Raw genomic sequence first — 56,818 nt, forward strand, 5'->3', positions numbered from 1 at the left:
CGCAACTCACCGTGCGCGCGATCGATCCGGCGAGCGGCGAAGTCAGCACGTATTTCTGCGACCCGATCGGCCACGTGCAGGTGGCGGGCGACTACGTCGAATCGTGGCAGCCGCAGCCGATGAGCCCGCTCGCGCTGGAGCGTTCGCGCGAAGTGGCGCACAAAGTCACTGCGGCATTGGGCGGCAGAGGCCTGTTCGGCGTGGAACTTTTCGTGCGTGGCGATGACGTATGGTTCTCGGAAGTGAGTCCGCGTCCACACGATACCGGTCTGGTCACGCTGTGCTCGCAACGCTTCTCGGAGTTCGAACTGCACGCGCGCGCGATTCTCGGTTTGCCGGTGGATACGTCGCTGCGGGCGCCGGGCGCGTCTGCGGTGATTTACGGCGGACTGGACGAAACGGCGATCGCGTTCGAAGGTGTCGCGGCGGCGTTGGCCGTGCCGAATGCGGATCTGCGGCTCTTCGGCAAGCCGGAGAGCTTCGTCAAGCGCCGTATGGGCGTGGCGCTGGCCACTGGCGAGACGACCGACGAAGCACGCTCGCGCGCGAAGCAGGCCGCGGCGGCGGTGCGGCCGGTTTCCACGAAGTAAGGCGCGTTAAAGCGCTGCCTTGCGGCGTTGCGGCGTTGCGGCGTGTCGATGTGCCGTGAAGTGAAGTACCCGCGCGCCGCGCAAACGCGCCGCGCGCGAAACCCGACTCATTGAAGTTCGTTGAAGTAGAGGTACGTATGCCCCTGGAAACCCGCAAGAACGTGCGGTCTGGAAGGTTCGGCCGTCTCGGCGCACTGGGTGTGATACTCGCGCTGTGTGCAGGGATGACAGGGTGCGGCCTCGCCGCTGCGCCGTGCCGGGTGGCGTCGGCTGGACTGAAGATCGTGCCGCTGGTCGGGCACGTTGCCGCCGCGCCGACCGACGCTTGCGCCGACGTGATCGATCCATAAGCAATCCACGATCGGTTCGCGAAGGGCTCATGAGCGTTCGTTCCGGGCGCGCAACACAGCCGCAGCGCAAGGCGTGCCGTCCGTGCTTGATGTGCAACAACAATCGAGGCTTCGAATGAAGAAATGGCTTGTTGCAGTCACCGCGGCAGCGGGTCTTGCGGCGCTGTACGGCAATGCATGGGCCGCGCCATTGAACCTCGCCGACATTCAGGCGAGGAATCGCCAGACGCACAAATACACCTGCGCGACCGGCAAGATTCTGCAGGTGACCTACTGGAACACGGCGAACGGCCAGAGCTTCGCGCTCGTGCCCGTCAAGGGCCAGCAACTGCTGTTCGTCAATACGATCTCCGCTTCCGGCGCGAAGTATCAGGCCGGCAGCTACACCTGGTGGACCAAGGGCCCGCGCGCCGACCTGTACGACGCGACGGATGGCGAAAACGCCCCGCCGATGCTGTCCGACTGCGTCACCATCAATCGCTGAGCATGATGCGGCGTCTTTCTTCAGACACGCCGCCTGCCGCGCCTTACGTTTGTACCTGCCTTGCGGCGCTGCCCGCCTGCGCACATCCTTTCCGTTCGAGTAGTAAGCTGTCCGGCATGGCATCCGCTGTGCCCGCTGTCATTGCTGTCGGCTGTGTCGTCTCTGTCGCCGTTATGTCAGGCTGCGCTTGGCTCGCGCGGCTGTCGTCGTCTTCGATCGTCCGATATTGGACTTCAACGGGCGGGCTCATGGCCCGCGTCCGTTTCATCAAGCGAGACCCTCCATGAAAGCATCGGACCTGTTCGTCAAATCGCTGGAAGCCGAAGGTGTCGAGTACGTGTTCGGCATCCCCGGTGAAGAAAATCTCGATCTGCTCGAATCGCTGCGCCGCTCGAAAATTCGTCTGATTCTTACGCGTCACGAGCAGGCGGCCGGTTTCATGGCCGCCACATATGGACGCCTCACCGGACGCACCGGTGTGTGTCTGGCCACCCTCGGACCGGGCGCGACCAACTTCGTGACCGCTGCCGCATACGCGCAGTTAGGCGGCATGCCAATGCTGATGGTGACCGGGCAAAAGCCGATCAAATCCAGCAAGCAGGGGCATTTTCAGATCGTCGACGTGGTGCGGATGATGGAGCCGCTCACCAAGTACACGCGGCAGATCGTGTCGATCGCCAACATTCCGGCCGCGGTGCGCGAAGCGGTCCGTCAGGCAGAAGAAGAGCGGCCGGGCGCCACACACCTTGAATTGCCTGAAGACGTCGCGCACGAAGAAGGCGACGGCCATCCGATTCCGAAGAGCTTCAGCCGCCGCCCCGTTGCCGAAGAAAAGGCCGTGGCGCGCGCGGTCGAAGCGATCACGAAGGCGAAACATCCCTTGCTGATGATCGGCGCGGGCGGCAACCGCAAGACCACCACCAAGATGTTGCGTGAATTCGTCGACCAGATCGGCATTCCGTTCTTTACGACGCAGATGGGCAAGGGTGTAATCGACGAATCGCACCCGATGTGGCTAGGCAACGCCACCTTGTCCGACGGTGACTTCGTGCACCGTGCGATCGACCACGCGGATTGCATCATCAATGTCGGCCACGACGTGATCGAGAAGCCGCCGTTTTTCATGCGCAGCGGCGACGCCGGCGAGAAGACGGTGATTCACGTCAATTTTCTCGGCGCGGAAGTCGACACGGTGTATTTCCCGCAGATCGAGGTGGTCGGCGATATCGCCAACGCGGTGTGGCAGCTCAAGGAAAGCCTCAAGGAGCGTCAGGAACACTGGGATTTCACGCGTTTCAAGGAGATCAAGCAGCACTTCGAGGAGCATCTGGTCAAAGGCCAGCACGACGACCGTTTCCCGATGTACCCGGTGCGGATCGTCAACGACGTCTACGAGACCACGCCGGTGGACGGCATCGTGTGTCTGGACAACGGCATGTACAAGATCTGGTTCGCGCGCTACTACCGCGCACACGAACCGAATTCGCTGCTGCTCGATAACGCGTTGGCGTCGATGGGCGCCGGCCTGCCGTCGGCGATCGCGACCAAGATCGTGCATCCGGACCGCAAGGTCATGGCGGTGTGCGGCGATGGTGGCTTCATGATGAATTCGCAGGAACTGGAAACGGCGGTGCGTCTGAAGCTCGATCTGGTGGTCCTGATTTTGCGCGACGACGCGTTCGGCATGATCCGCTGGAAGCAGGAAAACATGAACTTCCCGGACTACGGCATGACGCTGCGCAACCCGGATTTCGTCGCGTATGCAGAGAGTTACGGCGCGAAGGGGCATCGCATTGAATCGGCCGCGGAATTCGCGCCGCTGCTGCGCGAATGTTTTACGACGCCGGGCGTGCATGTGATCGATCTGCCGATCGACTACTCGGACAACGAACGTGTGCTGAATCGCGAGATCAAGCGGCTAAGCGCCCAACTATGAATGGTGCGGCCATGCTCGGCAACGGGGCCTGGCCCTTGGCCGGCTCTATGGCTGATGTCAGGCATTGGATCAAGGAGAACGCGTCATGTTGAACAAAACTTACCCGTACTACCTCGCCAACGTTGCGGTGGCCGCCAACACGGACCTCGAAGTCACGGATAAATTCAGCGGCGAAGTGGCGACCCGTGTGGCGATGGCGGACGCGGCGGCGATCGACAAAGCGATCGGCTATGCCGTCGACGCGATGCCGGCAATGCGCGCGTTCCCGCCATTCAAGCGCCAGGCCGTGCTCGAACATTGCGTGAAGCGGTTTCGCGAGCGTTACGACGAATTGGCGCTTGCGCTGTGTATCGAAGCCGGCAAGCCGATCAACGACTCGAAAGGCGAGGTCACGCGTCTGATCGACACGTTCAAGGTGGCGGCCGAAGAGTCGGTGCGCATCGACGGCGAGATCATCAATCTGGAGATTTCGCCGCGGGCGAAGGGCTATCACGGCTATGTGAAGCGTGTGCCGATCGGTCCGTGCTCGTTTATCTCGCCGTTCAATTTTCCGCTGAACCTGACCGCGCACAAGGTCGCGCCGGCGATCGCCGCAGGCGTGCCGTTCGTGTTGAAACCGGCGAGCCGCACGCCGGTCGGCGCGCTGATCATGGGCGAGATTCTGGCTGAAACCGACCTGCCGAAAGGTGCATTCTCGATTCTTCCCGCGCATCGCGACGGCGCCGATCTGTTCACCACCGATGAGCGTTTCAAGCTGCTGTCCTTCACCGGCTCGCCCGCGGTGGGCTGGGAACTGAAGAAAAAGGCCGGCAAGAAGAAGGTGATTCTGGAGCTGGGCGGCAACGCGGCGGCGATCGTCGACGGCGATCAGGGCGGCAAGCTCGACTACGTGGTCGACCGGCTGGCGTTCGGCGCGTTCTATCAGTCCGGGCAGAGTTGCATCGGCGTGCAGCGGATTCTGGTGCACGCGAAGATCTACGACGCCCTGCGCGAGAAGCTGATCGCGAAGACGAAGTCGCTGATCATGGGCGATCCGAAGGACGAAAAGACCTTTGTCGGGCCGATGATCTCCGAATCGGAGTCCAACCGTCTCGCCGGCTGGATGGAAAGCGCGGTGCAGGCGGGCGCGAAAATCGTCGCCGGCGGCAAGGTGGATGGCGCGATGTTCGAGGCCACGCTGCTCGAAGGCGTGAAGCGCGACACCGACCTCTATCGCAAGGAAGCCTTCGGCCCGGTGGCGATTCTGGAGCGTTTCGACGATTTCGACGCGGCGCTCGCTACTGTCAACGACAGCGACTTCGGCCTGCAAGCCGGCGTGTTCACTGATTCGCTCGCCCATGCGCATCGCGCGTGGGATCTGCTCGACGTGGGCGGCGTGGTGATCAACGACGTGCCGTCGTTCCGGGTCGACAACATGCCGTATGGCGGCGTGAAAGATTCAGGGCTCGGGCGCGAAGGCGTGCGCTACGCGATCGAGGATATGACCGAGATGCGCCTGATGGTGATGCGCGAGACGTGGTGACGGGGTGGTGCGGCGGGTCGGGTTGAGCCGGACTGTCATGCATCTGTCGCATGCGCGCACTACGCTGCCTGCGAAGCGTTCCGACCCTCGCAGGTCGCTTTCGGGGCCGGCACGGGCGGTCCGGCGAGCGGCTCGCCGCCCGGCTTTCGCCGTCGTAAGCAGAAAGCCGGCAGATGCGCCATGAGTGTTTTTGCTGAAGTGCTACAATACCGGCCTTTCCGGCGGGTGTTTCCGCCGGCCGGAGCCGGCCGCATTTTTCCCGTAATACTGACGGGTCCCGTGCGGAACGCCGTGGCTCCGCCTTCATCCTGATGCCCTCTGCGGTTCCGACCGCTGCCGCGCGCACCGCGCCAAGCGCATTTTTAGCGAAAGCCACCATGTCCGACACAGCCGTCACGCCCAGTACTGCGACTTTTGATCAATTCGGTCTCGCGCCCGACATCCTGAAAGCCGTCAAAGAATCGGGCTACACCATCCCTACGCCGATCCAGGAGCAGGCGATTCCCGTCGTGCTGGCCGGCCGGGACATGATGGGCGCCGCGCAAACCGGCACCGGCAAGACCGCGAGCTTCTCGCTGCCGATCATCCAGCGCTTGCTGCCGCAGGCCAGCACGAGTGCATCGCCCGCCCGCCATCCGGTGCGCGCGCTGATCCTCACGCCGACCCGCGAACTGGCCGACCAGGTGGCGGCGAACGTGCAGGCGTACGCGAAGCACACGGCGCTGCGCAGCGCCGTGGTGTTCGGCGGTGTCGATATGAATCCACAGTCCGAGCAACTGCGCCGCGGCGTCGAGATTCTGATCGCCACGCCAGGCCGTCTGCTCGATCACGTGCAACAGAAAACCGCCAATCTCGGCCAGGTGCAGATCCTCGTGCTCGACGAAGCCGACCGGATGCTCGACATGGGCTTCCTGCCGGATTTGCAGCGCATCCTGAACCTGCTGCCGAAGGAACGTCAGACGCTGCTGTTTTCGGCTACGTTCTCGGGCGAAATCAAGAAACTCGCCGCCACGTATCTGCGCGACCCGCAGACGATCGAAGTCGCGCGCAGCAATTCGACTGCAACCAATGTGACGCAGATCGTTTATGAAGTGGCCGAGGGCGACAAGACGGGCGCCGTCGTTAAGCTGATTCGCGACCGCGGCCTCAAGCAGGTCATCGTGTTCTGTAACAGCAAGATCGGCGCGAGCCGGCTGGCGCGGAGCCTGGAGCGCGACGGCGTGATCGCCACGGCGATTCACGGCGACCGGACCCAGAATGAGCGGATGCAGGCTCTGGATGCGTTCAAGCGTGGCGAGATCGAGGCTTTGGTGGCGACGGACGTCGCTGCGCGCGGTTTGGACATTGCCGAGCTGCCCGCCGTGATCAACTTCGATCTGCCGTTCAATGCGGAAGACTATGTACACCGGATTGGCCGTACCGGGCGTGCTGGGGCGTCCGGCGATGCGTTGTCGCTGTGCAGCCCGAATGAGCGCAAGCAGCTTGCCGATATCGAGAAGCTGATCAAGCGGCCTTTGGAAGTGCAACACCTGACCGTCGATACGCCGGTGCGGCACCACCATGAAGAGCGTCCGCCGCGGCGCGAGCGCGTGGATGGCCGTGCAGAGGGCCGTGACGAGCGGGGCGGTCGCCGGCGTTCGGGGGCTTCGTCCTCGGGATCGTTCGATCGGCCGCATCATCATCGTGCGCAGCCTGTGGATGATTTTTTCCTCAAGCCTTATGAGCCTTCGGCGGCTTCGGTGAGGAAGGTTGAGGAGGCGGCTGCCTCGTCTGCTGCGGCTCCGCAGAAGTCGACTTCCAAGCAGCCGTTGGCTGCGTTGCTCGGTGGGTTTGGGATGCCGAGGAAGTCGCCGTCGTCGACCTGATTGCTGACTCTTTGCTTGGGTTTGTTGTTTTTAGCGTTTCTCTTCTGAGCGGTTCACCGGCGCTGCCTCTGTTCGGGGCGGCCGCTACGGCCCGCCGCCATCACATCACAGTTGCACGCCCGTGCGCTGCGCCCATGCTGCCGTCGCGGCAGCATAAAAGCCCTCTAGCGTTGTATACCCGGTCCCGTCTAGTTCAAGACCCAGATGACGCGCAGCTGCGCTCAGCGTTTCAAGCGGTTTGTCATTGTCCAATGCCGTTGCGCCGTTTTGCTTGCTGAGCTTTTCGCCCTGATCGTTCGTGACCACCGGTACGTGCAGATACTCGGGGGTCGGCACGCCGAGGCAACGCTGCAGGTAGATCTGTCGCGCTGTTGAATCCATCAAGTCCGCGCCGCGCACGATGTGAGTAATCCCCGCGTCAGCATCGTCGACCACCACCGCCAGCTGGTATGCCCACTGATCGTCAGCGCGTCTCAGCACGAAGTCGCCGACCTCGGTGGCCAGGTTCTGCGTCTGCTTGCCCTGCCAGCGGTCCTCGAATGTGATCACCGCCGCGTCGCCGTCGGGCACGCGCAGGCGCCATGCGCGCGCTGGTTTGCCATGCAGGCCGCTGCGGCAGGTACCGGGGTAGGCAAGCGTGGTGTTGCGCGCGTGGACATGCAGCAGCGAGTCGGCAATCTCTTTGCGCGTGCAGCCGCATGGATAGACTAGGCCGACGGCCTTCAATTGCGCCAGCGCTTCCTGATAGCGGGCAATACGGTCGCTTTGCCAGACGGGTGGCTCGTCTGCGTGCATGCCGAAATGCTCGAGGGTCGACAGAATCTCCTCGGCCGCGCCTGGGACGGTGCGAGGCCCGTCGATGTCTTCGATCCGCAGCAGCCACGCACCGCCATGCGCGCGTGCGTCCAGCCAGCTTGCGAGCGCGCTCACCAGTGAGCCGAAATGCAAGGGCCCGGTAGGCGACGGCGCGAAGCGTCCACGATAGGTCATGGGTTCGATGGGTGTGCTGATGCGCAAAGACGAAGAGCAACTGAAGGACCCATGCCGCTCAGCCATGAATCCGTATGGGGGCGGCGGGCCGCAACGTGAAGACGCCCGCCCGCTGCAATCGCCCGCATCACGCGGCGTGCGCCGCCTTGCCGTCCGGATGGCATTCCGGACACGTCTTGCCCGCCACGTACATCGGCGATTTTTGCGCTTCGGGTGGCACCACCGCGCGGCAGCCGAAGCATTGCACGGTTGCAGTGGGCTCCAGTTGCGGATTCAGCGCGGTACGGTAGTCGAATACGAAGCAGTCGCCGTGATAGTGCGCGCCGCCGACTTCCTCGAAATACTTCAGGATGCCGCCTTCGAGCTGGTACACGTTCTCGATGCCGACTTCCTTCATGTGGATCGCCGCCTTCTCGCAGCGGATCCCGCCTGTGCAGAACGACACGACCGTCTTGCCTTCCAGATCGGCGCGGTTTTGTTCGATCACTTCCGGAAACTCGCTGAATTTCGTAATGCGGTAGTCGAGCGCGTCATCGAACGTGCCGACGTCCACTTCGAATGCATTGCGTGTGTCCAGCATCACGACGGGGCGGCCTTCGTCGTCATGGCCGCGGTCGAGCCAGCTTTTCAGCGTGGGGGCGTCGACAAACGGCGCGCGGCCAAGCTCCGGCCGGATGGCCGGCTTTTTCATCGTGATGATCTCGCGCTTGAGCTTGACCAGCATGCGGGTGAACGGCTGCTTGTCCGACAGGCTTTCCTTGAACTGCAGATTGACGAATTTGCCATCAAACAGCGCGTCGTGACGGATGTAGTCGATGAACGCGTCTGTGGCTTCGCGCGTGCCGGCGACGAACAGGTTGATGCCTTCCGGCGCCAGCAGGATGGTGCCGCGCAAGCCGAGCGTATTACAGCGCTCCGTAACGAACGGGCGCCATGCGGCGGTGTCTTCGATGGTCGCGAAATGATACGCGGCGAGATTGACGATACTCATGTGTGTCCAGCGGTAAGAAGTGGCGGCGCGGAAAACGGGGCGCATTGAAACGCCCGCATTCAAACTCCATGCGGCGCGGCCACGTCGAAAAGGGCGAAACCCGTATTATCCCTCAAGCTGGCGCTTTGGCCGACTCGGCCGAATGGCCAACCCTTTGCGGCAGCGCAAATCGCCTGCACAACGCCGGTGTACGGCGCGCTCGCGTTTCTGTCCTAAGCTGAACGGCTAACGCGCGGTTTTGGCCTGAAAACTCCGGAAGGGTGGAGTTACAATGTCGCCCATGTCAGATCCCCGCTTCGTTCATCTTCGCGTCCACTCCGAATTCTCGATTGCCGACGGCATCGTGCGTCTTGACGACATCGTCAAGGCCGCCGCCAAAGACGGTCAGGGTGCGCTCGCCCTCACCGACCTCGGCAACGCGTTCGGTCTCGTCCGTTTCTACAAGGAAGCCCGCGGCAAAGGGGTCAAACCCATTGCCGGCTGCGATGTCTGGATCACCAATCCTGACGACCGCGAAAAGCCTTCCCGTTTGCTGCTGCTGGTCAAGAATCGGCGCGGCTATCTGAATCTGTGCGAGCTGCTCAGCAAGGCATCGCTCACCAACCAGTATCGCGGCCGCGCGGAAATCGAAGCCGGTTGGCTCGAATCCGGCCTGGGCGAAGGCCTGCTCGCGTTGTCGGGCGCGCAACAGGGCGACGTCGCCCTCGCGCTCGCGGCCGGGAACGAAGAAGCGGCCAAACGCAACGCATTGCATTGGGCGAAGGTTTTCCCCGGTGGCTTCTATATCGAACTGCAACGCTGCGGTCAGCCGGGCGGCGAGCAATACGTGCAGCAGGCGGTTGCGCTCGCGGCGTCGCTGAAATTGCCGGTGGTGGCTACGCACCCCATGCAGTTCATGACGCCGGACGACTTCACCGCGCACGAAGCGCGCGTGTGTATTTCGGAAGGCGACATCCTGGCGAATCCGCGCCGCTCTAAGCGCTTTACGTCCGAGCAGTATTTCCGCACGCAGGAAGAAATGGCGGAGCTGTTCGCGGACTTGCCGTCGGCGCTCGCCAATAGTGTCGAAATCGCCAAGCGCTGCAACCTGACGCTTGAACTCGGCAAACCGAAGCTGCCGCTCTTTCCGACGCCCGACGGCATGTCGCTCGACGACTACCTCGTGCAATTGTCAAAAGAAGGCCTCGAAAAGCGTCTCGAACAGTTGTATCCGGATGCGGCCGAGCGCGAGGCGCAGCGCGAGACGTACTACCAGCGCCTCGAATTCGAGTGCGGCACGATCATCAAGATGGGCTTTCCTGGCTACTTCCTGATCGTTGCGGACTTTATCAACTGGGCCAAGAACAACGGCGTGCCGGTCGGTCCGGGCCGGGGCTCGGGTGCAGGTTCGCTGGTCGCGTATGCGCTCGGTGTGACCGACCTCGATCCTCTGCGCTACAACCTGCTGTTTGAACGTTTCCTGAATCCGGAACGCGTGTCGATGCCCGACTTCGACATCGACTTCTGCCAGCACGGCCGCGACCGTGTGATTCAGTACGTGAAAGAGAAGTACGGTGCGGACGCGGTGTCGCAGATCGCCACCTTCGGCACGATGGCGGCGAAAGCGGCGGTGCGCGACATCGGCCGCGTGCTCGATCTCGGCTATATGTTCACGGACGGCATCGCCAAGCTGATTCCGTTCAAGCCGGGCAAGCACGTCACCATCGCCGACGCGATGAAGGAAGAGCCGCTCTTGCAGGAGCGCTTCGATAACGAAGACGAAGTGCATCAGCTGCTCGAACTCGCGCAACGCGTGGAAGGTCTCACGCGTAACGTCGGCATGCACGCCGGCGGTGTGCTGATCGCGCCCGGCAAGTTGACCGATTTCTGCCCGCTCTATACGCAGGGCGATGAAAGCGGCGTCGTGAGCCAGTACGACAAGGATGACGTCGAAGCCGTCGGCCTCGTGAAGTTCGACTTTTTGGGCCTCACCACGCTGACCATTCTGGACTGGGCCGAGCGCTATATCCGCCGGCTCGATCCGTCGAAGAAAGACTGGTCGCTCGCGCAGGTCCCGCTCGACGACGCTGCGTCGTTCTCGATCCTGAAGAAGGCGAATACGGTCGCCGTGTTCCAGCTGGAAAGCCGCGGCATGCAAGGCATGCTGAAAGACGCGCAGCCTGACCGCTTCGAGGACATCATCGCGCTGGTCGCGTTGTACCGTCCGGGCCCAATGGACCTGATCCCGAGCTTCTGCGCGCGTAAGCACGGCCGCGAGGTGGTGGAGTATCCGGATCCGCGCGTTGAATCTGTTCTGAAAGAGACCTACGGCATCATGGTCTACCAGGAGCAGGTGATGCAGATGGCGCAGATCATCGGCGGCTACTCGCTCGGTGGCGCCGACTTGCTGCGTCGCGCGATGGGTAAGAAGAAGGCCGAGGAAATGGCCGAGCACCGCGAGCTGTTCCGCCAGGGCGCCGCGAAGAACGGGCTGGCCGGCGAGAAAGCGGACGAAATCTTCGACTTGATGGAGAAGTTCGCGGGCTACGGCTTCAACAAGTCGCACGCGGCGGCGTATGCGCTGCTTGCGTACTACACCGCATGGCTGAAGGCGCACCATCCGGCGGAATTTATGGCGGCGAATATGTCGCTCGCCATGGACGACACGGACAAGGTCAAGATCCTGTTCGAGGACTGCCTCACGAACAAGATGGCCGTGCTGCCGCCGGACGTCAATCTGTCGGCATACCGTTTTGAGCCGGTCGCGGAAGCGGACGGCAAGCGCTCGAAAACGATCCGCTACGGACTCGGCGCGATCAAGGGCAGCGGCCAGAACGCGATCGAAGAAATCATCCGCGCACGCGAAGAAGGTCCGTTTATCGACATCTTCGACTTCTGCAACCGGGTCGACCGCCGGATCGTCAACCGCCGCACGGTGGAAGCATTGATCCGCGCCGGGGCGTTCGACACGCTGCATGCGAATCGCGCACAGCTGATCGCCTCGGTCTCGCTGGCCATGGAAGCGGCCGAGCAGGCAAGCGCCAATGCGATGCAGGCGGGCCTGTTCGATATGGGCGATGCGCCGTCGCAAGGTCACGAACTGGTCGACGAGCCGGAATGGCCGGAAAAGAAGAAGTTGCAGGAAGAGAAGGCGGCGCTCGGCTTCTACCTGTCGGGCCATCTGTTCGATGCCTACAAAGATGAAGTGCGCCGTTTCGTGCGTCAGAAGATCGGCGAATTGAAGGAAGGGCGCGACAAGCTAGTCGCTGGCGTGATCGCGTCGCTGCGCACGCAGATGACCCAGCGCGGCAAGATGTTGATCGCGCTGCTCGACGACGGCACCGGTCAATGCGAAGTGACTGTCTTCAACGAGACCTTTGAAGCGCACAAACAGCTGTTCAAGGAAGACGAATTACTGGTGGTGCAGGGCCAGGCGCGTAACGACGCATTCACCGGCGGCATCCGTTTCACGGTCGACACGGTGATGGACCTCGGCCGCGCGCGTTGCCGTTACGCGGAAGCCGTAAAGGTGCAAATGAACGGCAATGCGGACGCGTTGGCGTTGCGGCGCGTGCTCGAAGCGCATAGCGCGGGTAAAGACGAGCCGCAAGCTGCGCCGGCGCCGGCGGCGTCATCGCGGGGTGGCAATGGCGGCGGCGGTGGCCGCAACGGCGGCGGTTATGGCGGCGGTGGCCAGCGTCAGGCTGTGCAGATTCCGAACGGCCTCGCCGTGCAGGTGGTCTATCGCAGCGAAAACGCGCAAGGCGAAATGCGTCTGGGCGACGCGTGGCGCGTGAAGCCGACTGACGAACTGCTCGCGGCATTGCGCGGCGAGTTTGCCGGAAGCTCGATCGAAATCGTTTATTGATGTCTGGTTGGGCCGCGCGGTTGCGTGGGCGTGGGCTAACCGTTGGCGAGCCGCAGCGCTAGCGCCGCGTCTGCTCCCCCATCCGCGCCAGCTTCAAAAACCGGTAGTACACCGTTTCGGCGTTGAACACCGCGATCATAAAACCCGCGCGGCCGTCGAGAAATCCACGCCGCAGCACATAGGTCCGCACGAACGCCCACGCTCCGCGCCCGAGCGCCTTGCCAAAACTGCCGCGCTGGCCGGCTGCGTGACGTTGCTGCGCACCCGCTGTCGAATACGCGTCGAGCTTGCGCAATACGCCTTCGAAGTCCTCGTAGGAGTAGTGCATCAACTTGCCGGTCAGGCGCTGCGACGGCGTGTCGAACACCAGGCGCTCGTGCACGAGGTCGCCGGAGAAACGCGCGGCGCCACGTTTGAACAGGCGCGGAATCCAGTCCGGATACCAGCCGCTGTGATGAATCCAGTGGCCGCAAAAGCTCGACAACCGGTCCACCGCGTAGACATCGGCGGTGGGCGCGGCCAGCGCCGCACGGATCGCCGCCGCCAGTTCCGGCGTGACGATTTCGTCGGCGTCGATCGAGAGAATCCAGCTGGTGGTCAGCGCGTCCACGGCGCGGTTTTTTTGCGGACCGAAGCCCGGCCAGTCGGTTTGCTCCAGCACGCGCGCACCGTGCGCCCGGGCGATCTCGGCGGTACCGTCGGTGCTGCCGCCGTCGATCACGACGATCTGATCGGCGAAGGCCACGGCCTGCAGGCATTCGGCCAGTCGCGCCGCCGCGTTTTTGGTGATGATGGCGACGCCGAGGGTGGTTTCTTGCATACCTGAATTGCGTGGAGGGTGCAGGGTGGCGAAATGGGTCGCGCAAGTATACACAGCGCGCGGTGGCCGTGGCCGGACACGGCCGCCGGCGGCTGGCGACCCGTGAATCCGGTCGAATCTGGCCAATTCACACTACCGGCCGTGCAATCCGCAACCGTTTACAATGCCGTATTTAATTTTACGTGCAGCGGGCATTCCGCCCGCCGCACGGATGCTGTCCCGCATTCCCAGAGGATTCCTTGAGCGCGAAGCCTACGTTAAGCAAACCCATCGGTTCAGGTGAGGCATCGTCGCCTGCCGTCGTCTTCCGGCGCTTGTGGCCATATATCAAGCCGCTGTTGTGGGTGGTGGTCGGCGCGATCGTCGCAATGGCGGTAAGCGCCGGTACCGACGCGGCAATCCCCGCCTTGCTCAAACCGCTGCTGGACAAGGGTTTCGGCGCGCATGCCAACGACAACGCCAAGTGGTTTGTACCGGCCGCGGTGATCGGCCTCGCGCTGATTCGCGGCGTGTCGCAATACGCATCGGGTTATCTGCTCGCCTACGTATCGAACAAAATCCTGCTCGATCTGCGCCTGAAGATGTTCGACCGCATGATCCACACGAGCGTGGCATTCTTCCAGCGCGAAACCGCGAGCACGGTGATCAATGCGATCGTCTTCGAGGTGAACCAGATTCTCAACGTGTTGTTGAGCGTGCTGGTGACCCTGGTGCGCGATTCGCTGACAGTCGTGTTCCTGCTCGGCTACCTGTTTTATCTGAACTGGCGTCTGACGCTGATCGTCGCGGTGTTGCTGCCGGGGATCGGCTGGCTGGTGGGCAAGATCAACCGCCGTTTGCGGCGCCTGAACCGCGAGCATCAACTGCTGACCAACGAACTGTCGTACATCGTCGAAGAGACGGTGGGCGGCTACAAGGTCGTCAAGGTGCACAACGGCGAGCAGTACGAGACGGACCGCTTCACGGCGATGAGCAAGCGTCTGCGCGGCTACGCCATGCGCATGACGGTCTCCGGCGGCCTCGCGCAACCATTGACGCAGTTCCTCGCGTCGATTGCGCTCGCGGTGGTGATTACGATTGCCGTGGTGCAGTCGTCGTCGGATCAGACTACTGTCGGCGGCTTTGTGGCGTTCGTTACGTCGATGCTGCTGATCATCTCGCCGCTCAAGCACCTGATGGACGTGAACCAGCCACTGCAGCGCGGCATGACGGCGTGCGAGCTGATTTTTGGCCTGATCGACGAGCCCTCCGAACCGGAAGGCGGCGGCAAGCCGCTTGACCGGGCCCGCGGCGAAGTGGAATTCCGCGACGTGTCGTTCACCTACGGCAGCAACGCCACGCATGGCCGCCACACGCTCGACCAGGTGTCGTTCAAGGTGGCGCCGGGCGAAATGGTGGCGCTCGCGGGCCCTTCGGGCAGCGGCAAGACCACGCTGGTGAATCTGCTGCCGCGCTTTTTCGATCCGACCGGCGGCGAGATTCTGGTCGACGGCGTCGCGCTGCCTGAATACGGCCTGCACGCGCTGCGCAGCCAGATCGCGATGGTGAGCCAGGACGTGGTGCTGTTCAACGATACGGTGGCGAACAACGTCGCTTATGGCCAGCCGGCCGATCCGGACAAGGTGAAGGCGGCGCTGCGCGCGGCGAACCTGTGGGACACCGTCGAGGCGATGCCCAGCGGCATCGATACGCTGGTCGGCGACAACGGCATGATGCTCTCGGGCGGTCAACGCCAGCGTCTGGCGATCGCGCGCGCGATCTACAAGGACGCGCCGATCCTGATTCTCGACGAAGCCACTTCGGCGCTGGATTCGGAATCCGAACGCCACGTACAGGCGGCGCTGGAAACCTTGATGAAGGGCCGGACCACGCTCGTGATCGCGCACCGTTTGTCGACCATCGAACGCGCTGACCGGATTCTGGTGATGGATGCCGGGCGTATTGTCGAGCGCGGCAGCCATCGCGAACTGCTGGCGCAAGGCGGGCTGTACGCGCATTTGCATCGCATCCAGTTCCAGCAGGACGCAGCGTAAATCCTGACGAGTGCGCTGGCGTCGCAGACACCTGCGTCTGCGGCGCCACTCGCCGCCTAAGCGGAGTAAGCCCGATTGGCTACCGTGGCCAACTGTGTTTCGATGGCGCTCATGACGTCGGCCGGCGCGATCTCATCCACGTCGCCGCTGCTCTGAATACCGATCGAGTGGCATTGTTCGGTCAGGCGCAGATAGGGCGGTTCGCGGTCGGAAAACAGCGAGACGCTCGGCGTCGGCGTGGAGTGCGCGATGTGCATCAAGCCGCCGTCCGCCCCCACAAAGAGGCTAGCCTGCGCGATCATTTCGCGCGACTGCAGCAACGTCAGCTTGCCGACGTATGACGTGATCTTTAGCGTGCCGAATGCTCGGTTCAACAATTCATCCGCTATTGCGACCCCGTTGTCCGAGCCAAGCAGAACTATCTGCTTCGGCATGTTCCGGTCGTCCGAGCAATCGATGAGTTCGAACAGCGCTCCCCATTGCCGGTAAGTGCGGTTCGCATCGATCCCGCCGACCGCAAACGCCAGAAACCGGTTGCCCGGCAGGAGTGGGAGAACCGAATCGTGGGTGCGCGCCTTCGCCGCCAGATACGGTTTGCTCATCGAAACGATTTCGCCGTCGCTGTAGCCGAGCGAGAAGACGTGGTTGATCGCGGCATGGCTGAAGGTGGTCTGATTGCGGTCCGGACCATAGAAGTACTGGAATAGGCACGCGTACGGCAGCTTGTTGAAATGTTTCGTCTTCAGCTTGATCGACGGCAGGTTGTACTCCGACATCAGGATCGCATCGTACTGGCGATTGGAAAGATCCGGTAAGTTGGAAAAGACGTTCTTGAAGACATCGTCCTCCCCGAACAGCTTGTGCAGGTTCGGCAATGTGAAAAGGTCGATTTCGAATTCGCTGCCCTTCAGCAGCGCCCGCCCGGACATGTCCATCGTCGCGTCGCCAAAATTGCGCTTGCCGGTGTAAATCCACAGCAAGCGCTTGACCCCGGCGGCGTTTCTGAGTTGCAGGCGCGTCTGCCCGTGCCATTTGAGCAGCAGATGCTTGTGTAAGTACTTTTTGACGATATTCGCCCGTGAAGTCTTCTGCAGGAACACGTCGGGCTCGTGCGCCACGCCCGCATACGGGATGTGGGTGGAGCGGCTGACGGCCGTGTCCACGAGTCTTTTCACGGCGGCGGGTGCGCTGCGATAGAGCGCGCGCATTAATCGTTTCATTGCTCGAATGCTGGGGAAAATTCGGGGTCTCTCTGCCGGTGGGACGTTGCGGTGCGGTGCACCAAGGCCGGCCACTCGCCGCGGCGGAGCGTGTGGCCCGTATGGTACAGCACACTCTTGCACGCTCTCGGGCAAGAGTGCCTTACGGACGGCAACGCCTCGAAGCCAGCGTGATTGCCCACGGCAGGGGCGCCGGTGCTTAATAATCGGATAGGAGCGGGAACCCGGTACAATGGCGAGGCCAAAATGTCCGGTTGCGCGCGCCAGTTGTCGCAACGGCCGGCTAAATTCATCAGACATGTCGACGCCCGCAAAAAAATCTTCCCTGAGTGTCAACTCACGAAATCTGTTGCCAGCGTTCTTCCTGCTCACATATCCGTCGGCCACCCTGCTGATACACGGTGCCGGCAGTGCATTGTCGATCGCGGCCGCAGTCATTTCGCTTGCTTTGCTGGCCTCGCCGAAATCCTGGACCGGCCTGCCGCCGCTCCAGTGGGACCGTGTCGATATCGCGCTGTGCGTCGCCATGGCGTGTCCGTTTTTTGCCGTGCTGCTCGGCGGCGTGTCGCACGGCACGGTGGTGGCCAGTACACTCGATTCGCCTTCCCGTTTCTTTGCCGCCGCGCCGCTGTTCCTGGTGTTGCGCCGCTGTTTGCCGCACTTGCTCGCGTGGAGCGATTTGTCGTTTGCGCTCGCCGGTTTGATGTCGCTCGGCATCCTGTTGATCGCGCCACGTGACTGGGGCTTCGGGCGGCTCAGCAGCACTTTTCTGAACCCGATTCACTTCGGCGATATCGCGTTGGTAATGGGCGTGCTGTCCATCCTGTCGCTGAACTGGTGGCGCAAGGACCGGCTGGCTGTGCGCATCGTCAAGGTGGCAGGCCTCTTTGCGGGATTGTCCGCGTCGCTGATCACCGGCTCGCGTGGCGGGTGGGTGGCGATCCCGGTGGTCGCCGCGATGATTCTTTACTTGCGCAGTCGCGGCAAGTCACGCAAGTGGAACGTGCTGTTGCCGCTTGCGATCGTCGCGATTCTGGTCGGCGTGTACGTGTTTTCGCCGACCGCCCGCGACCGCGTCGGGGATCTTTCGTCGGATCTGGTGCAATACACACATGGCAACAAGGACACGTCGCTCGGTATCCGTCTGCAGCTGTACGAGGCGGCGGCGCGCATCGTAGCGAGCCATCCGCTGCTCGGTCTCGGCGGTGACGGCTTTCGCAACAGCATGCAGTCATTTGCCAATTCGGGGCTGCTCACACCTGTCGCTGCGGAGTTGGGCAGAGGTGAAGCGCATAACCAGATGCTTGCTTACATGACCGACTACGGCGTCATCGGCGGTCTTGCTGTGCTGGCCGTCTACGTCGTGCCGGGCGCGCTGTTCTGGCGGCGGCTCGCCGCGCCGGCCGGCCCGGCGAGCCGGGCCGCGCTGATGGGACTGACGTTTATCGTGGCTTTCTGGATTTTCGGTCTGACGGTCGAAACCTTCGATCTGAAGATGACCGTATCTTTCTACGCCATGGTCATCGCGATCCTTGCGGCTGCCTCCGCGTATGCGGACAGGAATGGCGTCAGCGTCGCCCATTCCGGCCGGCAGGCGGACCGTGCCGCCGCCAGCGCGCCGCGCACTCCCATTCAATGAGAATCGTCATCACCTCATGTTCAGCATCCTGATCCCAAGCTGGAACAACCTGCCGTACCTGAAGCTGTGTATCGACAGTATCCGCCGTCATTCGGCGTTCGATCACGAAATCATCGTGCATGTGAACGATGGCAGCGACGGCACGCTTGAATGGGTCCGCTCGGAAGGCATCCTGCACACATGGAGCACGGGTAACATCGGCGTCTGTCTCGCATTGAACGATGTGGCGCGACTCGCCACGCGCGACTGGATCCTGTTCCTCAATGACGATATGTTTTGCACGCCGGGCTGGGACCGCGCCTTCGAAGCGAGCTTGCGCGGGCTTGGCCATTCGTGCGCGTATCTGTCCGCGGCACTGATCGAGCCGACCGGCAGTGCGAATGTGAGCACGGCCGACTTCGGCACGGGCCCCGAGAATTTCGACGAAGCAGGTCTACTCGCGTACAGCGCCGGAATGAGGGCGACCGACCTCGACGGCGTCGCTTTGCAGCCGATGCTGATCAGCCGCCAGTTGTGGCATGCGGTGGGCGGTTACAGCATCGAGTTCGGCCCGGGCATGAGCAGCGACAACGACTTCCTGATGAAGCTGTGGCTCGTCGGCTGCCGTGTGTTTCGCTCGGTCGGCGCGAGCCGCATCTATCACTTTGGCTGCAAATCGACCGGCCGGATTCGCCGTAACCGTGGTGGCCGCGAGTTCCTGATGAAGTGGGGTATTTCGCAGCGTGATTTCGATCGCGAGTATATTCGGCGGACAGCTTCCGCCGCGCCCGGCTCACTACCCAACGTGCCGCGCGCACCGTTCAAAAGCCGCGTGAAGCGCGTGCTGTATGCACTCGGCCGTTACCCGTTCGAGGACCTGGAAGGCTGGGAGCCGGATCTTCCCTCGAAGCTGACGTTCATGACGTCGTTCGCCAAGCAGCCGGACGACAAGGCCGACGGGCATTAATCCTGTCGCACGGGCAATATCGCCGCGGCGCGCGCTGTTCAAGTCGCGCGCATTAGACTCCGCCCGTCACCAGCGGCAGCACCGTCAAATCCGGGTGTGTGCCGTCGACAATGCTGCGACCCACATGCACCCCTTCGTAGAGCGCATCTTCCACGCTGGCGAAGCTCTCTTCGCCATCCGGATGGAACGCCACCGCGTGCCCGGGGATGGCCGGGTCGGCGCCCGGGTGGCACACGTAACCGACATACGTGCAGCGGTGATCCGGCGCGGCCGACGGCTTCGTTTCGTCGGGCGGGTTTTTCGGAAAGGGCGCCACGTGAATTTCGAAACCCTCGTATTCCACCATCTGCCAAGGTGCGGTTTCATCGGCCATGGCCGCCTCCGTCTTTGTCGTGCGCTTCCCAAAAAGTCTAGATGATTTGAACGCAAAGTGCGCCTCAAGACTGATGAGGCTAAACCACTATGGTTTGCACACATCGCGTTGTTCGCGCTGTTATAGCGTGTTGATAGTCGATCTGTCGCTTAATAGATTTTCCGGTTTTACTTGAAAATCCTCGTTGCAGTGGCGCTGTATCGGCGCCGAGCGTACGGGTACGCGCCCGACCGCGCCATCTTCGCCGCGTCATATAGAATGACGCGCTTTGCCCATACAAGACCCCCGCCAATGTGGTTCAAAAACCTTCAGTTGCACCGTCTTCCCGCTCCGTGGTCCGTCACCCCTGAACAAATGGAGAAATGGCTCGCGCCGCACGCATTTGCGCCTGGCAACAGCGTCGAGATGCAAAGCCATGGCTGGGCGTCGCCACGCGACAACGACTCGCTGGTGTATTCGCTCAATGGCCAGATGCTGCTGACGTTTCGCGCCGAAAAGAAACTGCTGCCGGCTTCGGTCGTCACGCAAGTAACCAAGGCACGTGCGCTCGAACTCGAAGAGCAGCAAGGCTTCAAACCTGGCCGCAAGCAGATGCGCGAACTCAAGGAGCAGGTGACCGACGAATTGCTGCCGCGCGCCTTCAGCATCCGCCGCGATACGCGCGTGTGGATCGATACCAAAAACGGCTGGCTCGTGATCGACGCGGGCTCGCAAGCGGTCGCCGACGAAGTGCGCGGCCTGCTGGTGAAGTCGATCGATCAACTGCCGCTTGGCACCGTGCGTGTCACGCAATCGCCGGTTGCGGCGATGACCGAATGGCTGCTTTCCGGTGAAGGTCCCGCGGGCTTCACGCTCGACCAGGACACCGAATTGCGCTCGCCGACGGAAGGCAACGCGACGGTACGCTACGTCGGACATACTTTGGATGCCGAAGATATGCGCCGTCATATCGAAGCCGGCAAGCAATGCATGCGTCTCGCGATGACGTGGAACGATCGCGTGTCGTTCGTGCTGACGCCTTCGTTGATCATTAAGCGCATCGCGCCGCTCGACGTCCTCAAGGAAGCGAGCGACCCCACCGCGCAGAACGACGACGAGCGCTTCGATTCCGACGTCACGCTGATGACGGCCGAACTCGACCGCATGCTGTGCGATCTGCTCGACGCGTTGGGTGGCGAGCAGGGCGTGGAAATGCCGCAAGCCGCGGCTGCCTGAATGACGTTTGCCTGAGTGGCATTCGCCTGAGCTGCGTTTATCCGCTGCAGGCCGGCGCGTCGAGAATGCTGCGCGCCGGCGCTTATTAAGCCAGATTATGGCTATCTGAATCCGACTTAATAAAATTTACCCTTCATGTCCCGGCCGTCACACTGCTTGTGCTGACGGTGCAAGCCGTCAGGAACCTTCCGAACCACTGACGCGCGCCACGCTTTCCATCATGCGGGTCGCGTCATCCTGACCAGGACTCGACATGAAAATCGCCCACTTGATGATCGCCCTCGGCTTTGCCTGCGCCGTCTCCATCACATCCGCTGCCATGGCTGCCAATGCGACGTATCCATCCACGCCGCTGCCCGCGTACGCGCAGGACGAATTGCAGAAGGTGATCGACGACGCAACGGGGCCGTTGCCCGCTGCACATTTATCGACTGCGCCACAAAGCGCGGCAACCCCGCAAAGCTCTACCGCGTTGCCGAACGGTCTCTATGCCACCCCGCGCGTCACGCCGCACGATGATGAACCGCATGCGGCCGCGAGTGCGAGCAAGCGCGACGCACGTCCGTCGAAGGCGCATCGGCATGAGCGTCACAAGTACGTCTGAGGATCTTGCCGCGATCGTGTGGTGTCGATGCGCGATGCATTCGCGAAGCGGCGCTGCGTGAATGCGCCACCACGCGCAGACTACCGCTACACCGGACCCGTCCCCGCCAGCGCCGTGAATATGGTTAAGATTGCGATCATCAAGGCATCGATCACGGAGAGCTCGCGATGGTTCGACTGGTTATGATCCTGCTGGGTGTCGATTACCTGCGCACGCGCTGGCGCTCGTTGCAGTTGATCGGCTGGGTGAGCCTCGTGCTCGGCGTGGTGGTGTTCATCGACGCACTCGATAGCGCGCTCTATTTCCCGATTACGCCGTTTGCGTTGTTGCTGCTGCTCGAAGGGCTCGCCACGCTGACCGTCGCCTGGACCGGCATGGGAGGCCAACGCACGCTGCGCTATGTGAAGGGCATTGCATTCTGCTTTGCAGCGACGCTGATTCTCGCCGGCCATCATCACGGCAACTTCGTTCTGTCGATGATCTTCGGCACGCTCTTTCTCGCCGACGGTCTGCTGCAGATCGTCTCGGCGAAGGTCGTTCGTTATCGCACCTGGCGGCTCGCGATGATCGGCGGCGGCGTTGAAATCGCGCTGGCGGTTTTCTTCTATCAACCTTATCCGACGCACTATGTGGGCACCGTGCCGTACTGTCTCGGCCTCGGTCTGATATTCGGCGGTTGGAACATGATTTTGCTGAGTACACGCGTGCGGCGTCTCGCGTCGAATCCCGCGGTGGCGTCGGATGATGCAAGCGCGGATGCAGCCAACTCTGCGGCGAGTACGGTCGCGCCCGGCCGTTTGAGCGCGGTCGAATGGGACGGCCCGCCCAGCGCCGATGAAGACGCGTTGACGGTGCACGTGTGGACGCCGGTCGGCTCGGCCAAGGGCGAGGCGCGGCGGCAGTTGATCGTTGATCGCTATATCGCGGCGGTGGATCGTAACGGCGTGATATCGACCGGGCACGCCGCGCTCGAATCGCCTGAAGGCATCTACATCAGCTTGTATCCGGGCGTCGAAATCGATCGTTCGCCCGACGATTTTGCGCGGTTGCTGCGCGCGACGCGCGAGAACGATGTGCCCGGTGTATTTCAGCCCGATTACCCGACCGAATCGAAAGCGTGGTGTCCGTCCACGGTTCAGGTGCGCATACGCAATTACGATCCTGCGCGCCTGCGCCGCTTCTGGGACACCTATCGTCAGGACACGACCTACAACCTGACGCACCGCAATTGCTCGAGCAGCGTATCGCGCGCACTGGAAGCGGCGATCGAGGGCGCGTCGGCGCGCGTGTGGGGCAACCTCGGCGGCTGGCGGCCGTTTCTGCGGGTGATGACGACGCCGGAGTTGTGGGTGGCCGCGCAACTGCGCAAACGCGCCGCAACGATGGCGTGGACACCGGGCCTCACGCTCGACTATGCCCGCGCGCTCAGCATGTTGGCCGACCCGCGTCCGTCGGGCTGGGTGAAGATGGCGCGGCTCGCCGTGCGCAGAATGGTGCGTTCGCGGCAGGAATGGCGCGAGGAAGAACGCAGTGCGCCGGCTGCACAGGAAGCAGGGGCCGGGCATGCCACGGGCGCGGTACGTGATTGACGCGCTTGGCGCCGATGTGCGGCGTGGGAGATTTGACGGCGAGATGCGGTCTCAGCGGCGATTGAGCCGCAACTCAGCCACAACCATCGCACGACACGGCTAGGCCTAGTCTGCCCAACTTCGACGTGGCGGTAAAAACAGCAGGCGTATCAATAGCTTGCCGATTTTGCCGGATAGTTATACACAGATTTGCGAACAGAAACTGGGGATAACTTTGAGGTCGCCGTTCGGACGGCTAGCCCGTGAGGTTTAGCCCGTTTTTCGCGGGTCTGATTTTTTAGATCGCAGTTTGTACCGCGATTAGTCTCTTAGCGCTTTCTTGCGCTACCTATCTCCCCTACGGGCGTGCGCTACGCGCCCTGCCTCTTCACTTCCGGTCGCCCCGAGTTTGGGTGTCGGCGATTAATCACTTCATTTTGACGTACGAATATCCCGCGTCTGACGTTCTGGTTTTTCTCTGCGACGCGTTGATGACTGACGGCCTCTTGCGCAACTCCCTACGAATTGTGTAGGGGGCTTGAAGGCGACGTTTGTGCAGGGATAAGGGAGGCACAGTTTTAGGAATTGTCGGATAGCGAGGGGTGGAATCCTCCTTATAGGGTGCTTGGGTGTCAACCAAGTAAAACCAATAAGGATGACTATGAAAAACAAAAGAGCTACCGAGAATCTAGCAGGGACGGCCACACGCCTGTTTGCTGCATTCGTGCTGTTCATGGCTGCGTTTGGCGCCAACGCGGCTGATTACATGCAATGCATGCAGACCTATCAGAAATCGCTCGGGGTTCCTGGAGCTCCGACCTGTCCTATCCAGGTCGCAGGAACGTCACCAATGTCTACAGGCGACGACGATCCGTATAACTCAATAAATTACTACAACTGTCCAAATGCTTCGGATTGGATAAGGGACTATTGCGGCGGCGTACCGGTTCCACCCCAGTCCGACGACTCCTGCCCGGTGGCGGACCCGGTGTTGCCGGCGAAGGGCATTGTCATGCTTTCCGAGGCTGACTTTGCGAGCGGCGACACGCTCCCCCTCGTCTTTAAACGCACGTATCTCTCGACACCCTACGACACCACGCAGTCAGTAATGGGCCGCAACTGGGTCAACAACTGGCAACGTAGGCTCGATCTGCTTGGGGCCAACGCGAGCGTGCCGCACATTGTTGCTTATCGGGGTGACCAGCAAGCTCTGATGTTCAAATGGATTGGCGGAGCGTGGGTCGTGCCAGGAAATCGCTGGCTCAAGCTGACGAAAGTTGGCGACGGATACTTCTACCTGAAGGACGAACTGCTTGGTACGACAGAAGCCTACTCGGATACCACCGGCAAGTTCTATTCAGAAACGACCCGTACGGGTGTGATCCGCAAGGTCATGTATGACGGCAAGCAGCGGTTGTCGGTGATCGCCCAGTGGCCAGCAGATAACGTAATAGCTGGAACCGCGACGTCAATCCGTGTGGCGTACGACAGTAACGACCGTATCGTTACCCTGGTAGATCCGTTGGGAATGCCTACGGAATATGCTTACGACGGAAAGGGCAATCTTGCTTCGGTAACTGCGCCATATGGGCACGTCCGTCAGTATCTGTACGAGGACGCCCGCTTTCCAAACGCATTGACCGGTGTAAAGGACGAATCCGGTTCGCGGGTTGCAACGTGGACCTACGATTCCAACGGACGTGCAAGCTCGGTCAGTCATCCCGACACGACGCGTAACGTGTCGCTCAGCTACGGTCCCGGCTTTACGACGCTCAGCGACATGGCTGGCAGGAGCACGTACACCTTTGATGTTCTGGATACGCGGCGCCCTCGTTCAATTGCTACACCGGGCGGCACGGTATCGCGCACGTGGGATGCAGCGGGGAATTTGAAGCAGAGACAGACCCCGGATGGAAATACCCAGTACACGTGGGACAGCGCCAACCGGCCAACGAAGGCGGTTGCGACAGTTGCGGGGAAGAAGACAGTAACGACGATTGAGTACAACGATGACAGCTCACTGCGTCCGCATCTGGTCGCTACACCGGGCAAAGTCCGTGCGTTCGTCTATGACTCGCGAGGCAACGTCACGGGCTATGCGGAGCGCGCAACTACTGACCTGACGGGCGAACAGGGACTGCAAGCGGTCGGGACGGGTAATCAGATGACAGTCGGCGCACGCTACGACGATGCGGGCCGCCTTCTGTCAGCCACTGTCATCCAGGACGGCCTGAAGCTTGAGGACTGGACTTATACCTACGACGTCAAGGGCAACATAGCGACGACAAAGGACACCGTGTCGGGGTGGACGATGCGAACGCTTGAGCGTAATGCTGCTAACCGCGCAACTCAGATAGCGGGTAACAGCGGTCAGGCGAGCATTGCTTACGATGAGCGTGGTCGCGTAAAGTCTTTTCAGTATAGCGAACCGGCAAGTCTGGCAAATGGCGGACTCGCCCGCGTACTGGCGGTCGACTATCAGTACGGTGCGAACGGCGCTGTGTCGTCACATTCGGCGAAGGTCTCGACCAACGGCGCTTGGTGGAAGCCGATCAGCGACGCTGAGCTAGGTGTATGGCTGACCAACTGGGAGTTGGGCAATGACCCGGTTGCGCCGCCGCCTATGCTCACAGGAGTCAAGTCTGATTCTGGAGCCTTCGTTCCGGATATCTGCGTTGAATGTTATGTGGCGTGGAAAGCCAAGTTGACGGTGACGCTGTATGGTGGTGAGCTGAGTGATTCACTGCCGAATTGGGGCGAGACAACGGAACTGATGCTGAGCGATCAGTCGCAAGTTCCTTATCCTGCTCTTGTGCCGGATTTGACCGGCGCTGCGAAGAGGTCAATGCTTTATAGCGCTCTTTTTGGAGCCGGAAGCGGTGGTGATGGAATGGTAAGGTGCGGCGGCAGGGAAGCTCGCGAAAGTGCATGTTATGCGAAATACGAGAACGACAGGGATGCGTGCGCTGCGTTAGCCGGGCCAAGGGGCAAGCGAAACTGGCGGCTGTGTCTAGAGAACGCGTTTGACAGATATCAACAATGCAGGGGCTATTGATGGCTAAGCATCCGCCGTATTCCGTGGTTCTGACCTACACCGAAGATCCTCAGCAGTTGATCATGCAAGCTGTAGATTCAGTCAGACTGGCTCCGCTCTTGGGCGGAATTATGGAAGTGCCGTTTTTTGTGGACGATCAGGAGTTCAAGTTTGACGACGAATTGGCGCGACAGCTTGGAGTTGCAATGCTTAACGTGATTGCATTGGGCAGACCCGACCTCAAACAATACCTGACCGTCACGCAGCATCCAATAGACAGGCCGTCAAAAGAGTAATTGGTTAGATGCTTGAGTGCCATGACCGACCGATTTTTGGTCATAGCACCGAGGGAACAGGAACGGGCCGGACGGAGGCCGTGGGAAAAGTACGAACTGTTCTCTTATCAACACCGTCCGGCGGTGCGGGCTGCGCGCCGCCGGATGTCTCCAGAACGGATGCTTCGCGCAGTATGAATCTCAAATCGAATGTGCAATGCGATTGCTCTCCCCATGGGCGGCGCGCGGGCAGTCGCGCTGTGTAAACAAAGGGCATTCCAGATCTATCAAGAGTGCAGAGGGTATTGATGGCGATTGATCCACCGCGTTCCGTGGTTCTGAACTACGACCAGAACAGTCAACGTTTGAATGTGCAGTTAGTTGAACCAGCCAAGCTGGCCCCGCTTCTGGCTGGAAAATTCACAGTGCCGATCCTGTTAGACGACTTCGATTTCAAGCTTGACGACGAGTTCGCCCGTCGGCTTGGAGTCGCAATGCTCAATGCAATCGCGCTGGGTCAGCCTGACATCAAGCAGTACATGACGGTCACAGAAGGACCGATCGACAGGTCGTCAGAGGAGTAACAGCCAGAGGGTAAGTGCCACCCGGTCGACGTTTGATCATGGCGCCGAGGCGGAGCCGACGGCGGCGGTGCGCACGCTGCCGTCATGATCGTGTTTGCGCGCGATGGCCACTACCCGCCGGGTCCTTCACCCATCGCCTTATATTGCGCGTAACTAAACATCTGAAAATGCTGGCGCCCCGGCAGTTTCGCAATGACCTTTGAGTCGTCGGGCGGAATTTCGCCGAACATCTCGTAGTGAAATGCGAACGTGCTCACGTAGTTAACGGTTGGCGTGATTGAGTGGCAATGCACGTAGCCGCCGGCTTGCACGGCGTTCCAGAATACCTTGTCGCCGCGGATGCTTTCGCACGGGTCCTTGAATAGCCACGCCGAGCATGCGGGAAACGCGGAACGCGTAAGGAAATAGCAGTTGGTGTCGTTGAAATCGACACCGTTGGACTCTTTGCAGATGCCGAGCATACGGCCGTCGGCAGTGAAAATCGTTCGCGTCGCTGTGACTACCTGTGCACCCGTTTCTTCGACTATTATGCGCATTGTTTCGACATGGTTTGGCTCATACCAGTTGTCGGCGTCGAGAAAACAGATCGCATCAAATCCACTCGCGGCCGCGCAAGCGGCACCTACACCGCGAGGCGTGTCCCCGTAGTCGGCGTGATTGGGAATCTTGATGTGGACCACACCTTTCCAGCTATCAATGTCGGCGACAGGGGATCCATCGGCGACCATAAAGTGAGTCACGTTACCTGCTTGCGCAAGAACGCTTTCATGACATCGTCGTAAGACGTGACGTGGCTCTTTATAGTAGGCGCTAATGACGGCGACTCGCATGAAGGCTGTTTGTCGGATTGGTCGAACGGCGGATTATATCTATCGGTAACCCATACCAAACTATCTCAATTATGTAGGTCAGTTCTTCCGTGGGGGTGCGGTGGTTTCCTCACGCCGCAGCGCGTGGGGAATGGATCGTTGCGGGAGTGCAGGGGACGGAATTTCCTCCGCGCGTCGCCCGCAGAGCCTTGTATGGTGTGGCATCGCCCCCGTTGGGGTACAGTTTTCGCCCAAATTCGCGAACAAATTCTGCTGGTAACGTCCTTACTCAGCGGCACCTCCGCCCAAATGAGTGATTTCAACCAATATGGCGGGTGTATGCTCAAAGCGAAAGCTTGTCGATGACAGCACCTCACCACGCTGAACCTTGTTCGTGGCTCTTTCAGGATCAAACCGTGCCGGGCGCCCAGCGCCTGCTGCGGCAGCAGGTTTTACCAGCGTGAACGTGATGCTCAGGACGAATCCAGTTGCATCCATCGGCCTGTCAGATGACTGAGCCACAGCGTTTCACGGTGCGTCATGTCAGCGTCTACCGTTACTCGGAACCCGTGCGGTTCGGCGAACACCGGATGATGTTCCGCCCGCGCGCCAGCCACGACCTGCGCCTCGTCACGAGCCGGTTGGTGATTACGCCCACGCCGTCGCGGCTGCACTGGCTGCACGACGTATTCGACAACTCCGTGGCAGTCGCGAGTTTTACGGGCAAGGCGAGTGAATTGCGCTTTGACAGCGAGGCGACGCTCGAACACTTCGAAACGCCCATGCCTGACTACGCGCTTGAACCGTACGCGGTGAACTGGCCGTTTGCGTACACGAACGAGGAAGCGTCCGATCTCGTGAACGCGCGCAGCCGCCAATATCCTGACCGCGACGTCGACGAATGGGCACGGCGCTTCGTGCCCGTGCCGGGCAGCGGCGGTGCGAGCGGCAAGGGCGGCAAAAATGGCACCGGTGGCACGATGGCGTTGCTGCGTGCGATGACGCTCGACATAAAAAGCACGTTTTTCTATGTGCGCCGCACGGAGAAGGGCGTGCACCGTCCTGGCGACACCTTGCGCAACCGCAGCGGCAGTTGTCGCGATTTCGCGGTGCTGATGATGGACGCGGTGCGCTCGCTCGGCCTCGCGGCACGCTTTGTGAGCGGTTATCTGTTCGTGCCCGACGTGCCCGAGCATGACGCGGTGCAAGGCGGCGGTGCGACGCATGCGTGGCTGCAAATCTATCTGCCTGGCGCCGGCTGGGTCGATTTCGATCCGACCAATAGCATCGTCGGCAATCGTCATCTGATTCGGGTGGCGGTGGCGTGGAACTACTACCAGGCGTTGCCGTTGTGGGGTACATGGCATGGCGCGCCGCATTCGTTTCGCGGTTTGCAGGTCGATGTGAGCGTGACCGAAGGTAAGTGAGGGGCGAGCCGGATGACCGGGCTCGTACAAATCGAACGTGTTAGCTGGGAGTGTCAACTCAGGTTGCTCACCGGGCGCGTCAACTGAATGTTTCAACTGGAAGAGGGCGTCGCGATGAAATTGCGCGTTGGCTACGAGCTGGTCTATGAGTGTGTGCAACCGACGCCGATGATGCTGATGTTGAACACGCACTATTCGCACGCGAAGGAAGTGCTGAGTCCGGATTTGCTGGCGGTCAATCCGCCGGTGCCGATCAGCCAGTATCGCGACGGCTTCGGCAATCTGTGCAGCCGGATCGTGGCGCCGCAGGGGTTGATAGAGTTTTCGACGAGCGCGGTGCTCGAGGTGTCGTCCGAGCCTGAGCGGCGGCCGCCGCTGACCGAGCAGCATCCGGTAGAGGCATTGCCTGACGATACTTTGGTGTTTCTGCTGGGCAGCCGATATTGCGAAACTGATTTGCTATCCGAATTTGCGTGGCAGACCTTCGGCAAGATGCCGCTCGGGCGCGGGCGCGTGGATGCAATCTGCAACTACGTGCACGAGCATATTGTGTTTGGCTACGACTTCGCGCGGCCGACCAAGACCGCGTGGCAGGCGTGGCAAGAGAGGAAGGGCGTGTGCCGGGATTTCGCGCATCTGGCCGTGGCGCTGTGCCGGGCGATGAATATCCCCGCGCGCTATTGCACGGGCTATATCAGCGATGTCGGCACACCGCCGCCCTACGCAACGATGGATTTCGCCGCGTGGTTCGAAGCCTATGTTGGCGGCTGCTGGCAGACCTTCGATCCGCGGAATAATGTGCCGCGCACGGGGCGGGTGTTGATGGCGCGGGGAAGAGATGCGGCTGACGTCGCGATCAGCAATGCGTTTGGGGCGACGCAGTTAATGAAGTTCGATGTTGTCTGTGAGGCGCTATAGATTTTTCTGCCGCTAAAGGCCTAAAAAAGGCCTAAAGTTTTTCGCGTGAAATGCCGAAAAAACCGGAATCTCTACTCGCGCCGCGAGCCGATTCCGGACCGATATGATGCCCCGCAACACAGCCACCACGTTAGCGGCAATCCTGCTGGCAGTGCCAGCGTCAAAAGCATGCCCAACGGAGCTGGCTTCGATCCCGGTCAGTCTGACCGTGCAGGAAACCTGCGTCATCCAGTCGGTGGACGCGGCCATTACCGTTGCGAATCAACCGGCGGTTTCCTGTCTGCACGGGGCGCCATTCCAGATATCCCAGGTCGCATTCGACCCCGCCGCGCCGGACGAAGCAACGCGAAATCAGGCGCAGCCGGTTCAATTCGTCGCCGCCCACGGCGCCCGGCAAACGATCTGGACGATCAACTTCTAGAAATCGTCCTTCGCCCGTTACGCGGGCGATCCCTCGGCCGGCAGAGCCAGTGCCCAAAGATCAAAAGCTGATCGTCGCGGTAATCGTGTCGCTGTAATTGCCGGGCATCGGCGTTGTCTGCGCCGGCACGCGGCCGTACACCGTGATCGACACCGCATTGCCACTGCCCGTGCCCGTTGCCATCGTCGTGCCCGCGGTGCCGTCACCCCATGCGCTCGTGTGGGCGGCATCCGTGTAAAGCTGGTAGTTCACCGCGCCGCCACCGCCCGCGCGCTGCATCTGGCGTGCCGCGACGCTGCCGCTCAATCCGCTGCTGAGTGCGATCTGATACGCGTCGCCGTTCGTGCAGCGCGCCGTGATCGCACCGCTCGCGTTTAACGCCGAACTCAGCACGCCCGTCGATGTGAAAGCAACGTTGGTCGCGCTGATCAGGCAGTTGTTCACCACCGTCGCGCTGGCCGTGAAGCCGAAGCTGCCGGCGCTCGTTGTCAGCGCGGCGCAACCTGGTGCGAGCAGCAAGAAAAAACCATAGGTGAGCGAAGTCTGGCTCAAGGTCTGCGAGTACGTGGTGCTGGCGTTGCCGGTCGTGGGCACGGTCGGCTGATTGGCGGTGATCTGGCCGTAGAAGTTCACGGATGTCGTCGCGGTATTGCCGGTGACCGGCTTGTTGAGAGTCACCGAAATCGGTGTGGTGCCGAGCGTCGTCGAGCCCCATGGGAGCGAAAGGGCGGCGTCCTGATACAGGTTGTATTGCAACTGGTTGGCGCCGATCGTCAGCGCACGTGGGGTCGTGCCGCCCATGTTCAGACACACCTGCACGCTCGGCGTCAGCGTAACCGCAGGCCACGTGCACGAAATGCTGACTGTGCCGGCCGCAGCCACGGCGCTCAAGCCGATCGGGCTGACGTTGCCGAAGCTCAACGCCGACGGGCTCGCCGTACAGGTTTGCGCACTCGCACGCTGCGGCAACACGCCGAGCAGCGCGCATAGGGCGAGGAGCAGGACGAGCCGTCTCATCGCGTTGCCGCCGTGCCGGCAGCGGCTGTACTGCCGCACGTCAACGGTCCGAGCGTCGGCAGCGAGCCGTCGGCCGGACGCTGGTAGGCGAACTCGACGCTGCAATGGGTGGAGCCGGTGTCGATCTCGAGATGATTGTCGCGCTGCAGATTCTCGATGAAGGTCAGGCCGTCGTAGCCGACGATCGTATCGCCCCCGCTTTCGACGTGATGCACGCGTGTGCCCGGTGGTAGCAGCTTGCTGTCGGCGCCGCGCAGAATCACCGAAGCAGCGCTGTAGCGCGTCACGGGAAAATTCGCCAGCACTCCCGTGAGCGACTTCGGTACGAGATCCATGGAGGTCGTGGCGATGCGCGCATCGGCGGGCATGTTCATGCTGTCGATCGCGACCTGGTTGTGCTGGTACGCGTTCAGGTCCGGTATCAGCAGATGGCCGTTGCGGTCGGTCGTGCCGATCACGCGATTTTCGTGCAGCACCGGCACGCCCGCGACGCCGTCGGTGGAGACTAGCGCAAAGCCGTCGTCGATACGCCGCGCCGGCTGGATGCTGTGATCCATCAGCACAATCGCGCCGCTTACGTCGAGCGAGGCATTCGCATGCCGGTCGACGTCCTGCGCGAGCGCGGTCACCTCGCCGTAGTTGCTGAGATACTGCGCCTGCGCCTGACGGTACGGCACCGCGCCCGAGCCGCCCGCCTGCACGCCCCAACCCCAGCCGCCGGCATAGTCGGGCGGGCGCTGCGCGTTGAGGTTGTAGGTGGACTGGCCATTCTGACGGCCGACACTGGCATTGATCGCGGTGTTGTTGCCGAGACCGAAGCTCGCAGTCAGAAATACGCCTTGCGCGTTGTGCTGCAGAAAGTCCTTGTAAGTGCTGAGCGTGAGCGACGCCAGATTGCCGAAGTTCAGCGTGTACGAGAGCGAGCCGATCCGCGAGGCAGGAATGCCCGGGAAACGGTAGCCGATATAGCTGACCGACACAGTCTGGCGGCTGAAGAATGGCAGCGCCAGCGTCACGCGGTCGGTCGCGGTGGGCACCGGCGTGCCGTCGCGCGCGGCCAGGTCGCCGTAGTTGCCGTAGGCACGCAATGTTTGCGCATCGATCGAGAAGTGCGGTTCGATCAGTTGATAGCCGAGACCGAGTTGGGTGCCGGTCAGCTTGCCGGCGCTCGCGGACAGTGAGCCGTTGATCACGCCGGCCATGCCCATGCGCACCAGTGCGCCGGCACCCGCATTGACGAGGCCGCCGGTGGCTTCGGCATGTCCTTCGAGTGTCAGCGTGTCGCTCATGCCGCGCCGTGCTGTGGCGCTGACCGCCGGGCGCGGATCGTAGGAAAACGAATCGATGCCGTACGCGCGGCGCAGAAATCCCGCTTCGAACGAATAGCTCGACAGCCCCGCTGCCAGCATACGCGTATCGACGTAGAGCGGCAGCGAAGTCGAAATGGTGCGGCCGAGCGCGTCGTGCGTAATGACCGTTGCCACGCCCGCGCCGGTGATGCCCGGCACGTTGTTGACGATGAACGGCCCGCTTGGCACATTGCCGCTGAATTGCCGCACGTTGTTGATGTACAGATCCACCGCAGACGGCACGACGGCCGTGCCCGAGAGCGCCGGCACCGGAAACGTCACGAGGTCGGGACGCAGCGCGAAGTTGCTGCGCCACTGGAAGCCGCCGATGCGGATCGAACGGCTCCAGTCGAGCGAGGACGAAATGGTGTCGCCGAACTGCGTGGTGCTGAGCGTGGCCGGATTCGAGGTGCTCCACGCGGTGTCGTAGCGCACGTAGCGATGCAGATCGCGGTATAGATACGCGATACCGGTATTGCTCAGTACACCGGACGGGTCGAAGTAGCGCTCCTCGCTCCACAGGGCGAACTGCGCATTGGTGTCCGTTTGCGCGAACGCGTCGTAGTTGATCAGAAAGCCGCGCGATGCGGCGGCGTTCGGCGTTTGCGCTAACTCGCGCGTATCGAAGGTGTACGGCTTGCGGATCGCGTCGGGCACCTGCAGATCGATGGTCTGGAGCGACGCGTCGTATTTGTAGCGCAGGCCCGGGATCTGGTCGAGTTCGATCGATGCGGTGTCGGCGGCGCCGAGCTTGTCGGTGGCAATGCCGATTTCGCTCAGGTCTTTCCCCGTGGCGCTGAGCCGGCCGCCGACGTCGCGAAAGTGCGCGATCAACGAGGTGCGCTGGCCGTTGAGCATGACTTCAAGATACAGATCACGGCCTGCCGCGACGTCCGGCGCGGTCTTCGCCGCGATACGCTCGGCAGAGGCCTGACCGGAGGCTGGCGGCGCCATCGCTTGCGCGCCCGCCCGATTCACGCTCAGCAAGTTCAGCGTTGCCGCGAGCGTGACGGCATGCAGTCTCCATCCATGGCGTATTCGCCGTCGTGTCATTCTCATTGATTGCGTGGCGGTGCATCATGTGTGTTCCTGGCGACCCCGGCGCGATCTTGATCGGCCTTGCGTGCCTTTCGTCAGCACGTGTGTCGGCCCTTGAACCCTCGTGTGTTCACTCGACATTCACCGTCGCTTCAGCCGGCAGCGAATTGACCGCGGCACGTACCTTCAGTGGACCGTTCTGGGCGGCGTTGTCCGGCAGCGTGACCGGCCAGTGGCGTTCGCGGCCGGCCAGCGCGTAGCCAAGCAATCCTTTGTTGATCACGTAGGCGTTTCCTGCGTTGTCGATCAATTGCACGGCGGCGATCTGCGCGCGCTTTTTGCCCGCGTTGTCGACGCGCAGCAGCCAGCCTTGCGCGCCGCGTGACAGATGCCACGACAGCTTCGGCTGACCGATGTCGACGGACGGCTCGACGAACACCGGCACCGAGTAGCGCAGACGGATCGTCACGCCGCTGGTGGGCGCGGCATCAGGCTCGGGCAACTCGTCGATCAGCACGCGGTAGCCCTGTTCAGCATTCGATGGCTGCGCAGTCGTGCGCACCAGCCTCACCAACTGATCGGCATGCGCGCCGATCTGGATCAGCGGTGGGCTTGCGACCAGATCCTGAGTGGGCGTGAGCGTGTCTTCGCCGCTTGCCTGATCCCAGCGGAACACGCGAACCTGGCCGAACAGCGGCTTCTCGCCGGGGTTCTTCAACGTGATGCCGGTCGCGTTGGCATCCGCCGACATGTCGACCATCACCGGCGAAATTTGCAGCGTCGCGGCCTGCGTGGGTGGGGCCGTCAGACACCATGCGAATGCGCTCGCCGTCAGCAGGCGAAGAGGTCCGTTTATGGCGCCCGCGACGCGCGTGTTTGCAGACCACGCCCTTGCGAATCGCGTCGGTGCAGACCGCGTCCTTACTGACCGTATCAAAAGTAGACCGTGGCAGTGATGGTGGTCTGATAGGTGTCAGGTTTCGGGGTAGTCTGCGCCGGCACCTGGCCGTACACGACAATCGATTGCGCCGAGCCAGTGCCGGTGCCGCTGGCTGTGTTGGTGCCTTGCGTGTTGCCCCACAGGGTCGTATGGCCCGCATCCTGATACAGCTGGAACCCGACGGTGGTGGCGGTATTGCCGGTGGCCGTGCCGGCCATCAAACGGCTCGTTACGGTGGAGCCGGTGACCGTGCCGGCGTCGAGCCCGACGTTGTACGGCGTGGTGTTGGTGCAGGTCACGGCGACCGTGGTCTGCTGGTTGATCGCGGTGCCGAGCACACCGTTGCTGCCGAAGTTCAGCGGGTTGGCGCTGATCGAGCAGTTGGCGTTCAGCGTGAGCGTGACGGTGAAGGTGGTGACGGCGGTGCCGTTCGAATAGGTGGCGGCGCGCGCGAGCTGTAGAGGCAAACCGAACATCAAAGCGACGATGAGGCTGGACGACAGCAGTTTTTGTTTCATTACGAGACCTCGCAAACCGACAGGACGCGGATTTTCCAATTGCGCGGGCAGTTTGAAATTTCACTGGCTAGATTGTCGGTCTATTTGCCGGATATTTCAGTGGAGCGTAATTGTGTTATGCAATGACCATCGCAATTGATGAAATTAAGTCTACACCAGACTTTCTTCATAATACAAATTGTTGTGTTGGGAAATTTATTCGAAATATCTGGCGTGGGCAGTGTGGGCGAAGCAGGGAAATTGAGGAATTAGGAAATTATTTCTATGTGCAGGTTCGGGAAAATACCTAATTCAGGTAGTTTTTTCTAATAAATGCGAATATTTTTTGATGTGCGGAATTTGCATGATTGTGTGCGTTGAGTAGCCTATTTAATGCCAATTGACTTATTTGAAATTCGCGCGATTAAATCTCCGGCTGGTGTAAATGTCACGCAATGTTAATTATTGCTTTCAGTCAGCGCGTGCGCGGCGTCATTCGCCAAGCGCGAGCACGCGCTTGCGCCGCAACAGCGCCGAGCCGATCGACACCGTCACGCCGATGCAGCCCATCGCGACCGAAAGCGCCACGATCAGCAGGCCGGTTTGTGCCCGTGCGGAAAACACACCGACCAGCAAGCCCGCGAGTGGTTGCGTCATGTTGTTCAACAGGATCACCACGCCGGTTGTCTTGCCGTAGTCCTCGGGCGGAATGATTTTCTGCCGTGCGCTTCGGATGTAGACGTTGAACATCTTGTCGAAGCCGACAATCAGCAGGAAGCCGAGCGCATAGCCCCAGGGCGCGGCACTCGCGCCGGCGATCACGCCGCCGGCACAGATTGAAATGAACGCGACCCGGCCGAGTGTCTGCGCAGGCCAGGCGTTGCGTGCGATCGTCAGGAGAATCAACACCGTCGCCACGGCGCCGGCGGTTTGCAGGCCGGCATAGTAACGGTTCGATTGTGCGTGAAAGCCGGTCACCATCGCGGCGGATGTCGCGAGCGTCACGCCAATCACCAGGTTTTCGGCGGCGGCGAGCAGCACGACTTTTTTCAGACCGGGCAGCATCAGCACATGGCGCAACGCGATGCGCAGGGGCATCGTCCAGTGACCGGGTGCAGCGGGAGGTGGATCGCCGGCGCGGAAACCGCTGGTGTGTTGCCACAGCAGCAGTGCCCCATCGGCAAACAGAAACAGCACGCCCGTTGCGCCGACCACCCACTCCCAGCGCCACAAACCGAGCAGCAGTGCGGCCAGCATCGGGCCGAGTACGAAACCCAACTGGTCGGCCAACTGCGAGTAGGCGAGGACACGCTGGAATTGCTGTGTGCTGAAGATTTGCGGCAGCATCACTTCGCGTGCGACCAATCCTTGGCTCGTGAGTACACCGCACAAGGCCGACAGCGCGATCAACCAGCCGATGCCGCCAAACAGCACATACGCCAGCACGCCACCGAAACACACCAGTGCCCGTACGGTCTGGCTCACGCGCATCAGCTTGAGCGGCGAGATGCGGTCGCATAAGGCGCCGAAGAAAGGAAAGACCAGGTAGCGCGGCAGGGTTTCGATAAAAAACGCGAGACCTGACCACGAGACCTGGTGCGTCGTCTGAAACACAACGAGTGGAACGAGGAACAGCAGGACCTGATCGGCGAGACGCGCGACAAACAGCGAGCAGAAGAAAGCCTGATGGTTGACGCGCACCGTTAATGTCCCGCCGTTCATGGGTCGAGACCGATCCTATCAAAGATCGAAGGGCCGCAACTTATTGCTTGCCGCACTCCGCGCCTTGCATCCCCTGCATGCCTTCCTGAATCTGTTCCGGCGTCAGGTCGCGCTTGTGTGTGGCGAGCGACCAGCTGTGGCCGAACGGGTCCTTCAACTGACCGTAGCGGTCGCCCCAGAACATGTCGGCAGGCGGCATGACGACGGTCGCGCCGGCCTCGACGGCCTGCTTGAAACTGGCGTCGACATCCTCGACGTAGTAGTGAATCGTGACCGGCGTGCCTTTCAGTGCGTTCGGGCCCAGCGCGTTGTGGTCGGGCCATTCGTCGGTCAGCATCAGCATGGAGTCGCCGATCTTCAGGCTGGCGTGCATCACTTTGCCGCCGGGACCGGGCAGACGGTGTTGCTCGACGGCGTTGAAAGCCTTGATATAGAACGCGATGGCTTCCGCGGCGTTGGCGCAAATCAGATACGGGGTAAGCGAGTGCATCCCGTCCGGGATCGGTTTGACAGCAGGGCTGGACATGACGGCGACTCCTTGAATTAACAGGTTCGTGAGTTGAAAGACCGGCTGCGCGAGCCAGGCCTTCAACGTTACGACGAGTGGATCACCGTCGAATCGACACTCCGGGAAAAATATTTTTTGAGCACGCCCGTGCGGTGCGGTGCGATGAGTCAGCCGGCCGGATTGTCGTCGTCCGGCGGTGCGGCGGGTGAGGAAGGGGTCGCCGGCGTCGCCGCGCCGCCGCCCGGCGCGCCGAGAATGCTGATCTGGAACGTCGGCGTGGCCGCGAGCGATTGCAAGGTCGCGTCTTCCGGGATGTGCTCGAACAGCGGCAGGATCACCGAGCCGCCGATCACCGCGCGCCGGCTATTGTCGGCCGGACGCAAGCCCCACACGTCCTGGTAGACCACCGGCACGGCCATGCCGTTGCGGGTCGTGTTGCCGATGTACAGCATCACATGCCCTCCAATGTAAATCAGCGTGCGTAGCGGTTCACCATGCTGGGCGAGGTAGTCGAGCCGTTGCGCCGGCGTCGACGCGGATAGATCGATCATGCGTCCGGCGCTCATCTGCGTCGACGAATGGCGCGGCAGCCACACGCCGAACGCCGCGAAGATGCTTTGCAGGTCCGACGAACAGTCGTTGTAGAGGCCGCTATTGCCCCAGCCGTACGGCCGGCCGATCAGCGTTTTCATCAGCATTGCCAGATGCCGCGGGGTGGCGGCGAGTGGCGTCGGAGCGATCTGGGCATCGCTCAGTTGGGCGGTGCGGATGATCGCGTGGCCGTCCACATCGCGGGCCGGGACGAGGAGTTTGCGTGCGGCGGTGGCGCTGGCAGCTTCGCTCGCGGGTTTATTTGCCTGAGGTGCCAGCCGCATGGCGTTGTCCGGGGCGAGCGGCAGCAGCGTACCGGCGGGCGCGTCGAAACGGAACACACCGCGGCTGTCGCGCACCGGCGCTGAGGCGACTATCACGGCGCCCAGAGACTTCGCGGTGGCGGCGCGCCACGTGTCGACGAAGGCGTCGTCAGTCAGGCCGACGCCTTCTGTGCGCACCCAGCCTTGCACGTCGGGCGTCTGCACGTAGCGCCACGCGCCGTCGACGCTGCTGCCCAGCACATACAGCGGCGTGCCAGGGCGGACGGCGGAGATCTGCAGGTTGTCGAACGGATAGCCTTCGCCGGCGAGGTGGTGATCGTAGAACGACGGGTCCGTGGTTGGCAGTTCGCGCACCATCAGGTTGCCGGTGGCGATCGCGCGGCGCTCGGGCTGGTAGACGGCCTTCTGCGTGAACTGGCCGACGTCCATGTTTTGCGCAATGGCGTCGATCCATGCCTTATCGTGCGGACGGAAATTCTCGCCGTAGCCGAGCGCCGCACCGCTCTTGCCGGTGTTGTCGAACTTGTCGATGCGGCGCTGCTGCAGCGCGACAATGTCCGCGCCTTGCTGGCGATAGACGCGCATCGCCACGTAAGCGGAATTCCATGGCGACGGCGCGCTCGTGCCGGTGCCGAAATAGCGCGCGTAGAGGGCGCTGAAGTGTGCCTGCTGATCTGCCGGACTCAGGAACGGCTGGTCGTAGCCGAGGTTATCCGGTTCGAGCCAGTGGTCGACGTTCTGGTCGTAGTTGGCGATCGGGAACAGTGCGACGGTGTCGACGCTGGTATGGGCATCTCGGGTCGGCGCTGGATTGCTGCAGGCGGCGAAGGTAGCGGCGGCTGCGAGCGCGGCGCATAGCGTGGCGGCGCGGCGGGCGTGCGGCAAGCGGGCGGCGAGGCATGCGGCAAAGCGGGGCAGAACAGCGACAGGCATGGAGTTCGACGGTGATGGTCCAAGGGCCCGATGATACGGTGTCGCGCGGTGGCCGCGGCGCTATGAGTGTATTTACACAACGTTTATGTGGTTTCATTGGGGTTCGAATCGTCAATAGCGGCTGTGCCATACCGCACTTCACGTGCGAGCGACCACACATGCCGGGCGTTTCCTTACACTCGACACATTGCCTCGAAGCGTCTTTCACGAGGCTCCACAACCAGGAGAACAACATGCAAACCAGCGCACGCAATCAATTCGCCGGCGAAGTCGCCGAAGTCAAACACGGTGCCGTGAACGACGAAGTCACGTTGCGCACCCCGGACGGTCTCGAGATCGTCGCAATCATTACGCACGGCAGTGCGACGTCGCTCGGCCTCGCTGCCGGCAAGAAAGCTTTTGCGCTGGTCAAAGCGTCGTCGGTGATCGTGATGGTCGACGTCGCGAAGAGCCAGGTGTCGGCGCGCAATTGCATCGCAGGTACGGTGTCGGCAGTGACCAAGGGCGCGGTGAATTCGGAAGTGACCATCAGCGCGGGCGGCGCGCAGATCGCCGCGATCATCACCAATGAAAGCGTCGACCGCCTCGGCCTCGCGAGCGGTAAGGCGGCGACGGCGATCTTCAAGGCATCGAGCGTGATCATCGGCGTCGAATGACGATCGATGCATGGCGTTGTTTGCAGGCTTGACGTCTGGACAACGCTTTATCAGGGCGCTCGTGGATCGAACGGAAAGAGGGCAGCATGCGCAGCGCGGCGTGCCGTGAAGGAAACGGCGGCTTGATTTACACTGCACGCCTCGCTCTTCCTCTTTCCGCTTTCATTACGGACGCCGTCATGTTCGAAGTCTCCTCCGCCTCGCATCTCCCCAAAGCCGCGCAATACGAAGAACTGGTCGCCCAGGCGCGCGCGCTGCTCGCCGGCGAAACCGACTGGATCGCCAACGCCGCGAATTTCTCCGCGTTCGTGTTCCATTCCCTGAGCGATCTGAACTGGGCCGGCTTCTACTTCCACGACGGCCGCGAACTGGTGGTCGGACCTTTCCAGGGCAAGCCCGCTTGCGTGCGCATCGCGCTCGGCAAGGGCGTGTGCGGCACGGCGGCGCAAACCCGTCAGACGCAAGTGGTGCGCGACGTGCATGAATTCCCCGGTCATATCGCCTGCGATTCGGCGTCGCAATCGGAAATCGTCGTGCCGCTGGTGGCGCCGGATGGCACGCTGATTGGCGTGTGGGATGTCGACAGCCCGGTCGTCGCGCGCTTCGATGAAGAAGACGCGAAGGGTATGGAAGCACTGTGCGCGGTGTTTATCGAAGCCGCGCTGCCGCGCGCAGCCTAAGCGTTTCAGGCGGCGCTGATCCACTGGTGCGGTGGCACCCTATGCATTTTCATACATAGACTAGATGCATTTCAGGGGATGGGTCGGCGGACCTCATCCCGCTATCGTTCTCTCCACGCGTTCAGGAAAACACATGAGCGCGACGAACCCCCACCAGGTTTTGGAGACATGCATGAGTTCCGCCACCGCTACTGCCACCGCCACCACCAGGCCGCTGACATTCCAACGTTCCCCCGCTTTACCCCGTAATTGCACCTTCGATAGCCACGACTGGGAGATTCTCAGCCGCTACTGGCATCCGGTGGCGTTCGCCGCCGACGTGACCGACAAACCCATCAGTGTGACGCTGCTCGACGAGCCTCTGGTTGTGTTCCGCTCGAACGGCCAGTTGGTGAGCGCGCGCGATGTCTGTCCGCATCGCGGCGCGCCGCTCAGCCAGGGGTGGGTCGATAACGGCAACATCGTGTGCCCGTATCACGGCCTCGCGTACGGCAACGACGGCAAGTGCAAGCACATTCCGTCGCAAACGGACGGCCTGATTCCCGAGCGCCTGCATCTTGTCACGTATGCGACGCAGGAAGCTTACGGTCTCGTGTGGGTCTCGTTGGGTGGCGGCACCGAAGCGTTGCCCGCGTTTCCCAACTGGAACGATCCCGATTTCCAGCAGATTCTGCCGCCCTCGATCGACATCAACGCTTCGGCGGGACGTCAGACCGAAGGCTTCATCGACGTCGCGCATTTCGCGTGGATCCACCATGACAGTTTTGCCGACCGGCATAACCCGGTGGTGCCGCAGTATTCGGTCGAGCGGCGCGAACGCGGCATGCACGCGGAGTACGTAAGCACGGTCAGCAACTTCCCGAAGTCGATGCAGCATCGCGCACCTGAGGGCTATCTGTGGCATCGCTTCTTCGACGTGGACGTGCCGTTCTTTGCGCGCCTGACCGTGCACTTTCCCGACAACGGCCGCCTGTCGATCCTGAATGCCGCGAGCCCGGTGTCGGCGCGCAAGACCCGTCTGTTCGTGCCGATCGTTCGCAACTTCGATAAGGATTTACCGCTCGAGGACGTCTACGCGTTCAACCGTCAGGTGTTCGAAGAAGATCGAGCGATCGTCGAACAGCAGCGCCCGGAAGATCTGCCGATCGACCGCGCGGCGGAAGCGCCGATTCTCGCCGACCGTTCGTCGGGTGCCTACCGTCGGGCGCTGGCCGAGATCGGCCTCGGCCAGGCCTATGTGCGCTAGTTCGCGGCGCGGGTTTGTGACGAGTGATTGGTGATTCGGGAGAGAAGTCATGAAAGTATGGGAATGCGTGATCTGCGGCTTTCGCTATGACGAAGCACTGGGTCTGCCGGAAGCGGGCATCGCGCCGGGCACGCGTTGGGAAGATGTACCGGACGACTGGTTGTGCCCGGACTGTGCGACCGGCAAACACGACTTTGAAATGCAGGTGATCGCATGACGGCCGCTCAGCATGAGGACAAAGGGCAGCCGGTGGTGATCGTCGGCACGGGCATGGCGGGCTATACGGTCGCGCGCGAATTGCGCAAGCTCGATAGCACCGTGCCGATCGTGATGATCAGCCGCGACGACGGCAGCTTCTATTCGAAGCCGATGTTGTCGAATGCACTGGCGATGAAGAAAGAGCCGCAGGCGTTGGCGAGTTGCGACGCCATGGCGATGGCGGCGCAACTGGGCGCGTGGATTCGTGTCAATCAGCGTGTGGAGCGCATTTTGCCGGCCGAGCACACGCTGGTGGTCGACAACGCGTTGCTCGGCTACAGCAAGCTGGTGCTGGCCATGGGCGCGGACCCTCGGCGCCTGAAGGTGGCGGGTGATGGCGCGGCCGACGTGATGTCGATCAACGACCTTGGCGATTACGCGCGCTTCAGATTGGCGCTCACGCGTTGCCGCTCGGTGGCGATTCTGGGCGCGGGTCTGATCGGCTGCGAGTTCGCCAACGATCTGGCGGCCGCCGGTTATGCGGTCAGTCTGATCGATCCGGCTTCTACGCCGCTGGCTCGCTTGCTTCCGCAAGACGTGGGCGAGATTTTCGCCCGTGCGCTTGACGATGGCGGCATCCGCTTTCATCCTGGCCGCAGTGTGGATCGTATCGATCGCTTGTCGGACGGTTACCGGCTGACGTTCGCCGACGGTGAGCCGATCGTCGCGGATCTCGTTGTGTCGGCGGTCGGCCTCGTGCCGCGTACGGCCTTGGCTGCTGCCGCGGGTCTCGCGATTGATCAGGGCATTCGAACCGATGCGTGGTGCCGCACTAGCGCACCGGATATCTACGCACTCGGCGACTGTGCCGCGATCGACGGCAAGGTGCAGCCGTATGTCCTGCCGATCATGCACGCCGCGCGAGCGCTCGCGCGCACCCTGGCCGGGCAGCCGACCCGCGTCGCTTTTCCGGTGATGCCGATTACCGTGAAGACGCCCGCGAGTCCCGCCGTCGTCGTGACACCCGAGGGCGAGGGCGCGTGGTCGATCGAAACCGCCGGCGACGCGGCGAAGCATGCGGCGCGCGCCGTGTGCCGGCATGCCACCAGCGAGCGTCCGTTGGGCTTCGCTTTGCTCGGCACGGCGATCGAGGGCAAGGCCGCTCTGATCAAGGCCATGACCGAGGGGCCATTGGCGACTAGCTAACCCATAACAACGTTCCGTCTGACCGACCTCACTTTGTGATCGCTCGGTGTTTTAAGGGCCTGTCACCTGCAACACATCCGATGATCGCATTCGCGCCGCAAGCTCTGCTTGCGGCGTTTTTTTGTCCGCTCGAAAGAGGTGCGCGCCCTTGGCGAACGCTTAGGAAGTCAGATCTTTCGCGACGTTGGCGATCAGCCTGCGCAACCAGATCGCGGCGACGCTGCGATGCGTGCGGTCGTGCCAGAGCTGATAGTAGGTGAGCGCTTGCGGCTCGCCGGGAATCGGCTCGATACGCAGCGGCAGCATCCTGGTGTAGTGCGTGGCGAGCGCACGCGTGGTGGTGAACAGCAGATTCGAGCGTGCTAAAACGTAGGGCGCCATGCCAAAGTAGGGCAGCGTCGTAGTGACGGTGCGCGATAGGCCATTGCGCGCAAGTTCGACGTCGACCGTGCCCCACGATGTTGTGTTGTACGTCATCACGGCCAGATGTTCCGCTTCTTCGTAGACGGGCTTGCTAAGCCGCCCCGGCTTGATGGGATGACCGTTGCGCATCAGGCACACCAGTTCGTCCTTGCACAGCGGCTGCAAATGCAGATGCTCCGGTGGCGTGCGCCAGTTGCCGATCACCAGATCGAGAAAACCGCTTTCCAGTCCATGTTCATAGCCGCCGTCCACCATCATCAGATGCCGGAACTCGAGCTTTGCACCCGGCGCTTCGCGATGAAATGCGTCGACCACGGCGGGCACGAAGAACGCATCGAGATAATCGGGCGAACCGATCCGAAAGGTCTGGCTGGTGGTGGCCGGATTGAACGACGAGGTGGGATGCAGAATGGCCGCGATACTGTTTAGCGCCTGCGCCGTGGGTTCGATCAGCGTGAGTGCGTGCGCGGTGAGAACCATCCGGCTGCCGCTGCGGACGAGCAGCGGATCGCCGGTCATGTCGCGCAGTTTGCGCAGCGCCACGCTGACGGTCGGCTGCGATTGTCCGAGCAGCGTTGCGGCGCGCGAGACGCTCGATTCGGTCAGTAGCGTGTGCAGCACCTTGAGAAGGTGCGAATCGATGACTTCCTTGGACATGAAAAACGGGACCCTGTTTCGTGCGGATCCATGCAGTGGGGCAGTGGTTTTGTCGAAGGATCGCGAGCGAAATATATCGACGGATATAGCGGTCGTCAATCCGGCGAAGCCCTGTGCGAAGGCGTCGAAGGCCGGCGCACGTTGAGTCATAGGGCGCGGAGTATCCCGGTAATAGCCAGCGCTTTATGATGCACGCGATGACGGGCGTGCCGCTGCCCGAATCGGGGAATACACCAAGGGAAACGATTGCCGCGAAGAACGTGCGCCGGTGCGGTGGACCCGGCCAGGAAAGCCGCTATCATACGAACGTTACCCGGCGGATCGGACCGAAACCGCCGGGTTTGCCGGTTGCGCGGTGCGCGTCAGGAGAGACGCTCATCCGCTTTCCTCATTCGCTTTTAATATCCAGGAAATTCAAAGGCCGGCGCGATGCAAGTTCACCCCTACGCCGAGACGCGCACACGCGACGCCGCGCTTGCGGCGGCGCCTTACGGCATGTTCATCTGCACAGCCGACGGCACGTTCGACTCTGTCAACGCAGCTTTCGAGAAGCTGACCGGCTTTACCGCCGAAGAATTGATCGGCCGGCGCACTTTTGAGTCCTTGCTCGACCCGGCCGAACTCGCGAGGCGGCGCGCCGAATTGCCGCCGCTGTCGGCGCTAGGCTCACGCTATGAAGACGAATGGTCCTATGTGCGGCGCAACGGCACCCCGATTCGCGTGGTGTTCGCGCTGGCGCCGCTCGTCGCCGAGCCGGCACATCCCGGTGGTGTAGACACGGGGCCGGCCCGTTATGTCGGCATTGCCATCGACATGACGCGCTACGCGCAGTCCGAGGCGCGCCTGTGGTACGTCTCGCATCACGACGGCGTGACCCGCCTGCCCAATCAGACGCTTTTCACCGAACGCCTCGAGTTGACGATCGCGCGCTGCCAGCGCAACGGCGATGGCTTTACCGTGTTGATCGCCGAACTCGATCATTTGCGCAAACTGCGCGATGCGCTCGGTTTGCATGCGGCTGAACTGGTGTTGCAGATTGTCGGCGAACGGCTGCGCGGTCTCTTTCCCAACGACGGTACGATCGCCTCGATCGGCGGCACGCAATTCGCGCTGCTGATCAACGAAACCGGCGCGGCGGCCGATGCTTTCGCCGCTGAGGCACTGGGCCGCATCGCCGAATCGATCGACTACGCGGGTACCGCGCTGAACATCACGGCGAGTATCGGCGTCGTCGCCTATCCTGCGGACGGCGCCGATGCCCCGACGCTGATGCGTCGCGCAGGTGTGGCGTTGTCGGCGGCTTCGGCGGTGAACGGCAATGCGGTGCGGCGCTTTTCCACCGCGCTCGAAGGCCAGGCGGCGCGTCGCTTCGAACTGGAGACGATGCTGCGCGAAGCGCTCGAGCGTCAGCAATTGCACCTCGTGTATCAGCCGCAGGTGACGCTTTCCAATGGCCGCATCGCGCAGGTGGAGACGCTGCTGCGCTGGAATCATCCGCAGCGTGGGCTGATCAGTCCGGTCGAGTTCGTACCGGTTGCTGAAGAGTCGGGCCTGATCGAGCAGATCGGCGAGTGGGTGATCCGTACCGCGTGCCGCGACGCCGGCAAATTGTTGCGGCTCACCGGCACCTTGCCGCGGGTCGCGGTGAACGTGTCCCCGCAGCAGTTCCAGCGGCACAATCTGTTCGAGACGATCCGCGAGGCGCTCGAAGATGCCGCGCTCGACCCTTCGTACCTTGAAGTGGAAATCACCGAGGGCGTGCTGCTGGGCGACACCGAGCTGGCACTGCAGACGCTGCATGCGTTGCGCGAATTGGGCGTTGAAGTCGCGGTGGATGATTTCGGCACCGGCTATTCGAGTCTCGCTTATCTCACGCGCTTCCCGCTGAATCGCCTGAAAATCGATCGCTCGTTTGTGATGCGCATGAGTACCGATCCGCAGTGCGCGGCGCTCGTTGGCGCCATTATCGCCATGGCTCATGCGTTGAAATTGCGGGTGACGGCTGAAGGTGTGGAGACAGCCGAACAGGCCGCGCAACTGGAAGCGCTCGGCTGCGACGAGGCGCAAGGATTCTGGTTCTCGCGACCCATCACCATCGCGGCATTGCGCAATTTGCTGAAGCCGTTGGGCACGGGTTGACGATCGGTGGTTGACTTCGGCAATCCCGTGGCCAACTTGAAGTCGTAGGCGTGCAGTCGCCGCAGCGCGCCGTACTTCGCGCAAGACGCGTGTCGCCCAAGCTAACCGGAAAAGAGAAAGGGGCCGAATGGCCCCTTTTCGTCTGCTCGAGTTACGACACGAGACTTATTTTGCTGCGTCGTCTGCGGTGGTGAGCGCTGTGCCGGCCATACCGGATGCGCGCTTGATGCTGTCCTGCACCACATTGCTCGAATGAATCATCGAGGCCATCACGGATTGCATTGCCCCGAATGCGCTATCCGAGCTGAACGGCGTGGTTTGGCCGAAGCCCGAACCGAGTTGCGCCACATTTGCGCCGAACTCTTCGCGCAGTGATTCGCCTGCCTTGGTCAACGCCGCGGTGAACTGCGCGTCAATTTCCTTGACGTGCTGCGCGTACGACAAGGTGCGTTGCACGAGTTGCTGCTGCAAATCGGACACGCCGGCGAAGGGCGCGGTGTTGAACTGGCCGGCCGACAATGCGCTCTTGCTTTCGGTGACGGATGCCTTCAGTGCCGCGAGATTGAGTTCGCCGAGCTTTTGCAGACATGCCAGCCCATCGAGCTGCAGGTTGGTGAAGATGTCGAAAGTGCGTTGGCCGAAGGCTGCGCTATGTTCGATCGCGGGGCTGTGCATAAGTGATCTCCAAAGTGACCCGGGGCAGGCGCCCAAAGGATTTCGGAGGCCAGGTCTCACACGAGACAGCAGGTCGACGCGGCGCAGTGATTTTGCTGCGCTGCAACATGAGCCACTTTATACCTTTGCGGCAGGATGTACAGCGTTTTCGTCAAAATGATTCGTCAGTCGAATGGCGCTTACTGTGCGCCTTATGTACGCGGATGCGCGAGGAAGAAGCGCAGCATTTCGGCCGTCGCATCGGGGCCGGATGGGTCCGTGTACGTGCCGCGCTGACTGCCGCCGGCCCATGCGTGGCCCGCGCCATGGATCGACCAGTACTCCGCTTCGGCTCCGTTCGCCGCGACGAACCGTTGCACCGTGCAAGCGCGCTGGCCGCTCGCCGTGCCTGCGGCGTGCGACAGCGGTTTGAGTGTCGTGACTCCGCCATCGAAGCCCGCTAAGAGCGCGGTGGCGTTCGAGGGATGCACTGTCGTGTCCGCGTCGCCATGAAACACGATGAGCGGGCGTTGCGGTTCGACGCGTGAGCGGCTGCGATGCGCTTTGCCGCCTTTCATCGCGGCGAGCGCCGAAGGCAGATCCTTCGCGCTTCCGTAGGCGAGGCCGGAATGCACACAGGCCGCGGCGTACAGATCGGGCGAGGTTTTGAGCATGACGTCCGCCATGGCGCCACCTGCCGACAGACCCGCCACATAAACCCGCGCCGGATCGACGCGATAACGCGCCATCACCTCACGCGTGATGCCCGCGATCAACGAAGGTTCGCCCAGATCGCGCTGCTGGTCGGCCGGCTTGAACCAGTTCCAGCAGGTCGACGGATTGGCGGCTTGCGACTGATTCGGATACACGACGATGAAGCCATGACGCTCGGCCATTTCGTTCATGCGCGTACCGGCTGCGAAGTCGTCGGCGTTTTGCGTGCAGCCGTGCAGCATCACGATGAGCGGCAACGGTTCGCTCTTGTAGACGGCGGGGACGTAGAGTTTGTATTGGCGTTGGCCCGCGCTGTTGCTGAAGGTGTGGGTGCTGAATGTGCCGGGGGTGTCGGCGTCGAAAGTGCGCTCGGCAGGGGCGTGCGGTGCGGCGTTGGCGTGGGATTGCGGCTGCGTCCACGCTTGTGCCCATTCGTTGACACTCTGCGGCATGGGCGGAGTTTGCACCTTGCCTGCGTCGGCCTTGCTGCCTGCGAGTGCGCGCTGGACCGCGGCGGTCGCTTCCTTCGGCCCCTTTGTGCGCAGCAGGTCGAAGGCTTCTTTCATCGACTTCAGGAAATCTTCATTCATTTTCATGATCGGCAGTGACTGCGTTGACTTACATTGCGCGTGACGGAGTCAGGCGATGAGCTTCACGGCCTCAGCATGGCTTCAACCAACGAATCAGCCATGCCGGGCACGCCTACCTGATGCGTCCGGCGAGCGCCGCCTTGACCGCGGGCGACGCGTGAAACGCGCCGAGCACCATCACCGATGCGATCGTGGCCGCCGCAAGTTCCGGCGGCACATCGGCTGCGATGCTGGCGAGGCCGAGCACATGAATGTCCAGTCGCTCGTTGGCGGCTTGAGCGGCTTCGAGGTCCTGCTTCGAGAAGTGTTGCAGGCCGAGTACCAGCGCGCGCCGGGTTACCGTTTCCGTGACGACCTGCGCGTGGATGGCGAGCTGGTTGCGGATCGCCGTGCGAATCAGGTCGGTGCGGTTCGAGTAAAAGCCTTCTTCGACGAGCAGGTCGATCTGGCCCAGGTCGATTGGGCCGAGATTGATGGTGATCTTTTCGGTCTCGCCGCCTTTGGGGCGGGAGGTGTCGATGAGTTTGAGGTTGGCCATTTCTATTCCGTTCGGCGTTCGTTCAACATCCGTACGCCATCCAATTAACATCCAATGGGATGGTTATACGCGACTCGTTCGAACGGCGTCAATGAGGAAATTGAGGGCCGGGAGAGATGGGGGAACAGAAATCCGAGGCTGTTTGCGCGGCAGGCACCGTTTGCAGAAGGGCGTGAGCAAAACCTCAGCCCCCAACGACCCGCGGTGACTGCCGGCTTCGAAGTGACGTGCAGACTATTTCGCCTAGTCAAGCAACGTCGACGAGCGGCTGCTTTTGCGGATCGGGTGGACCTCTGAACGGCAGATCTCGGGGAAGCGGTTTTGTCGGAGGCTCCAGCGGCGGCTCTGGAGGCGTGCTCGAGATGGGCCCGACAGGCGAATCGTTTTTGGCCGGATTGAACCTGACTTGCATGGCAACCTCCATGTGTACCGGAACGTTCAGGGCGCTCAAAGGCGCTTATTTACTATGCCCCTTGCTGGTCCGGGACCCGTGCAGGTATTCCGTGGGCGGAAACCAGAAGAAACATTGGTTTTGCTGGGTAGAAGGCATGCTGCGTATATCGATCGGTGCTGTTATTTTTATATCCTGGGTTTTCGGGAGGTCTGCCTTATTCAGACCGCCTAAATAGAAGATCGAGAAAGCGGCTGCGGTTAGCAGGGCCTCAACTACGACGAGGAGATTGATGTTGGAAATATTCTTCGCGCGTTCGTCGTTGATTTTTGCGTTGGTTTCTTGGCGCGCGAGATAATTTTCTATTAATAGTTTTTTAAGCTCGTCTGCCGATGTTATCCCTTGCGCCTGTGCCGCCTGGGGCGATCTGGCTATCGTAGCGTCCCATCCGCGCTTGTATCTATCCAGCTCCGTCGACACTGGAAGGGTTTTGTACGTGTTTCTGTGGAAGAGCGAACCCACTGAGGATCTGAAAAAGTAAAACCCGGATAAAAACAGTAACGCAAAGGTGATCGCTAGAAGCGTAAAAAACAAATAGTCTGCGAGACCATGCGTGTGCCCGATATCGACGTTAGTCAGCAGAAAACTAAGCGCGCCAATAATCGCAGTAACAAGCGTGAGGGATGACTGCAGTCGCGAGTCGATCTTGTCGCGTAAGTCGAGTTCCCGCCAATGCTGGCTTTCGTAGAGATCTTCAGCGTTCAACATGCTGCGCCCCCTTAAATCCGGCACGTTATGACGTTCTTTCCAGACGATCAAGCAGCAGTGCAACGTTCATTGTAGTGAGGGGTTTTCGGTTTTGAATCAACCAAAACCCGGAGAAAGCGCCGCGCCGGACGTTGAGTATCTGCGCGGAAGCTGGACGAACGTCGCGAGACTCCTTTAAGAAGTCTCGCGAGTGGAGGGGGTTAAATCATTGAGCCGGGAGGCTTCGATCAGGTGGGCTATGAGGCGCCACGGAGCGCCTCGAGCGACGTTACATCAACACGATGTCGTACTGCTCCTGGCTCAAATTAGACTCCACCTGCAACGACACGGGCTTGCCGATGAAATCGATCAGCATCGCCAGATGCTGCGATTCTTCCTCGAGGAAAAGATCGATCACCTGCTGCGACGCCACCACGCGAAACTCGCGCGGATTGAACTGCCGCGACTCGCGCAGAATTTCGCGCAGCACGTCGTAGCACACCGTGCGCGAGGTCTTGACCTGCCCCTTGCCCTGGCAAACCGGGCAGGGCTCGCACAGCACATGCGCTAACGATTCACGCGTGCGCTTGCGTGTCATCTCCACGAGTCCGAGCTGCGAGAAACCGTTCACGGTCACACGCGTGCGATCGCGCGAGAGCGCCTTCTTCAACTCACCAAGCACCTGATCGCGATGCTCGATGTTCTCCATATCGATGAAGTCGATGATGATCACGCCGCCCAGATTGCGCAGCCGCAATTGCCGCGCGATGGTGTGCGCGGCTTCGAGGTTGGTCTTGAAGATCGTATCGTCGAAGTTGCGCGCGCCGACGTAGCCGCCGGTGTTCACGTCGATGGTAGTCATCGCTTCGGTCTGGTCGATCACCAGATAGCCGCCCGACTTCAGATCGACCCGGCGTGACAAGGCGCGCTGGATTTCCGCCTCGATGTTGTACAGATCGAAGAGTGGCCGCTCGCCGGTGTAGTGATGCAGCTTCGACGACACCGCCGGCGTGAACTCCGCGGCGAAGTCCGCGAGCATCTGATAGGTCTCGCGCGAGTCGACCTGAATGCGCGAGGTCTCGTCGTTGACGAAATCGCGCAGCACACGTTGTGCGAGATTCAGGTCCTGGTACAGCAGGCTGGTCGGCGGCATGCGCTGACCTTGCGAGATGATGGTCGCCCACGTCTTGCGCAGATACGCGACGTCTCCGGCCAATTCTTCGCTGGTTGCATCTTCAGCGATGGTGCGCACGATGTAGCCGCCTTTTTCATCAGCGGGCAGCACGGCAGTCAAACGCGCGCGCACGGCCTCGCGTTCGGCTTCGCTCTCGATCTTCTGCGAGATGCCGATGTGTGGCTCCTGCGGCAGATACACGAGCGTGCGCCCGGCGATACTCACTTGCGTGGACAGCCTCGCGCCCTTGGTGCCGATGGGATCCTTCACGACCTGCACCATCAGCGTCTGACCTTCGAAGACGATTTTCTCGATGGGCTGATGCGGCGTTTGATGCTGCGGCTCACCCGCAATGCGCGGATGCCAGATATCCGCTACGTGGAGGAACGCGGCGCGTTCCAGACCGATGTCGATGAAGGCGGACTGCATGCCCGGCAACACGCGGACGACTTTGCCGAGATAGACATTGCCGACGCGTCCTCGCGACAGCGTTCGTTCGACGTGAAGTTCCTGGACGGCGCCTTGCTGGACGAGCGCGACGCGCGTTTCCTGCGGCGTGACATTGATCAGGATTTCTTCATTCATGGTGTTATTTTAGAAGTCGATGCGCGCTGCACGCAGGAGGGCAGCGGTTTCAAAAAGCGGCAAACCCATGATACCTGAATAGGACCCGTCGATATGTTCGATAAACTCCGCGGCGCGTCCCTGCACACCGTACGCGCCCGCCTTGCCGAGCGGCTCGCCGCTTGCGGCATAGCGGCGCACGGCGTCCGCTTGCAGTGCAGCAAAACGCACCTTCGATACCGATAGCGCGGCGGGCAGCAACCTGCCTTCCGCGTCGACCACCGCGATGGCCGTCAGCACTTCGTGATCGCGGCCCGCGAGACGTGTGAGCATCGCGACGGCATCGTCGGCGTCGACGGGCTTGCCGAGGATCGCGTCGTCGATCGTGACGGTTGTGTCGGCAACCAGGATCGGCCGTGCCGCATGGCCGCCTGCCACGAGACGTGCGCGTGCTGCCTGCGCCTTTGCGATGCACACGCGCTGCACGTAGTCGCGCGCCCGCTCGCCGGGGAGCTCGACTTCGAGCGCTTCGGCATCTTCATCGGGACGCGGCAGGAGCAATTCAAAACGCACGCCGAGTTGTTGCAACAACTCCTGACGGCGCGGACTTTGGGAAGCGAGGTAAACGAAAGGATGCAGCGAAGCGGCGGACGTGGGCATGAACAGGTCTCGATGAGGCGGGTTGCGTCAATGCGCGAGGCGCGCGCGATGAGCGTATCAGTCAGGCGACGACGAACGAGCCGAAGGACACGATGAAAAGCGCGTCGATCAACGTGTCGATGAACGCGCCTGCAAATGCGCCCACAAGCACGTCCACAAGCACGTCAATCAGCGCAGGCAACAGGACCGGCAAACACGCGATCCGTCAGCCGCCTCGTTCGCTCACACGCGGTGATAGGGGTGATTTTGCGTGATGGTCCACGCGCGGTAAAGCTGTTCGGCGAGCAGCACGCGCACCATGGCGTGCGGCAGCGTCAGGCTGGAGACACGCAGCAGCATATCGGCGCGTGCTTTCAGATCGGGATCGAGCCCATCGGCGCCGCCGATCAGAAACGCCACGTCCCGGCCGTCCTGCTGCCAGCCGGGCAGGGCGCCGGCGAGCTGCATCGTGGTCCAATCCTTGCCGCGTTCATCGAGCGCGACGATGCGCGCGTTCTTCGGCAACGCGGCTTCAATTTTCTGCCGCTCGGCCGCCATCACACTTTCGGCCGGACGCCCCGACGAACGCTGCTCGGGCTTGATCTCGCGCAGCTCGATACGCAGCTCGGGCGGCATGCGCTTCGCGTATTCGTCGAAGCCGGTGGCGATCCAGTCCGGCATCTTGTGGCCGACGGCGAGGATGTGCAGTTTCATGACGGATGTAATCGGGGGCGCAAGCGCTGCAATCGCTTCAATCGCGCACGCATGCTCTGACTTTGCGTCGCGGACTTCAGCGGTTTGCCAGCCGCGTACTTACTTGCGGCGTACCGGCGTCTTGCGTGCAGGCTTTTTGACAGCCGGCGCTTCGTCTTCTTCGTCCTCGTCATCCGGCTCGCTTAAGCGCGCGCCGCCGAACGGATCCGGCGTGGACAGCTTGAGGCGCACCGGCTTGTCGCCCCAGATTTCTTCGAGGTTGTAGTACTGGCGCAGCGCCGGTTGCAGGATGTGCACGATCGCGTCGCCGCAATCGACCAGCACCCATTCGCCGACGTCGTCACCTTCGGTGCTGATGACGTCGCCGCCGTTTTCCTTGACGCTCTCGCGCACGCTCGAAGCGAGCGCCTTGGTCTGGCGGTTCGAAGTGCCGGAGGCGACGATCACGCGATCGAACAGCGCAGTCAGGTGGCTGGTGTTGAACACCTTGATGTCTTGCGCTTTGACGTCTTCGAGAGCGTCGACAATCACGCGTTGCAGTTTGCGAATATCCATGGGGTTACCGGTGGTACAGATGATGTTGAAGAATATAGTCCCACACCGCAGTGGGGACATGGCTTGCGGCCCGGGCCTGGCTCCTGTCTTGCGGTTCGCCGCCTGCGAGGGCGAGCCGCTGGGTCACCTGTTCGCGCAGATGCGCGCGAATGTCGGTGGCCGAGACGTTGAACGCAAGCGTCGTATCGATCAGCAAGTGCCCGCAGGGGGTGGCTTGCAGAACGTCGGCGCGGGCACGGCGCGCGTCGATTTCTTTAGCGACCACGGGCGGAATCGATGCGAGGTCGAAGCCGGGGCGCGTGGCCGCGCAGATGTGAGCAAACTCGAACAGGCGCCGCCAGTCGCGCCATGTGTCGAGATGCACCAGTTGATCCGCGCCGATCAGAAGCGCAATCGACGCATTCGGACCTTCGCGTTCACGCCATAACTGCAGCGTGTCGATCGTGTATGTCGGACCGTCGTGTTCGATCTCGTCGGTCGCCACCCGCACGGTCACGCCCGGCAGCACCAACGCAGTGGCGGCGGCGCGGGTCATGGCCAGCCTGTGAACAGCCGCTGACACGTCTGTTTTCTGCCAGGGCTGTCCGGCCGGCAGCAGCACCAGCTCGGTCAGGTTCAGCACCTCGGCGAAACGCCGCGCGAGCGCGAGGTGGCCGTCGTGGATCGGATCGAAAGTGCCGCCGAGCAGTCCAATCCGGCGAGGCAGGGCGACAGGATGAGCGTTCGGCTTCAGGTGAAGATCCTTTGTCGTGGTCACGTGGTGTGCGGTGTGGGCTTAAAGCCTCACACCCACTCGCGCGGCACGAGAAAATCGGTGTAAAGACGCGCTTCCGGCGTGCCCGGTTCGGGATGCCAGTTGTAGCGCCAGTTCACCACAGGCGGCATCGACATCAGTATCGATTCGGTGCGTCCGCCGCTCTGCAGCCCAAACAGTGTGCCACGGTCGAAGACCAGATTGAACTCGACGTAGCGGCCGCGCCGGTATGCCTGGAAGTCGCGCTCGGCTTCGCCGTACGGAATGTTGCGGCGCTTTTCGATGATCGGCATGTACGCTTTGAGGAATCCTTCGCCGACGCTTTTCAGCATCGCGAACGATTGATCGAAGCCCGGCGCCGAGAAATCGTCGAAGAAAATCCCGCCGATGCCACGCGGTTCATTGCGGTGTTTGAGGAAGAAGTATTCGTCGCACCAGCGCTTGAAACTCGGGTAGAGGTCGGCGCCATAAGGCTGCAGCGCGTCGCGGCACACCCGATGGAAATGCTGCGCGTCTTCCTCGTAGCCGTAGTACGGCGTCAGATCCATGCCGCCGCCGAACCAGAACACCGGCTCTTCTCCCGCCTTGGTCGCGATCAGCAGACGCACGTTCATATGCACGGTCGGGCAGTGCGGATTGTGCGGGTGCAGCACGAGCGAAACGCCCATGGCTTCGAAACCACGGCCGGCCAGTTGCGGGCGTGCGGCGCTTGCCGAACCCGGCAACGCGTCGCCTGCTACGTCCGAAAAGCCGATGCCGGCCCGCTCGAAGAAGTTGCCGCCTTCCAGAATCCGTGTGTAGCCGCCGCCGCGCAGCTTTTCGCCGGGGGCGCGCTGCCATGCGTCGGTCGCGAACGGCTTACCGTCGAACGCGCCGAGCGTGTCCGCGATATGCGTTTGCAGGCCTTGCAGCCAGCTGCGCACGGCCTGTGCGTCATAGCTCGAATCGGTCATGAATGCAGATGCAGAGGGCGGCACGCCTGTCGTGCCGCGGGTTCTTCGTGAAGGGCGAGCGCCGGGCCTTCGTCAGGATAGTCCCGCGAAGGCGCGGTGCTACGGTCGTTCGCGCCGGGTGAAATGCCGCTCAACCGGGGTGAGCCCACATGGAGCGGTGGGCGCCGTGATGACCGCGAAAACCCGCAGTGTAGCGCCGTTGGCGCTGCACGCGGGCGAGTGGGGCGGGCTTAGTGCTTGCCTTCGGTCTTGGCGTCGTGCTTGCGGTTCAATGCGCGGTAGCCGATGTCGCGGCGATATTGCATGCCGTCGAACGAAATCTGGTTGATCGTCTCGTACGCGACCGATTGCGCGCTGCGCACCGAATCCGCCAGCCCGACCACACACAGTACGCGGCCGCCCGACGTGGTCAGCTTGCCGTCCGCCAGCGTGGTGCCGGCGTGGAAAGTGACCGAATCGCCGGTTTCCGCCGGGATATCGCTGATCCGGTCGCCTTTGCGCGGCGTGTCCGGATAGTTGTACGCGGCGAGCACCACGCCGAGCGCGGTACGGCGGTCCCACTCGAGTTCGATCGTATCGAGCGTGCCGGCGATGGCCTGCTCGACCACCTTCGAAAAGTCGCCTTTCAGACGCGCCATGATCGGCTGCGTTTCCGGGTCGCCCATCCGGCAGTTGAATTCGAGCGTCTTCGGGTTGCCTTGCGCGTCGATCATCAGGCCGGCGTACAGGAAGCCCGTGAAACGGATGCCTTCCTTCTCCATGCCACGCACGGTCGGCTGGATGATTTCGCGCATCACGCGTGCATGCAGTTGCGGCGTGACGATTGGCGCGGGCGAATAGGCGCCCATGCCGCCGGTGTTCGGACCCTGGTCGGCGTCGAGCAGGCGCTTGTGATCCTGGCTCGAAGCGAGCGCCAGCACATGCTTGCCGTCCACCATCACGATGAAGCTGGCTTCTTCGCCGGCGAGGAATTCTTCGATCACGACGCGCGCGCCGGCATCGCCTAGCTTGTTGTCCGACAGCATCATGTCGACGGCGGCGTGCGCTTCTTCCAGCGTTTGCGCAACCACGACGCCCTTGCCTGCAGCGAGGCCGTCGGCCTTGATCACGATCGGTGCGCCCTTGGCGTCCAGATACGCGTGCGCGGCGGCGACGTCGGCGAAGGTTTCGTACTCGGCGGTCGGGATCGCGTGGCGCTTCATGAACGCCTTGGCGAAATCTTTCGAGCTTTCGAGCTGCGCGGCTTCCTTGCTCGGTCCGAAAATCTTCAGACCGCGCGAGCGGAA

Annotated in this window: 52 protein-coding genes (2 of these 52 only partly in view); 25 read left to right on the forward strand and 27 right to left on the reverse strand. The window is 61.9% G+C overall.

The window, feature by feature from the left end; all coding sequences use genetic code 11:
• The 6 genes from purT to BM438_RS25045 all read left to right on the forward strand — a co-directional run.
• On the forward strand, positions 1-590 hold the end of the coding sequence (gene purT / locus BM438_RS25015; protein WP_093639418.1) for a formate-dependent phosphoribosylglycinamide formyltransferase. It extends 625 nt beyond the left edge of the window; the window shows 590 of its 1,215 coding nt (coding positions 626-1,215); its start codon lies beyond the left edge, outside the window; its stop codon occupies positions 588-590.
• Positions 591-727: 137 nt separating this feature from the next.
• Positions 728-940, forward strand: a complete 213-nt coding sequence (locus tag BM438_RS25020) for a DUF6726 family protein (protein WP_093639421.1) — start codon at positions 728-730, stop codon at positions 938-940.
• Between the two features lie 115 nt (positions 941-1,055).
• A complete protein-coding gene (locus BM438_RS25025; protein WP_093639424.1) occupies positions 1,056-1,424 on the forward strand; it encodes an MliC family protein in 369 nt (122 codons plus the stop codon).
• A gap of 283 nt (positions 1,425-1,707) precedes the next feature.
• Complete coding sequence (locus BM438_RS25035; protein WP_093639430.1) at positions 1,708-3,360, forward strand: acetolactate synthase large subunit; 1,653 nt, start codon at positions 1,708-1,710, stop codon at positions 3,358-3,360.
• An 85-nt stretch (positions 3,361-3,445) separates the two neighbouring features.
• A complete protein-coding gene (locus tag BM438_RS25040) occupies positions 3,446-4,882 on the forward strand; it encodes an aldehyde dehydrogenase family protein (protein ID WP_093639434.1) in 1,437 nt (478 codons plus the stop codon).
• Between the two features lie 377 nt (positions 4,883-5,259).
• Positions 5,260-6,747: a DEAD/DEAH box helicase gene (locus BM438_RS25045; protein ID WP_093639437.1), complete on the forward strand. Its 1,488-nt coding sequence runs from the start codon at positions 5,260-5,262 to the stop codon at positions 6,745-6,747.
• A 105-nt stretch (positions 6,748-6,852) separates the two neighbouring features.
• Here the strand turns inward: BM438_RS25045 and gluQRS are convergent, their stop codons facing one another.
• Both gluQRS and BM438_RS25055 read right to left on the reverse strand, forming a co-directional pair.
• The gene (gene gluQRS, locus BM438_RS25050; RefSeq protein ID WP_093639440.1) at positions 6,853-7,737 is read right to left on the reverse strand and encodes a tRNA glutamyl-Q(34) synthetase GluQRS; all 885 of its coding nucleotides are present in this window, start codon (positions 7,735-7,737) and stop codon (positions 6,853-6,855) included.
• Positions 7,738-7,864: 127 nt separating this feature from the next.
• Positions 7,865-8,728, reverse strand: coding sequence for a sulfurtransferase (locus BM438_RS25055; protein ID WP_093639443.1), 864 nt, complete (start codon positions 8,726-8,728; stop codon positions 7,865-7,867).
• A 271-nt stretch (positions 8,729-8,999) separates the two neighbouring features.
• Here BM438_RS25055 and dnaE point away from each other — a divergent pair, with 271 nt between their 5' ends.
• Positions 9,000-12,575: a DNA polymerase III subunit alpha gene (dnaE, locus tag BM438_RS25060; RefSeq protein WP_093639447.1), complete on the forward strand. Its 3,576-nt coding sequence runs from the start codon at positions 9,000-9,002 to the stop codon at positions 12,573-12,575.
• A 58-nt stretch (positions 12,576-12,633) separates the two neighbouring features.
• Here dnaE and BM438_RS25065 read toward each other — a convergent pair whose 3' ends face one another.
• On the reverse strand, positions 12,634-13,395 hold the full coding sequence (locus BM438_RS25065) for a glycosyltransferase family 2 protein (RefSeq protein ID WP_093639450.1): 762 nt from the start codon (positions 13,393-13,395) through the stop codon (positions 12,634-12,636).
• Between the two features lie 239 nt (positions 13,396-13,634).
• On the opposite strand from BM438_RS25065, the gene msbA reads away from it, so the two are divergent.
• Positions 13,635-15,428 carry a lipid A export permease/ATP-binding protein MsbA gene (msbA, locus tag BM438_RS25070; protein WP_093639453.1) on the forward strand — a complete coding sequence of 598 codons (1,794 nt, stop codon included), beginning with the start codon at positions 13,635-13,637 and terminating at the stop codon, positions 15,426-15,428.
• Positions 15,429-15,484: 56 nt separating this feature from the next.
• Here msbA and BM438_RS25075 read toward each other — a convergent pair whose 3' ends face one another.
• Positions 15,485-17,020 carry a glycosyltransferase family 9 protein gene (locus BM438_RS25075; protein ID WP_211706056.1) on the reverse strand — a complete coding sequence of 512 codons (1,536 nt, stop codon included), beginning with the start codon at positions 17,018-17,020 and terminating at the stop codon, positions 15,485-15,487.
• Between BM438_RS25075 and BM438_RS25080 the strand changes: the two genes are divergently transcribed.
• Positions 16,998-18,287, forward strand: a complete 1,290-nt coding sequence (locus tag BM438_RS25080) for an O-antigen ligase family protein (RefSeq protein ID WP_234487654.1) — start codon at positions 16,998-17,000, stop codon at positions 18,285-18,287. The genes BM438_RS25075 and BM438_RS25080 overlap by 23 nt on opposite strands.
• 16 nt (positions 18,288-18,303) lie before the next feature.
• On the forward strand, positions 18,304-19,233 hold the full coding sequence (locus BM438_RS25085; RefSeq protein ID WP_093639459.1) for a glycosyltransferase family 2 protein: 930 nt from the start codon (positions 18,304-18,306) through the stop codon (positions 19,231-19,233).
• A gap of 52 nt (positions 19,234-19,285) precedes the next feature.
• Here the strand turns inward: BM438_RS25085 and BM438_RS25090 are convergent, their stop codons facing one another.
• Entirely contained in the window at positions 19,286-19,606 is a 321-nt protein-coding gene (locus tag BM438_RS25090) for a hypothetical protein (protein ID WP_093639462.1), read from the reverse strand.
• A gap of 291 nt (positions 19,607-19,897) precedes the next feature.
• Here BM438_RS25090 and BM438_RS25095 point away from each other — a divergent pair, with 291 nt between their 5' ends.
• The 6 genes from BM438_RS25095 (at position 19,898) to BM438_RS25120 (ending at position 26,886) form a co-directional block, all read left to right on the forward strand.
• Positions 19,898-20,821 carry a recombination-associated protein RdgC gene (locus tag BM438_RS25095; protein ID WP_093639465.1) on the forward strand — a complete coding sequence of 308 codons (924 nt, stop codon included), beginning with the start codon at positions 19,898-19,900 and terminating at the stop codon, positions 20,819-20,821.
• A 253-nt stretch (positions 20,822-21,074) separates the two neighbouring features.
• Positions 21,075-21,425, forward strand: coding sequence for a hypothetical protein (locus BM438_RS25100; protein ID WP_093639468.1), 351 nt, complete (start codon positions 21,075-21,077; stop codon positions 21,423-21,425).
• A 167-nt stretch (positions 21,426-21,592) separates the two neighbouring features.
• Positions 21,593-23,014, forward strand: coding sequence for an HdeD family acid-resistance protein (locus tag BM438_RS25105; protein WP_093639471.1), 1,422 nt, complete (start codon positions 21,593-21,595; stop codon positions 23,012-23,014).
• A 640-nt stretch (positions 23,015-23,654) separates the two neighbouring features.
• On the forward strand, positions 23,655-26,048 hold the full coding sequence (locus tag BM438_RS25110) for a DUF6531 domain-containing protein (RefSeq protein ID WP_093639474.1): 2,394 nt from the start codon (positions 23,655-23,657) through the stop codon (positions 26,046-26,048).
• Positions 26,048-26,323 carry a hypothetical protein gene (locus BM438_RS25115; protein WP_093639722.1) on the forward strand — a complete coding sequence of 92 codons (276 nt, stop codon included), beginning with the start codon at positions 26,048-26,050 and terminating at the stop codon, positions 26,321-26,323. Before BM438_RS25110 ends, BM438_RS25115 begins: the two co-directional genes overlap by 1 nt.
• Positions 26,324-26,610: 287 nt before the next feature.
• Entirely contained in the window at positions 26,611-26,886 is a 276-nt protein-coding gene (locus tag BM438_RS25120; RefSeq protein WP_093639477.1) for a hypothetical protein, read from the forward strand.
• Between the two features lie 110 nt (positions 26,887-26,996).
• Here the strand turns inward: BM438_RS25120 and BM438_RS25125 are convergent, their stop codons facing one another.
• Positions 26,997-27,716: a glycosyltransferase family 2 protein gene (locus BM438_RS25125; RefSeq protein ID WP_093639480.1), complete on the reverse strand. Its 720-nt coding sequence runs from the start codon at positions 27,714-27,716 to the stop codon at positions 26,997-26,999.
• A 264-nt stretch (positions 27,717-27,980) separates the two neighbouring features.
• Positions 27,981-28,193: a hypothetical protein gene (locus BM438_RS44950; protein WP_143131750.1), complete on the reverse strand. Its 213-nt coding sequence runs from the start codon at positions 28,191-28,193 to the stop codon at positions 27,981-27,983.
• Positions 28,194-28,204: 11 nt separating this feature from the next.
• On the opposite strand from BM438_RS44950, the gene BM438_RS25130 reads away from it, so the two are divergent.
• The 3 genes from BM438_RS25130 (at position 28,205) to BM438_RS25140 (ending at position 30,461) form a co-directional block, all read left to right on the forward strand.
• Entirely contained in the window at positions 28,205-29,122 is a 918-nt protein-coding gene (locus BM438_RS25130) for a transglutaminase family protein (RefSeq protein ID WP_054035004.1), read from the forward strand.
• A gap of 114 nt (positions 29,123-29,236) precedes the next feature.
• Entirely contained in the window at positions 29,237-30,040 is an 804-nt protein-coding gene (locus BM438_RS25135; RefSeq protein WP_093639725.1) for a transglutaminase-like domain-containing protein, read from the forward strand.
• A 103-nt stretch (positions 30,041-30,143) separates the two neighbouring features.
• Positions 30,144-30,461: a hypothetical protein gene (locus BM438_RS25140; protein ID WP_093639483.1), complete on the forward strand. Its 318-nt coding sequence runs from the start codon at positions 30,144-30,146 to the stop codon at positions 30,459-30,461.
• Between the two features lie 60 nt (positions 30,462-30,521).
• On the opposite strand, the gene BM438_RS25145 is transcribed toward BM438_RS25140, so the two are convergent.
• From BM438_RS25145 to BM438_RS25175, 7 genes are all read right to left on the reverse strand, one after another.
• A complete protein-coding gene (locus BM438_RS25145) occupies positions 30,522-31,478 on the reverse strand; it encodes a Csu type fimbrial protein (protein ID WP_093639487.1) in 957 nt (318 codons plus the stop codon).
• A complete protein-coding gene (locus tag BM438_RS25150) occupies positions 31,475-33,781 on the reverse strand; it encodes a fimbria/pilus outer membrane usher protein (RefSeq protein ID WP_167378456.1) in 2,307 nt (768 codons plus the stop codon). Before BM438_RS25150 ends, BM438_RS25145 begins: the two co-directional genes overlap by 4 nt.
• A 214-nt stretch (positions 33,782-33,995) precedes the next feature.
• Positions 33,996-34,700, reverse strand: coding sequence for a fimbrial biogenesis chaperone (locus BM438_RS25155; RefSeq protein WP_372450231.1), 705 nt, complete (start codon positions 34,698-34,700; stop codon positions 33,996-33,998).
• A gap of 98 nt (positions 34,701-34,798) precedes the next feature.
• Positions 34,799-35,281 carry a Csu type fimbrial protein gene (locus BM438_RS25160; RefSeq protein ID WP_093639731.1) on the reverse strand — a complete coding sequence of 161 codons (483 nt, stop codon included), beginning with the start codon at positions 35,279-35,281 and terminating at the stop codon, positions 34,799-34,801.
• Positions 35,282-35,794: 513 nt separating this feature from the next.
• Positions 35,795-37,003, reverse strand: coding sequence for an MFS transporter (locus BM438_RS25165; RefSeq protein ID WP_093639734.1), 1,209 nt, complete (start codon positions 37,001-37,003; stop codon positions 35,795-35,797).
• Between the two features lie 61 nt (positions 37,004-37,064).
• Positions 37,065-37,550, reverse strand: a complete 486-nt coding sequence (locus BM438_RS25170; protein WP_093639737.1) for a VOC family protein — start codon at positions 37,548-37,550, stop codon at positions 37,065-37,067.
• Between the two features lie 149 nt (positions 37,551-37,699).
• Positions 37,700-39,340: an SH3 domain-containing C40 family peptidase gene (locus BM438_RS25175; RefSeq protein WP_093639493.1), complete on the reverse strand. Its 1,641-nt coding sequence runs from the start codon at positions 39,338-39,340 to the stop codon at positions 37,700-37,702.
• Between the two features lie 233 nt (positions 39,341-39,573).
• On the opposite strand from BM438_RS25175, the gene BM438_RS25180 reads away from it, so the two are divergent.
• The 5 genes from BM438_RS25180 to BM438_RS25200 all read left to right on the forward strand — a co-directional run bounded on the left by BM438_RS25180 (position 39,574) and on the right by BM438_RS25200 (position 43,326).
• A complete protein-coding gene (locus tag BM438_RS25180) occupies positions 39,574-39,996 on the forward strand; it encodes a TOBE domain-containing protein (RefSeq protein ID WP_093639496.1) in 423 nt (140 codons plus the stop codon).
• A 179-nt stretch (positions 39,997-40,175) separates the two neighbouring features.
• Positions 40,176-40,676, forward strand: coding sequence for a GAF domain-containing protein (locus BM438_RS25185; protein ID WP_093639740.1), 501 nt, complete (start codon positions 40,176-40,178; stop codon positions 40,674-40,676).
• Between the two features lie 172 nt (positions 40,677-40,848).
• Positions 40,849-41,922, forward strand: coding sequence for an aromatic ring-hydroxylating oxygenase subunit alpha (locus BM438_RS25190; RefSeq protein WP_093639501.1), 1,074 nt, complete (start codon positions 40,849-40,851; stop codon positions 41,920-41,922).
• 49 nt (positions 41,923-41,971) lie between these two features.
• Positions 41,972-42,139: a rubredoxin gene (locus BM438_RS25195; protein WP_093639504.1), complete on the forward strand. Its 168-nt coding sequence runs from the start codon at positions 41,972-41,974 to the stop codon at positions 42,137-42,139.
• Complete coding sequence (locus BM438_RS25200; RefSeq protein ID WP_093639507.1) at positions 42,136-43,326, forward strand: NAD(P)/FAD-dependent oxidoreductase; 1,191 nt, start codon at positions 42,136-42,138, stop codon at positions 43,324-43,326. The genes BM438_RS25195 and BM438_RS25200 overlap by 4 nt, the downstream gene beginning before the upstream one ends.
• 159 nt (positions 43,327-43,485) lie before the next feature.
• Here BM438_RS25200 and BM438_RS25205 read toward each other — a convergent pair whose 3' ends face one another.
• A complete protein-coding gene (locus tag BM438_RS25205) occupies positions 43,486-44,406 on the reverse strand; it encodes a LysR family transcriptional regulator (RefSeq protein WP_093639510.1) in 921 nt (306 codons plus the stop codon).
• A gap of 429 nt (positions 44,407-44,835) precedes the next feature.
• Here BM438_RS25205 and BM438_RS25210 point away from each other — a divergent pair, with 429 nt between their 5' ends.
• A complete protein-coding gene (locus tag BM438_RS25210; RefSeq protein WP_093639513.1) occupies positions 44,836-46,545 on the forward strand; it encodes a putative bifunctional diguanylate cyclase/phosphodiesterase in 1,710 nt (569 codons plus the stop codon).
• Between the two features lie 165 nt (positions 46,546-46,710).
• On the opposite strand, the gene BM438_RS25215 is transcribed toward BM438_RS25210, so the two are convergent.
• The 12 genes from BM438_RS25215 to purD all read right to left on the reverse strand — a co-directional run.
• Entirely contained in the window at positions 46,711-47,220 is a 510-nt protein-coding gene (locus tag BM438_RS25215; RefSeq protein ID WP_093639516.1) for a phasin family protein, read from the reverse strand.
• 191 nt (positions 47,221-47,411) lie between these two features.
• Entirely contained in the window at positions 47,412-48,509 is a 1,098-nt protein-coding gene (locus tag BM438_RS25220; RefSeq protein WP_093639519.1) for an extracellular catalytic domain type 1 short-chain-length polyhydroxyalkanoate depolymerase, read from the reverse strand.
• A 106-nt stretch (positions 48,510-48,615) separates the two neighbouring features.
• A complete protein-coding gene (locus BM438_RS25225; protein ID WP_093639522.1) occupies positions 48,616-49,041 on the reverse strand; it encodes a CopG family transcriptional regulator in 426 nt (141 codons plus the stop codon).
• Positions 49,042-49,498: 457 nt separating this feature from the next.
• On the reverse strand, positions 49,499-50,200 hold the full coding sequence (locus tag BM438_RS25230) for a hypothetical protein (RefSeq protein WP_093639525.1): 702 nt from the start codon (positions 50,198-50,200) through the stop codon (positions 49,499-49,501).
• 268 nt (positions 50,201-50,468) lie between these two features.
• Entirely contained in the window at positions 50,469-51,938 is a 1,470-nt protein-coding gene (gene rng, locus BM438_RS25235; protein ID WP_093639528.1) for a ribonuclease G, read from the reverse strand.
• 9 nt (positions 51,939-51,947) lie between these two features.
• Positions 51,948-52,577 carry a Maf family protein gene (locus tag BM438_RS25240; RefSeq protein ID WP_093639531.1) on the reverse strand — a complete coding sequence of 210 codons (630 nt, stop codon included), beginning with the start codon at positions 52,575-52,577 and terminating at the stop codon, positions 51,948-51,950.
• Positions 52,578-52,638: 61 nt separating this feature from the next.
• Positions 52,639-52,770, reverse strand: coding sequence for a hypothetical protein (locus tag BM438_RS46730; RefSeq protein ID WP_279630561.1), 132 nt, complete (start codon positions 52,768-52,770; stop codon positions 52,639-52,641).
• 29 nt (positions 52,771-52,799) lie between these two features.
• Positions 52,800-53,270, reverse strand: a complete 471-nt coding sequence (gene rlmH, locus BM438_RS25245; protein ID WP_093639533.1) for a 23S rRNA (pseudouridine(1915)-N(3))-methyltransferase RlmH — start codon at positions 53,268-53,270, stop codon at positions 52,800-52,802.
• A 99-nt stretch (positions 53,271-53,369) separates the two neighbouring features.
• Positions 53,370-53,825 (reverse strand): ribosome silencing factor, encoded by a 456-nt coding sequence (rsfS, locus tag BM438_RS25250; protein WP_093639535.1) that lies wholly within the window; start codon positions 53,823-53,825, stop codon positions 53,370-53,372.
• Positions 53,826-53,829: 4 nt separating this feature from the next.
• Positions 53,830-54,582: a nicotinate-nucleotide adenylyltransferase gene (locus BM438_RS25255; RefSeq protein WP_093639538.1), complete on the reverse strand. Its 753-nt coding sequence runs from the start codon at positions 54,580-54,582 to the stop codon at positions 53,830-53,832.
• 26 nt (positions 54,583-54,608) lie between these two features.
• Complete coding sequence (gene hemF / locus BM438_RS25260) at positions 54,609-55,532, reverse strand: oxygen-dependent coproporphyrinogen oxidase (protein ID WP_093639540.1); 924 nt, start codon at positions 55,530-55,532, stop codon at positions 54,609-54,611.
• Between the two features lie 230 nt (positions 55,533-55,762).
• Positions 55,763-56,818: the 3' portion of a phosphoribosylamine--glycine ligase gene (purD, locus tag BM438_RS25265; protein WP_093639543.1), read on the reverse strand. The gene runs 243 nt beyond the window's last position; the window shows 1,056 of its 1,299 coding nt (coding positions 244-1,299); the start codon falls outside the window, past its right edge; its stop codon occupies positions 55,763-55,765.

Origin of the sequence: Paraburkholderia aspalathi (assembly GCF_900116445.1) — a bacterium.
Taxonomy (GTDB): Bacteria; Pseudomonadota; Gammaproteobacteria; order Burkholderiales; family Burkholderiaceae; genus Paraburkholderia; species Paraburkholderia aspalathi.

What these genes read in the sequence shown, in the direction of transcription:
- BM438_RS25020 (WP_093639421.1), top strand. Translation starts at nt 728, where the DNA reads ATGCCCCTGGAAACCCGCAAGAACGTGCGGTCTGGAAGGTTCGGCCGT.
- BM438_RS25025 (WP_093639424.1), top strand. Translation starts at nt 1,056, where the DNA reads ATGAAGAAATGGCTTGTTGCAGTCACCGCGGCAGCGGGTCTTGCGGCG.
- BM438_RS25035 (WP_093639430.1), top strand. Translation starts at nt 1,708, where the DNA reads ATGAAAGCATCGGACCTGTTCGTCAAATCGCTGGAAGCCGAAGGTGTC.
- BM438_RS25040 (WP_093639434.1), top strand. Translation starts at nt 3,446, where the DNA reads ATGTTGAACAAAACTTACCCGTACTACCTCGCCAACGTTGCGGTGGCC.
- BM438_RS25045 (WP_093639437.1), top strand. Translation starts at nt 5,260, where the DNA reads ATGTCCGACACAGCCGTCACGCCCAGTACTGCGACTTTTGATCAATTC.
- gluQRS (WP_093639440.1), bottom strand. Translation starts at nt 7,737, where the DNA reads ATGACCTATCGTGGACGCTTCGCGCCGTCGCCTACCGGGCCCTTGCAT.
- BM438_RS25055 (WP_093639443.1), bottom strand. Translation starts at nt 8,728, where the DNA reads ATGAGTATCGTCAATCTCGCCGCGTATCATTTCGCGACCATCGAAGAC.
- dnaE (WP_093639447.1), top strand. Translation starts at nt 9,000, where the DNA reads ATGTCGCCCATGTCAGATCCCCGCTTCGTTCATCTTCGCGTCCACTCC.
- BM438_RS25065 (WP_093639450.1), bottom strand. Translation starts at nt 13,395, where the DNA reads ATGCAAGAAACCACCCTCGGCGTCGCCATCATCACCAAAAACGCGGCG.
- BM438_RS25085 (WP_093639459.1), top strand. Translation starts at nt 18,304, where the DNA reads ATGTTCAGCATCCTGATCCCAAGCTGGAACAACCTGCCGTACCTGAAG.
- BM438_RS25090 (WP_093639462.1), bottom strand. Translation starts at nt 19,606, where the DNA reads ATGGCCGATGAAACCGCACCTTGGCAGATGGTGGAATACGAGGGTTTC.
- BM438_RS25095 (WP_093639465.1), top strand. Translation starts at nt 19,898, where the DNA reads ATGTGGTTCAAAAACCTTCAGTTGCACCGTCTTCCCGCTCCGTGGTCC.
- BM438_RS25100 (WP_093639468.1), top strand. Translation starts at nt 21,075, where the DNA reads ATGAAAATCGCCCACTTGATGATCGCCCTCGGCTTTGCCTGCGCCGTC.
- BM438_RS25105 (WP_093639471.1), top strand. Translation starts at nt 21,593, where the DNA reads ATGGTTCGACTGGTTATGATCCTGCTGGGTGTCGATTACCTGCGCACG.
- BM438_RS25110 (WP_093639474.1), top strand. Translation starts at nt 23,655, where the DNA reads ATGAAAAACAAAAGAGCTACCGAGAATCTAGCAGGGACGGCCACACGC.
- BM438_RS25115 (WP_093639722.1), top strand. Translation starts at nt 26,048, where the DNA reads ATGGCTAAGCATCCGCCGTATTCCGTGGTTCTGACCTACACCGAAGAT.
- BM438_RS25120 (WP_093639477.1), top strand. Translation starts at nt 26,611, where the DNA reads ATGGCGATTGATCCACCGCGTTCCGTGGTTCTGAACTACGACCAGAAC.
- BM438_RS25125 (WP_093639480.1), bottom strand. Translation starts at nt 27,716, where the DNA reads ATGCGAGTCGCCGTCATTAGCGCCTACTATAAAGAGCCACGTCACGTC.
- BM438_RS44950 (WP_143131750.1), bottom strand. Translation starts at nt 28,193, where the DNA reads ATGGATGCAACTGGATTCGTCCTGAGCATCACGTTCACGCTGGTAAAA.
- BM438_RS25130 (WP_054035004.1), top strand. Translation starts at nt 28,205, where the DNA reads ATGACTGAGCCACAGCGTTTCACGGTGCGTCATGTCAGCGTCTACCGT.
- BM438_RS25135 (WP_093639725.1), top strand. Translation starts at nt 29,237, where the DNA reads ATGAAATTGCGCGTTGGCTACGAGCTGGTCTATGAGTGTGTGCAACCG.
- BM438_RS25140 (WP_093639483.1), top strand. Translation starts at nt 30,144, where the DNA reads ATGATGCCCCGCAACACAGCCACCACGTTAGCGGCAATCCTGCTGGCA.
- BM438_RS25145 (WP_093639487.1), bottom strand. Translation starts at nt 31,478, where the DNA reads ATGAGACGGCTCGTCCTGCTCCTCGCCCTATGCGCGCTGCTCGGCGTG.
- BM438_RS25150 (WP_167378456.1), bottom strand. Translation starts at nt 33,781, where the DNA reads ATGGCGCCGCCAGCCTCCGGTCAGGCCTCTGCCGAGCGTATCGCGGCG.
- BM438_RS25160 (WP_093639731.1), bottom strand. Translation starts at nt 35,281, where the DNA reads ATGTTCGGTTTGCCTCTACAGCTCGCGCGCGCCGCCACCTATTCGAAC.
- BM438_RS25170 (WP_093639737.1), bottom strand. Translation starts at nt 37,550, where the DNA reads ATGTCCAGCCCTGCTGTCAAACCGATCCCGGACGGGATGCACTCGCTT.
- BM438_RS25175 (WP_093639493.1), bottom strand. Translation starts at nt 39,340, where the DNA reads ATGCCTGTCGCTGTTCTGCCCCGCTTTGCCGCATGCCTCGCCGCCCGC.
- BM438_RS25180 (WP_093639496.1), top strand. Translation starts at nt 39,574, where the DNA reads ATGCAAACCAGCGCACGCAATCAATTCGCCGGCGAAGTCGCCGAAGTC.
- BM438_RS25185 (WP_093639740.1), top strand. Translation starts at nt 40,176, where the DNA reads ATGTTCGAAGTCTCCTCCGCCTCGCATCTCCCCAAAGCCGCGCAATAC.
- BM438_RS25190 (WP_093639501.1), top strand. Translation starts at nt 40,849, where the DNA reads ATGAGTTCCGCCACCGCTACTGCCACCGCCACCACCAGGCCGCTGACA.
- BM438_RS25195 (WP_093639504.1), top strand. Translation starts at nt 41,972, where the DNA reads ATGAAAGTATGGGAATGCGTGATCTGCGGCTTTCGCTATGACGAAGCA.
- BM438_RS25200 (WP_093639507.1), top strand. Translation starts at nt 42,136, where the DNA reads ATGACGGCCGCTCAGCATGAGGACAAAGGGCAGCCGGTGGTGATCGTC.
- BM438_RS25205 (WP_093639510.1), bottom strand. Translation starts at nt 44,406, where the DNA reads ATGTCCAAGGAAGTCATCGATTCGCACCTTCTCAAGGTGCTGCACACG.
- BM438_RS25210 (WP_093639513.1), top strand. Translation starts at nt 44,836, where the DNA reads ATGCAAGTTCACCCCTACGCCGAGACGCGCACACGCGACGCCGCGCTT.
- BM438_RS25215 (WP_093639516.1), bottom strand. Translation starts at nt 47,220, where the DNA reads ATGCACAGCCCCGCGATCGAACATAGCGCAGCCTTCGGCCAACGCACT.
- BM438_RS25220 (WP_093639519.1), bottom strand. Translation starts at nt 48,509, where the DNA reads ATGAAAATGAATGAAGATTTCCTGAAGTCGATGAAAGAAGCCTTCGAC.
- BM438_RS25225 (WP_093639522.1), bottom strand. Translation starts at nt 49,041, where the DNA reads ATGGCCAACCTCAAACTCATCGACACCTCCCGCCCCAAAGGCGGCGAG.
- BM438_RS25230 (WP_093639525.1), bottom strand. Translation starts at nt 50,200, where the DNA reads ATGTTGAACGCTGAAGATCTCTACGAAAGCCAGCATTGGCGGGAACTC.
- rng (WP_093639528.1), bottom strand. Translation starts at nt 51,938, where the DNA reads ATGAATGAAGAAATCCTGATCAATGTCACGCCGCAGGAAACGCGCGTC.
- BM438_RS25240 (WP_093639531.1), bottom strand. Translation starts at nt 52,577, where the DNA reads ATGCCCACGTCCGCCGCTTCGCTGCATCCTTTCGTTTACCTCGCTTCC.
- rlmH (WP_093639533.1), bottom strand. Translation starts at nt 53,270, where the DNA reads ATGAAACTGCACATCCTCGCCGTCGGCCACAAGATGCCGGACTGGATC.
- rsfS (WP_093639535.1), bottom strand. Translation starts at nt 53,825, where the DNA reads ATGGATATTCGCAAACTGCAACGCGTGATTGTCGACGCTCTCGAAGAC.
- hemF (WP_093639540.1), bottom strand. Translation starts at nt 55,532, where the DNA reads ATGACCGATTCGAGCTATGACGCACAGGCCGTGCGCAGCTGGCTGCAA.